The following is a 56237-nucleotide window of genomic DNA, read 5'->3' as shown; positions in this document are numbered from 1 at the left end:
GCAAGGAAATCCAGCGTTTGCCTGTCGAGACGGGCCGACAGGAGCTGGAATGGGCCGGCGTGTCGGCCAGCGGTGCGCCGTTGCCCGCAGGCGTATATCACCTGACCGTCGAGTCCTACGCGGCCGACGAACTGACATCCACCGACGCGGTCTACGTGCACGCCCGAATCGTCGAGGCACGCAACGAAGATGGCCTGCCGATCCTTGTCATGGACAGCGGACAGGAGGTCGAAAGCGGGGATATCGTCGGTCTCAGGCAGGCCCAATAACGCCGCGGACTGCGCAAAATCCGGTCAAACGACCCTTGCCGGACCCCGCGAGCGTTGTATTTGTGCATTACGTTGCCGATGACCGGAGAAGGGTCTTTATCGGCGCGCGCACTTGAAGTAATGATGTGCTGAGCGTAAGTTTACTCATGAGGCGGCAATGCCTCGAAAACGTTTTGGAGATGGCTATGACGAAATTCATGACCCTGATCGCAGGTGCAGCCCTTGCTGGCGCGACCGCGATGCCCGCCTTTGCGAATGATCCGTTTGTGTCGTCGCAAAGCGGTGAAGACAACACCATTACCACCGAAGGTGCCATTGCTCTTGGCGCGGCCGGCTTGGCTGGTGCTGTCATCATTCTGAACGACGACAGCTCGTCGTCCTCGAGCTCGAGCTCGGGCGGTGCCCTTCCGACCATAGGCAACTAAGCCTCGATCGGAACAGGATAGTCTTAAAAAAAGCGGGCCGAATTGGCCCGCTTTTTTCGTTGTCACGTGTCGGTACGCCTGAGACCCAGTTCTTACCTGAGAAGCTGGAACGTGGCGAAACCCAGTTCCGGGCCTACCCATTGCCGCGATTGAAGGATGCGACCGCTGCCGCTGACCAGGTAGAGGTCGACGAACTGGCGGCCCTTGGCAACACAGCTTGAAAACATCTGAAGCGCCGGCTGGCTGATCTGGCCGTATTCGACGAACTGCTCATACCCCCGGCTGACGACACAGCTCGTCTTGGCCTCGATCTCCTGGTGATTGCCATCGAGATACCGCTGGGTATAGAGGACGGTCCCCTCCTCGCGCCGGGACACGAGTGCCAGGACGCCATCAACATCGGCCGACATCAGGTCGGGCGGAATGGCGCGGGTGGCGGTGATGATCCCGTTCTTGGTCGTGATCGTGCGACGATCGCTCGTTCCCCAGGCCGCCCAGGTACTGTAGGGGCCATTTGTCTCGATCACGCGCAGCACACTCTGCCCCTTGACCGAGGGAAACTGGATTGTCGCGAGCGGCTCGTCGGGCCCGGTGCTGGCGAGTGCCTTCTGTGCCGTGCGAGACAGCTTGACCGGGTCGAGTTTCAGCTTGGGAGGCCGGATCGCCGTTTTGACAAGCTTGCCGGCCGTGACCACTGTCAGGTCGGATTTCCGGCTGGTGCAGCCTGGAAGTGCGAGCGTTGCAATGACGGCGAGGCCGACCAGGAGCCGGGTAAAGATCATCTCCAGAATTTCCCCCAGCTTTCGGCGACGCTCGGCCGGTGCGCATCGTTGACGACGTCGTACAGGCGACCCTCCACGTTCAGGCGCTGGCCGCCGTCCCGTTGCAGCGGGCGGATCGTGTCGCTGTAGGTCTGGCGTGTCGGCTGGCCGACGAGCCATGTGAGCGGCACCGAGAAGAAGATGCCCTTGTCGAATGACCCTTCGCCGAAGGTGGCCGCGGACACGTTCGTCTTGGTTGCGAAGGCCCCGAACCGCCAGCCGTTCGAGAAGCTGCGGGCCACTTCCAGCGTGGCGCCCCAGTCGCCGGCGAGATATCGGCCGGCGTGAACGGTGGCGTCGAACCCGTTCTGGAAGTCGTAATAGGCCGAGACGTGCCCGTTCCACTGGGGAATCACGCCACCGGGGGTCTGCCGGCTGCGCAGACCGAAGAGCTGGTCATAGTCGCGCGGATGGACGAAATTGACCTCGGCGCCGAAGGCAAGCCGGCTGTCGACCGGCTTCCAGAGCACCTCGCCCGACACGCCGGCATACATCATCTCGAGATACCCGGCGGTGACGCGGCTGTAGAGATTAGGCCCGTGGCGAGAGTATTTCGCGATCGTCAGCTGGTCGATCGTCGGCCCTGCCTCGGGGTTGTAGAGCGCCGCGTTCGACCGGACATGGGGCATGATCGAGTTGCTGGGCCGCGTCACGTGGTCGAGGTTCCCGAACAGCTTGACGGAACTCGCCCCGGTCACGATCCAGCCCTTGCCAAGATGCCAGTCGGCGCGGGCCCGAAGCCGGACGTCGGCGCGGAACGGCTGATCGGGGTCGAAGGTATACGTGCGGGCGAAGGGCGCGATCTTCCATTCCAGCTTGGGATAGTATCCGGGCAGCGGGGCCGGCACATCACCGAAACGCAGGCTGTCGGTGATCACGGCGGCCGCCAGCGCATCGCGCGCAGGCGCGTTCTCGAGGCGTTCGAGGTCACTGCGGCGGAAGGTCGTGGTGCTGAGCGGCATGCCGTTCCGGGACACGGTGATATGGAACGTCTCGATCGAGGCGGGCATCGTCCGGCTGAGAACGCGGAAGGTCCGGCCCAGCGCCTGGGCGTCGGCAATGTAGATGTTGTTCTCGATCAGCGCGTGCGCGCTGCGCTCGGTGATGTCCAGGCCGATGAGCTCGATCTGCTCCTGCGCCAGGAGAGTGCTGAAATCGCGAACGCTCTTGGCCTGGGCGTTCTTGTCGAGCGTCCAACCGAGATCCTTGAAGGCGCCGGGATCCCGCAGGCCGACCGGGAGAGGCGCCTGTTCGAGGCTGGCCGTGGCGGGTTTCTTCACGTTGAGGGACAGCGACACGCTTGCGCCGATCTCCGACCCGGCAAGGGAGAACAGGCGCACGTCGACACCTTCGGCGGCGCGATAGGTCAGGCCGAAGTTCCAGGGCGACTTGTGGTTGAAGCTGATCGCAGCCGCCGGGTTGGCCGTCTGCCGCTCTTCGAACTCGTAGGCGTCGGAGGAATACTCGGCCGAGACGCTGATCTTGTCGGTGATGTCGTAAGTCAGGCCACCGAAGAACGCCATCCGGCCGCTGAAGTAGTCGGAAAAACGGAAGTTGCCGCCCGTGCCGACGCCGGCGAAGGTAAAGGGCTGCCGGTTGCGCCAGCTCGCAAAGCTGTTGTAGCTGCCCAGCCGGCCCCAGCCGATGCCGCCGGTCACGCGCAGGCGGTTGTTGATCTGTTTCGTGGCGACGATGTATTCGCCCGAAAGAACGCCGGTGCCGAGGAAATCCTGCAGGCCCACGGCGACGGCGGGCAGGTAGTCGGTTTCCTCGAGCAGGCGGATCCGCACGTCGAAGCTGCGGTCGTAGTAGATGCGGAACGCCGGTGACAGGCCGTCGATGCCAGAGTAGCGGAAGCTTCCCGAGAGCCATGGCAGGATCTGGAAGGTCGCCGTGCTCTTGGTGTAGCCGGGAAAGTGCGACACGGTCAGCGAGAATTCGGAATCCGGCGCCATTTCGGCGGTCGGCATGTCGATCAGGCCGCTGGGGACGCCGTAATTGTTGGTTTTGGTGGTGGTAAGGCTGTCAGCCTGGCTTGCGCCGGGCATTATCAAAGCCGCCAACATGGTCGCAGAAAGAAAGTGTTTCCGGATCACGCTCAGCTTCCCCAACAAGATATCGTGTTCATTCCGGATCACTCTAACGAAACGTATTGCGGGCAACAATGAAACAATCGGCATTTTTGCGACCGAAGCAGAATGTTGCGCCCATTTGCGGCGAGAAGGACACTCACAGCAATTCCACGGTGGCGATAACTGTCGCGGCGCCCGCGGCGAAGCCGGCGATGGCCCATGCCGCGTAGACAAGTCGCGAGGGCCGTGGCGGCGGGTGCGGCGGCTGGGATTGCCGCACGAGCGCGCTTTCCACGATCTGGGGCAGGCGTGGCCCGTACCGGCTGAGCACCGCAAGGGTCCGGGAAAGGTCGCGCAGGGCGGCGCGGGGGCCCACGTTCTTGCGGATGTAGTTTTCGACCACGGGGCGGGCGACCTGCCAGATGTTGATCTGCGGGTTGAGCGAGCGCGCCACGCCCTCGACCACCACCATCGTGCGCTGGAGCAGGATAAGCTCGGTCCTTGTTTCCATCCCGAACCGCTCGGTGACCTCGAAGAGATAGCTCAGGATCCCGCCCATCGACATCTTGCTGGCGTCCATCCCGAAGATCGGCTCACCCACGGCGCGCAGGGCGCGGGCAAATTCCGTCACGTCCCGGTCAGAGGGCACGTAGCCGGCCTCGAAATGCACCTCGGCGACGCGCTGGTAATCGCGGCGGATGAAGCCATACAGAATTTCCGCATAGACCTTGCGGGTATACTCGTCGATATGGCCCATGATCCCGAAATCGAAGGCGATGATGTCGCCGTTCGGCGCCACCTTGAGGTTGCCCTGGTGCATGTCGCCGTGGAAGAAACCGTCGCGAAGGGCGTGGTTCAGGAAAAGCTGCAGCACGCGCTCGCCCAGAACCACACGGTCATGCCCCGCCGCATCAAGCGCCGCGTTGTCGCCCAGCGGTATGCCGGCGGCCCAGCCCATGGTCATGACCCGGCGGCTCGACAGGTCCCACTTGATCTCGGGCAGTTCGAACCCGGGGTCGTCTGCCGTGTTGGCCCTGAATTCCGAGGCGGAGGAGGATTCAAGGCGCAGGTCCAGCTCGCCCAGGACCACGCCCTCGAAATGCGCGATCACCTCGGTCGGGCGCAGGCGGCGGGACGCGGGGGAGAGGACCTCGATCATCCGGGCGGCGAAATAGAAGGCGTCGATATCCTTGCGGAATGCCCGCTCGATCCGGGGGCGGAGCACCTTGACCGCCACCTCTTCGCCGCTGCCTTTCAGCCGGGCCTTGTGGACCTGCGCGATGGAGGCGGCGGCCACCGGCTCGCTGAACTCCATGAATATCTCGTCGACGGGGTGGCCCAGTTCCCGCTCGACGCTCTGCTTGGCGACGGTGACCGGGAAAGGCGGCAGCTTGTCCTGCAGGATGCGCAGCTCGTTGGCGAGGTCGTCGCCGACGATATCGGGCCGGGTCGAGAAGACCTGCCCGAACTTGATATAGGCGGGGCCAAGCGCCGTTAGGGCGCGCAGCGCGGGCGGCATGTTCGGGTCGCCGCGGTAGCCCAGCCACTGGAACGGCCAGGCGAGAAAGCGCATCGTGCCCCGCACCAGCGGCGGTGCATCCATCGCATCCATGATCAGGCCCATCGCGCCGGTGCGTTCCAGCGTGGCGCCGGTGCGGATCAGGCGCAGAAGGTTGTGCGGCCCGCGCATCGGCTAGATCTTCCAGCCCGAATGGAGACAGGCCACGCCCATCGTCAGGTTGCGGTACTTGGCGTTTTCGAACCCGGCCTGCCGCACCATTTGCAGGAAGGTTTCCTGGTCCGGGAAGCGACGGATGGACTCGACGAGGTATTGATAGCTGTCGCGATCGTTGGCGATGGCCTGGCCCATGCGCGGGATGATGTTGAAGGAATAGAGGTCATAGACCTTCTGCATCAGGTCGTTGGGGATCTGGCTGAACTCCAGCACCATCAGCCGGCCGCCGGGTTTGAGCACGCGGAACGCCTCGTTCAGGGCTTCCTGCGGTCGGGTGACGTTCCTGATGCCGAAGCTAATCGTGTAGACGTCGAACGTGTTGTCGGCGAAGGGCAGTGCCATCGCGTCGCCCACCACCCAGTCGAGGCTGTCGCCAAGGCTTTCCGCCTCGGCCCGTTTCCGGCCTTCGACCAGCATCGGTTCGGTCAGGTCCAGCACGGTGGCATGCCCATGCCCCGCGCGCTTGAGGAAACGGAAGGAGATGTCGCCGGTACCGCCTGCCACGTCGAGCAGCCGCTGGCCGGGCCGCGGCGCCAGCCAGTCCATCATCGCGTCTTTCCAGACGCGGTGGATGCCGAAGCTCATCGCGTCGTTCATCACGTCGTATTTCGACGCGACCGAGCCGAAGACGCCCCGCACGCGGCCGGCTTTCTCGTCCTCGGGGATGTCCTGAAACCCGAAATGGGTGGTTTTCTCGGTCATCTTGGCTTTCCGGCCCTTGCCGTTCTGGGTCACCGCCCTTCTTATAGGGCGCCCGGGGCGGGTTACAATCCGCCCCGTTGATACCGAGGGGGAAACATGCCCGAATTGCCGGAGGTTGAGACCGTTCGCCGCGGGCTGTTGCCCGCGATGGAGGGGGCGGTGATCGCCCGGGCCGAGGTGAACCGGCCCGACCTGCGCTGGCCGTTTCCGGACCGGATGGCCGAGCGGCTGTCGGGGCAGCGGGTTCTGAACCTGCGCAGGCGGTCGAAATACATCCTGGCCGACCTGTCTTCGGACGAGACCTTGCTGATCCATCTCGGCATGTCGGGGCGCATCCTGATCTCGGGCGATCCGCTGGGGCAGTTCGTGCATGACCATCCGGCGCCGGAGAAGCATGACCACGTGGTGTTTCACATGGAGAACGGCGCGCGGATCACCTTCAACGACCCGCGCCGGTTCGGTGCGATGGACCTGATCGCCACGCCGATCGCCGACCAGCATCCGCTATTGCAGAAGCTCGGGCCCGAGCCGCTGGGCAATGCCTTTAACGAGGGGCACCTGGTGGCCGCGCTGAAGGGGCGGAATACACCGATCAAGGCGGCGCTGCTGGATCAGCGAATCGTGGCGGGGCTGGGGAACATATACGTCTGCGAGGCGCTTTACCGGGCGCGGATATCGCCGAAACGCCGGGCCGGGGCGATCTCTGCCGCGCGGGTCGCGGGGCTGGTGCCGGTCATCCGGGAGGTGCTGAACGACGCCATCGCCGCCGGCGGCTCCTCCCTTCGCGATTACCGGCGGGCAGATGGCGAACTCGGTTATTTTCAACACAGTTTCGACGTGTACGACCGCGAAGGGCAGCCTTGCCGCACCCCGGGATGCGAAGGGCACGTGCGCCGTATCGTACAATCGGGCCGCTCCTCCTTCTATTGCGCGCAATGCCAAAGATAGGTTGAACCGGCGCGTCAAATTGTTAAGGAATCGTCTTTGACCGAAACAAGCGAAAGCAGATTTCATGGCCTATGAGACGATCATCGTCGAAGTAGAAGACCACGTCGCCCTTATCACCCTCAATCGCCCGGATGCCCTGAACGCCCTGAATGACCAGCTTCTGAAGGAGCTGTCGCAGGCGCTGAAGGAGTGCCAGAAGAACGACAAGGTGCGCTGTATCGTCCTCACCGGCTCGGACAAGGCGTTTGCCGCCGGGGCCGACATCAAGATGATGAGCGAGAAATCCTTCACCGACGTGTTCACCGAGGATCTCTTCGGCCCGGAACCGGAGGTGTTCCAGAGCGTGCGCAAGCCGGTCATCGCGGCGGTGGGCGGTTATGCCCTTGGCGGCGGGTGCGAGCTGGCCATGATGTGCGATTTCATCATCGCGGCGGACACGGCCAAGTTCGGCCAGCCCGAGATCAACCTCGGTGTCATGGCGGGGCTTGGCGGGTCGCAGCGGCTGACCCGGTTCATCGGCAAGTCGAAGGCGATGGACATGAACCTGACCGGCCGCTTCATGGATGCCGACGAGGCCGAGCGCTCTGGCCTGGTGTCGCGCGTGGTGCCGGCCAAGAAGCTCAAGGAAGAGGCGCTGGCCGCCGCAACCAAGATCGCCGAGAAATCGCAGATCGCCGTGATGGCGGTGAAGGAGTCGGTCAACCGCTCCTACGAGGTGCCGCTGCGCGAAGGCCTGCTGTTCGAGCGCCGGGTGTTCCACTCGCTGTTCGCGACGGAAGACCAGAAGGAAGGCATGTCGGCCTTCATGGAGAAGCGCGAGGCGCAGTTCCGCGACAAGTGACCATCCGGCAGCCGGGGCCGCCCTGCGACCGTGACCCTGTCGGGTCGCGGTGCCGTGGTGGTGCCCTCCGGTGTCCCGGCGCGGGCCGGCACGCGGTTTTTCCCCGACGATGACCGCCCGGTTTCACGCGATTCCCGATCGCGCCGCGAGGGATGGCAGGCACGTTCCGGTGAGTCGTGCGTTTGTGTCCATTGCGTAACAGGTTCATGAAAATCAGCCCGGCCCGCATCCCGATCATACGGGGGAAGCCAAGGGCGGGGAATCGCCCTTGGCGCGAGCAAGTTACCGGTTTGCATTTCCGCCGATTTCGTCTATACGCCCCCGTCATACATGCGCGTGCGGCCCGCTCTGGCCAGAATCATCCCGGTTGTTGACCTGCCGGTTCGGGTTTGCCGACGTGCTATCGAAACACTGAAAACCCGAAAAAGGTCTGAAAAACATGGCAAATACACCTCAATCCAAGAAGCGCGCCCGCCAGAACACGAGCCGCCTGGCCGTCAACAAGGCGCGCCGGTCGCGCATCCGCACCTATCTCCGCAAAGTCGAAGAAGCCATCGCCTCGGGCGACAAGGACGCCGCAATGGCCGCGCTGCGCGCCGCCCAGCCCGAACTGATGCGCGGCGTCACCAAGGGCGTCTTCCACAAGAACACCGCTGCGCGGAAAATGTCGCGCCTGTCGTCCCGGGTGAAGTCGCTGGGCTGACGATCCAAACCCTAAGCCGTTGACTCTTAAAGGCGCCCGGAATGACGGGCGCCTTTCGCATTTCCGGCCGTCACGGAATGTGACAGATTCTTTTCAGCCAAAGAACCTGTCAAGCGCGAAGATAAGTTGCCGCCCCTGTGAGGCTGTTGCTAATTTTGCAGGGCGATTCCGCTAGGGGGGAAAGGCTGCCACAGCTGCTCCGACAGGCTTAACTGCTTACGCCACAGGAGCAAAACCGTCGTCATCGACGACTGGCCGAAACCCGAGAGTGCGTGCACGCGACATGAACTGACTGACCCGCGTATGGGGGACATAGCGCGCGGCCAAAGGCATCATGGAGAGGCGGCACAAGACAGGTCCGAAGGTGGACACTTCCGCCCGTTGCCCTTCGCAACGGTACGGGCGAAGTGCTTCCGCATTGACCCCCTGGCGTGATTGCCGACGGCGTGCAGAGCGGTGCGCCGGCGATTTTCAAGAGCAATAGTCGCGGAAATGGGGACAGATGACTAAAGAGCAATGGGGCCAGCTGAAACAGGAACTTCTGGGGACCGTCGGGAAGCACAACTTCGCCAACTGGATCGAGCCGCTGGAACTTTCGGATGTCAGTGATGGCGTGGCCACGTTCAACGTGCCGACCACCTTTACGGGCAACTACGTGTCGCGCAATTTCGGGGATCTCATCCTTTTCCAGGTAAATACTGTCTCGCCGGATATTCGCCGTGTGCATTTCCGCGTGCCGGCCAACGCCACGGCACGGCCCGAACCAGCCGCCCCCAGGCCCAAGCCCGCGCGCCCCGCCGCACAGGCCGCCACCCCGTCCGGCGAGAGCCAGGTGCCGGCGGCCCCGCTCGACGACCGGTTCACCTTCGACAACTTCGTCGTGGGCAAGCCGAACGAGCTGGCCCATGCCGCCGCGCGCCGCGTGGCCGAGGGCGGGCCGGTGACCTTCAACCCGCTGTTCCTTTACGGTGGCGTCGGCCTTGGCAAGACGCACCTGATGCACGCCATCGCGTGGGAGCTGCAAAGCAAGCGGCCCGACCTCAACGTCGTCTACCTGTCCGCAGAACAGTTCATGTACCGCTTCGTGCAGGCTCTGCGCGATCGCAAGATGATGGATTTCAAGGAGATGTTCCGCTCGGTCGACGTGCTGATGGTCGATGATGTCCAGTTCATCGGCGGCAAGGACAGCACGCAGGAGGAGTTCTTCCACACGTTCAACGCGCTGGTGGACCAGAACAAGCAGATCGTCATCTCGGGAGATCGCGCGCCCGGCGAGATCGAGAACCTCGAGGACCGGATCAAGTCGCGCCTGCAATGCGGCCTGGTGGTTGACCTGCACCCGACCGATTACGAGCTGCGGCTCGGCATCCTGCAATCGAAGGTCGACCGGTTCCGCAACGACTATCCCGGCCTGAAGATGGCCGATGGCGTGCTGGAGTTCCTGGCGCACCGGATCAGCACCAATGTCCGTGTGCTTGAAGGCGCGCTGACACGGCTTTATGCCTTCGCTTCACTGGTGGGCCACGAAATCACGCTGGAACTGGCTCAGGACTGCCTGGCCGACATCCTTCGCGCTTCCGAACGGAAGATCTCGATCGAGGAGATCCAGCGGCAGGTGTCGGAGCATTACAATATCCGCCTGTCGGACATGATCGGCCCAAAGCGGGTGCGTAGCTTCGCGCGGCCCCGGCAGGTGGCGATGTTCCTGTGCAAGCAGATGACCAGCCGGTCGCTTCCCGAGATCGGCCGCCGCTTCGGGGGCCGGGATCATACCACGGTGATGCATGGCGTTAAGCGGATCGAGGAACTGCGTGTCCAGGATGCGCAGATGGCAGAGGACCTCGAGATCCTGCGCCGGACGCTCGAAGGGTAATCGCCGCCTGTCCCGAAAATGCAACCGGCCCTGCCTTTGGCTGGGCCGGCCTTGACCCTGCCCCGGAATGCGCCGAAAACAGCACGAAAAGGCTTGAGCGTTAAGGGGAGTTTGCTACGGTGCGCTTCCCGGCACGCAGATCAGGGAGCGAGGGCATGAAACTCAGCATCGAACGCGGCACGCTGCTCAAGGCAGTGTCACAGGCCCAATCCGTGGTCGAACGCCGCAACACGATCCCGATTCTGGCCAACGTGCTGATCGAGGCCGAGGGCGACACGGTGCAGTTCCGCGCCACGGATCTCGACATTGAAGTGGTCGACAAGGCGCCGGCCAAGGTCGAACGGGCCGGGGCGACGACGGTGTCGGCGGTCACGCTGCACGAGATCGTGCGGAAGCTGCCGGATGGCGCTCTGGTGACGCTGACCGACGATGGCGCCTCGGGGCGCATGTCGGTCGAGGCGGGGCGGTCGAACTTCTCGCTGGCGACCCTGCCGCGCGAGGATTTCCCGGTGATGGCCTCGTCGGAATATTCCTGCAATTTCAGCGCCGACGCGCCGGTGCTGCGACGGTTGTTCGACAAGTCGAAATTCGCCATCTCGACCGAGGAGACGCGGTATTACCTGAACGGCGTCTACATGCATATCGCCGATGGCGAGGGCGGCCAGATGCTGCGCTGCGTGGCCACCGATGGCCACAGGCTGGCGCGGATCGACGCGGACCTGCCCGAGGGTGCCGCCGACATGCCCGGCGTGATCGTGCCCCGCAAGACCGTGGGTGAGCTGCGCAAGCTGCTGGACGACGACGAAGCCAAGATCGCCGTCTCGGTCTCGGAGACCAAGGTGCGGTTCGCCACGCCGGACATCACCCTGACCTCGAAGGTGATCGACGGCACCTTTCCCGACTACACCCGCGTCATTCCCACCGGCAACACCCGCCGGCTGGAGGTCGACGCCAGCGAGTTCGCACAGGCCGTCGATCGGGTCGCCACCGTCAGCTCGGAACGCTCTCGGGCGGTGAAGCTGGCGCTGGACGAAGACCGTCTGATCCTGTCGGTCAACGCGCCGGACAGTGGCAATGCCGAGGAAGAGCTGGCCGTGGCCTATGGCGACGAGCATCTCGAGATTGGCTTCAACGCCAAGTACCTGCTGGAGATTGCCAGCCAGGTCGACCGCGAGAATGCGGTTTTCCTGTTCAACTCCTCGGGCGACCCGACGCTGATGCGCGAGGGGAACGACACCAGCGCGGTCTATGTCGTGATGCCGATGCGGGTGTGATCGGCTTCGCCGATGCCTTCGGCGAGAGTATTTCCGGAAAGATGAAAGGGCTTGTATGCCCGGGCTCTACCTTTCCCGCCTGACCCTGTCGCACTACCGCTCGCACAAGGGGGCGGCGCTGGCGCTGGATGCGCGGCCGGTGGCGATTTACGGGCCGAACGGGGCGGGGAAGACCAACCTTCTGGAGGCAGTTTCGCTGTTCTCGCCGGGCCGCGGTTTGCGGCGGGCGGCGGCGCAGGACATGGCGCGACGGCCGGAAAGCCTTGGGTGGAAGGTGACCGGGCATTTGCATTCCTTGCATCAGATCCACGAGGTCGAGATCTGGTCGGAGGAGGGCCAGTCGCGGCAGGTGAAGATCGATGGCAAGGCGGCGAGCCAGGTGGCGCTGGGGCGGATTGCGCGGGTGCTGTGGCTGATCCCGTCGATGGATAGGCTTTGGATCGAGGGGGCCGAGGGGCGGCGGCGGTTCCTGGACCGGATGACGATGAGTTTCGAGCCAACTCATGCAGATGTTTCACTGGCCTATGAGAAGGCGATGCGGGAGCGGAACCGGCTGCTGAAGGACCAGGTGCGCGACGGGCATTGGTACGTGGCGCTGGAGAGGCAGATGGCCGAGGCGGGGGTGGCCATTCACCGCAACCGGCAGACGGCGCTTGAGGAGTTGCGGGCGGCGCAGGAGGCAGCGGAGACGGCCTTTCCGACGGCGGAGCTGGAGCTGACCATGTCGGAGGGGGAGATGCCGGAAACGGAGGCGGACTTCCGCGAGGCGCTGCATGAAAGCCGGTTCCGGGATCTTGCCGCCGGGCGGACGCTGGTGGGGCCGCACAGGGCTGATTTATATGGGGTTTTCGCCGCCAAGGGGGTGCCGGCGAAGGACTGTTCGACGGGGGAGCAGAAGGCGCTTCTGATCTCGCTGATCCTGGCCAATGGACGGGCGCTGGCACGGGAGTTCGGGGCGCCGCCGATCCTGCTCTTGGACGAGGTGGCGGCGCATCTGGATGCAGGCCGGAGGGCGGCGCTTTACGACGAGGTTTGTGCGTTGGGGGCGCAGGCTTGGATGACCGGGACGGGGGCGGAGCTGTTCGAGGAGCTGGGGGAGAGGGCCCAGTTGATCGAGGTGACCGAGGACGAAAACATCAGCAAAATCAGTGGGAAAGGCATGGCATGACCAACCCGCAACGTGTGACTCTCATCACTCTTGGCGTGGCTGATCTGGCCAGATCCAAGGCGTTCTATGGGGCTTTGGGGTGGATTCCGGCGGAGGAGCAGGAGGGGGTCATCTTCTACCAGTTGCACGGTATGGTCCTGGGATTGTTCGGAAAAGCGGCACTGGCGGAGGACCAGGGAAGGGACGGCGCCGAGCTTGGCACCGGGGCGATGACGCTGGCGCAGAACTTCGCGACGGAGGCGGAGGTGGATGAGGCGTTCGACAAAGCCGTGGCGGCGGGGGCCAAAGCGTTGAAACGGCCGGAAAAAGTGTTCTGGGGCGGGTATTCGGGATACTATGCCGATCCGGACGGGCATGCCTGGGAAGTGGCGATGAACCCGTTCTGGCCGCTGGCGGAGGACGGGAGTTTGACCTTGCCGGGGGCAGGGTAAACGGATCGTTGAGACGGGGCGTCGAGGGCGTTTTTCGCGGGATTGCCGACAGGAAGGTTTAACGGCCTTCATTTGCTGGGGTTTCAACGTCGGTATCACGTCGGTATTTCGTCGGTATCGCGTCGGTGCAATGCACCGTGGAGCGATTGATTGATGTGGCGTTCGGTGCGGGGTGCTACGAGATGTGGGATGGGGCGCAACACCAAGGCCGCGGGGCGGAGGGCGTGAGATGAGTGTTTCGGTGCTGCTGCTGCGCGGGATCAACGTGGGCGGGCGGAATGCGCTGCCGATGGCGGAGCTGCGGGCCATCCTGGAGGGGCTGGGGGCGGAGGACGTGGCGACCTATATCCAGAGCGGCAACGCGGTGTTTCGCGGGGAGGTTTCGGCGGAGGCCATCGCGGACGGGATCGAGGCGGCGAAGGGCTTTCGGCCGCAGGCGCTGGTGATGTCCTGCGAGCGGCTGGAGAAGGTCATGGCGTCCAACCCCTTCAGCAAGGAAGGGGAGGCGGATGGCAAATCGGTGCATGCCTGGTTTTTCGATGCCGCGCCAAAGGCGCTGGAGGACGATACGCTGGCGCTTGCAACCAAGACCGAGCGGGTCGAGGTGACGGACACGGCCGCCTTCCTGCATGCCCCCGAAGGGATCGGGCGATCGAGGCTGGCCGCGACGCTGGAAAAGGCGCTGGGCGTGCCCGCCACGGCGCGGAACTGGCGCACGGTCATGGCCATCGCGAAACTGGTGGAAGAGCGCCGATGACGTTGGGCCTGTGGGACGTGGCGCTGTATGCCGGGGCGCTGTTCATCCTGTTCATCACGCCCGGCCCGGTCTGGCTGGCGGTGCTGGCGCGGTCGTTGACGGGCGGGGCGCCGGCGGTGCTGCCGCTGGCGATGGGCGTGGTGGTGGGGGACGTGCTGTGGTCGCTTCTGGCGGTGCTGGGGGTGTCGTGGATCGTGAGCGCCTATGGCGGTTTCATGACGGCGCTGAAGCTGGTGGCGGTGGTGACCTTCGCCGGGATGGGGGTGCTGCTGATCCGCCATGCCGGGCGGAGCATCGTGGCCGACAGCCGGCTGACCCGGCCCGGGGCGCTGGCCGGGTTCATGGCGGGGCTGGCGGCGATCCTCGGGAACCCCAAGGCCATATTGTTCTACATGGGCGTCCTGCCGGGGTTCTTCGACCTTGGCCGGGTGACGCCGGCGGATATCGCCGTGATTGCCCTTTTGTCGGCCATCGTGCCCTTCGTGGGCAACATGGGGCTGGCGCTGTTCCTGGGCCGGGTGCGGCGGCTGATGACCTCTCCGACCGCGCTCAGGCGGACGAACCAGGCGGCAGGGGCGCTGCTGATCGTCGTGGCGGTGGTGATTGCGGTGACGTGAGCGGGTTATCGGCACGGTCTTGTTGCGCGACGTCATTCGCGTGGGAATATCGGGGCCGGAACGGATGCCGAGGTGAGACGGATGGCGCGGCGCACGAGTGAAGAGATCAGGGCGGAGATCGACCGGTGTGCCGCGTTCCTGCGGATCGCCGAGGATTTCGGGAAGGTGTTCTTTCCCGAGGAAGCGGCGTTGCGCGAAGCGTTAGAAGGCGTGCCGGACAAGGATGCCTTTGTTGCGAGATGTCTGAAGAACGGCGCCACCCTGTCGGAAGTGTTGAGTGGATTCGAGCAGGCGGTGAACGATCATATGTCCGCGTTTGCCGATACGGCGCCGGATTCGGTGGCGTATGCGACCGGACTCCGCGCGTATTACCGCGAGCGGACCGGCCGGGAGTTGCTGTCGGATTTTCCGCCACCGACAGGCAAGTTGAAGGCGATCGTGAAGCGGGGGAAGATCCGGAACGACACGGAGTTCTACCTCGTGAAAGAGTGCGTCGATGGCCTGGAGGACAATCCGAAGACCGCCGCCATGGGGCGGGACTTGCGGGCGCTGCTCGGTGCCTACGAGGCGGGTGGCTGAGGTCTGGCGGGCCCGGTGGGCCGCCGAGCGAGGGCCGCATCCCTGAATGCCGGATTCCGGGTCGGGACCGCGCGGAGATATGCCGTGCGGACACCCGCGAAAACTGCCGCCGATTGCGTGACATTCCCCCCGGAAAATCGTATAAAATCGGAAAGTTAAAAAGGATAGCTTGCATGGCAGAAGCAGTACCGGCGCGGGAAGAATATGGCGCCGATTCCATCAAGGTTCTCAAGGGGTTGGAGGCCGTGCGCAAACGGCCGGGCATGTATATCGGCGATACCGATGACGGCTCGGGCCTGCATCACATGGTCTACGAGGTCGTCGATAACGGGATCGACGAGGCGCTGGCGGGCCATGCGGATGTCGTGACGGTGACGATTCACGGCGATTCAAGCGTGTCTGTGAGCGATAACGGCCGCGGGATTCCGGTGGAGATGCACGAGGAAGAGGGCGTTTCGGCGGCCGAGGTCATCATGACGCAGCTTCATGCCGGGGGTAAGTTCGACAGCAATTCCTACAAGGTGTCGGGCGGTCTGCATGGCGTCGGTGTGTCGGTGGTGAACGCGCTGTCGGACTGGCTGGAGCTGCGCATCTGGCGGAGCGGCAAGGAGCATGTCGCCCGGTTCGAGGGCGGCGAGACGGTCGAGCACCTGAAGGTGGTGGGCGATGCCGAAGGCAAGCGCGGCACCGAGGTGCGGTTCCTGGCCTCGACCGACACGTTCTCGAACCTCGAGTACAGTTTCGAGACGCTGGAGAAGCGGCTGCGCGAGCTGGCGTTCCTGAACTCCGGCGTGCGGATCCGGCTGCGGGATGAGCGGCCGGAAGAGGCGCTGGAATCGGAGCTGCATTACGACGGCGGCGTGAAGGAGTTCGTCAAGTATCTCGACCGCCACAAGTCGCCCATGCTGCCCGAGCCGATCTTCATCACCGGGGAGCGGGACGATATCGCCGTGGAAGTGGCGATGTGGTGGAACGACAGCTATCACGAGACGGTGCTGCCCTTCACCAACAACATCCCGCAGCGGGATGGCGGCACGCACCTTGCGGGGTTCCGCGGGGCGCTGACGCGGGTGATGCAGAAATATGCCGCCGAAAGCGGGATCGCCAAGAAGGAGAAGGTGACGTTCACCGGGGACGATGCGCGCGAGGGGCTGACCTGTGTGCTGTCGGTGAAGGTGCCGGACCCGAAGTTTTCCAGCCAGACGAAAGACAAGCTGGTGAGTTCGGAGGTGCGGCCGGCGGTCGAGGGCTTGATGAACGAGAAGCTGTCGGAGTGGTTCGAGGAGAACCCCAACGAGGCGCGGCAGATCGTCGGCAAGATCATGGAGGCCGCGCTGGCGCGGGAGGCGGCAAGGAAGGCGCGCGAGCTGACCCGGCGGAAGACGGCGATGGACGTGAATTACCTTGCCGGGAAGCTGAAGGACTGTTCCGAGAAGGACCCGTCGAAGACCGAGCTGTTCCTGGTGGAGGGTGACAGCGCCGGGGGCTCGGCCCAGACGGGGCGGGCCCGGGGCACGCAGGCGGTGCTGCCGCTGCGCGGCAAGATCCTGAACGTGGAGCGGGCAAGGTTCGACCGGATGCTGGGGAGCCAGGAAATCGGCAACCTGGTGATGGCGCTGGGCACGGGGATCGGGCGGGACGAGTTCGATATCTCGAAGCTGCGGTACCACAAGATCATCATCATGACCGATGCCGACGTGGATGGCGCGCATATCCGGACGCTGCTGCTGACGTTCTTCTACCGGCAGATGCCGGAGCTGATCGAGGGCGGGTATCTCTATATCGCGCAGCCGCCGCTCTACAAGGTGTCGCGGGGCAAGTCGGAGGTGTACCTGAAGGACGTGCCGGCGCTGGAGGATTACCTGATCCAGCAGGGGACGGAGGACGCGGTGCTGCGGCTTGGTTCGGGCGAGGAGATCGTCGGGCAGGACCTGGTGCGCGTGGTCGAGGAGGCGCGGCAGGCGAAGCGGATCCTCGAGACGTTCCCGACGCATTACCCGCGGCATATCCTCGAACAGGCGGCGATTGCCGAGGCGTTCCTGCCCGGTCGGGCGGATGCGGATCTGCAGGCCGTGGCCGACGCGGTGGCGAAGCGGCTGGACCTGATCGCGGTGGAGTACGAGCGCGGCTGGCAGGGCCGGCAGACGCAGGACCACGGCATTCGTCTGACCCGGATGGTCAGGGGTGTCGAGGAGGTGCGGACGTTGGACGGGCCGGTCCTGCGGTCTGGCGAGGCGAAGCGGCTGGCGCAGCTGACGCAGGCGCTGCGCGAGGTCTATACGCAGCCGGCGAAGCTGTACCGCAAGGAGCGGGGGCAGGGGATCTATGGCCCGCTGGACCTGCTGGACGCGATCCTGAAGGAAGGCGAGAAGGGGCTGGCGCTGCAACGCTACAAGGGTCTCGGCGAAATGAACCCGGACCAGCTGTGGGAGACGACGCTGGACCCCGAGGCGCGGACGTTGTTGCAGGTGAAGATCGACGACGTGGCCGAGGCGGACGACCTGTTCACCAAGCTGATGGGCGACGTGGTGGAGCCGCGGCGGGAGTTCATCCAGCAGAACGCGCTGAACGTCGAGAACCTGGATTTCTGAGGGAGTCCGTAAGGCACGCGGTTTCCCCCGCCGGACGGCATGATCCGGCGGGGGAAACGGGCGGCGACCGGAGGTCGTCAGGGTGTTTCGATCACGGCGACGACCTGGTTCTCTTCCACCACGTCACCCTCGGCGACGTGGATCGCGACGACCGAGCCGCCCGAGGCGGATTGAACGCCGATCTCCATCTTCATCGATTCCAGAACCAGGATATCCTCGTTCGCGACCGCCGTGTCGCCGACCGCCTTGTTCACGGACCAGACCGAGCCCATTGCGGGCGCGCGGATCTCTTCCCTAGCCATTGATCGTTCCTTCCTGATTTGGGCCTGCCAGGTGCCGGGCCCGGCCGTGGGGCGCCGGCGGCGATACCTGCCGGGCGAGGGAGGCGGCCTCGCGCCCTGCGCGCCTGCCGCCGACGATGCATTCGGCGAGATTGCCGCCGCTCATGTAAAGGTGGCCGAACACGCTGCCCAGCTCTCCGGCGGCGTAGAGCCGGGGGATGGGGCGGCCGAACGGGGTCACGACCTCCTGCCGGACGTTGTGGCGTGGGCCGCCCTGCGTGTTGATCACGGCGGGGCGCACCTCGCCGTAATAGAAGGGCGGGGTGTCTATGCGTAGCATGGTTTCTTCCGGCCGGCCGAAGACCGTGTCCTGCCCGTGGGAGACCGCCGCGTTCCAGGCATCGAGCGTCTCGCGCATGCGGTTCCCGGGCACGCCGATGCCCTCGGCCAGTGCCGCCAGGCTGTCCGCCCGGTGAAAGATGCCGCGTTCGACCTCCTGAAGGTTGTCGCGGCTCCACTCGAACGACACCTCGGCATCGTTGTACGCGGCGTAGCCCATCGGGTACATCTGCCGCCCGGCCTCATCGAAGATCATGTAGGCGGGCATGCGCGCGAATTCCTGTCGCAGGGGATCGAACTGGTCGAAGGGGCGCATGCCCGTATCGCCCGGATAGGGCGGGTATTCGTTCATGAAGCGGCGCCCGTCGCGATCGACGAGGATCCATGCCAGCCGTGCCAGCGGCTTGCGTGACGCGTTGGGCGCCTCATCCGGTTCGATGCCGAGATCGGAGGCCGACCCGGGAACGCCGGGTGTCCACATCGGGATTCCCTTGTGGAACAGGGCGAACGGGTATTTGCCGGTCGGGTCGCTGAGCGCGTAGGGCCCGTGCACGTGCCACATGTGCCAGAGATCGGCCCCCGCGGCCTGGGCCATGGCGATGCCGTCGCCGGTGTTGCCGCGAAAGGAGGTGGGCCGGATCGCCCCGGCCTGGAAATACTGGTCCTGCATGTCCGGGTTGTTCTCGAACCCGCCGCAGGTGAGGATCACGGCCTTCGCGGCACGGAGGGCCACGGCCCGGCCCGCCTGCCGGGCGATCAGGCCGCAGACCTGGCCGTCGTTGCCGATGACCAGTTCGCCGGCGGCTGTCTCGTACCGCAGGTCGATGCCGCGGTGGGTGATGTTGTCCTCGAGCACCTTTATCAGCCGGCCGCCATTCGTGGTCGCGCTGGTGGCCGAGTACCGCTGCCCGGCCGCAAGCGCGGGCACGTCGGTAACCTCGCAATAGCCGAGCGACATGCAGCCGGGGAACGGGTAGTTGCCCACCGCCCCGGTGACACCCACCTGCGCGTCGCTAATGCGGGCGAGGCCGCGGACATATTCCGGGATGTCGACCATGCCCTGCGCCAGGTCGTGCAGCAGGTCGTCCGGGGTCCGGTTGCCGCAGGTCGCCTGCAGGTAGGTGAACGCATCGCCGGCGTTCTCGGCGATCCGGATCCCGCCCGCGGAAATGGCCGAGAGGCCGCCGGGGAAGGGCATCTTCTCGAGCAGGATGACCTCGGCGCCCGCGTCATGCGCCTCGATGGCGGCGACGCCGCCGGCGGCGCCGAAGCCCACGACGATCACGTCGGTTTCGGCATCCCATCGCTCTACGTCCGTCTCGCGCATCTGCGTCCGCCCCTATCCACGCCCGGCCAGGCCGGCCGCTCGCGCGATGGTGCGGTGCTGGATTTCATTGGTGCCTTCCGAGATCGGGTAAAGCCGCGCATCCCGGAAATACCGCTGCACCGGCGCGTCGTTGATGTAGCCCACGCCCGCGAAGATGCGCATGGCCTGATCGGTGATGCCGACCGCGGCCTCGCTTGCCACCACCTTGGCCATCGATGCCTCGACCAGCGCGGGCGCGCCGCTTTCGAAGAGCTCTGCCGCGGAATAGACATGCAGGCGGGCACTGGTCAGGTCGATGAGCATCTGCGAGAGCTTGCCCTGGACCACCTGGTTCTGGTTGATCGTCTTGCCGAAGACCTCTCGCTGGCCGGCATACTCGACCGACGCCTCGTAGGCCGCCCGGGCCACACCCAGGCTGCGGGCCGCATGGGTGATCCGGCCCTCCTCGAGCGCCGACATCACGTAGGCCATGCCGCGCCCCTCTTCCCCGAGAAGCGCGTCTTCCGGCACCTCGCAATCGAAGTAGACGATGCCGGTTTCCATCGAGCTGTGGCCGAGCTTGTCCATCTTGTGGATCTCGATCCCCGGCAGGTGGCTGTCGACGAGGAAGATGCTCAGCCCGTCGCGCCGCTTGTCGCGATCGGTGTAGACCACGACCAGCATGAAATCCGAAATCGGCGCGCCGGTGGCGTAGATCTTGTTGGCCTTGATGTGCCAGCCCGAGGCGGTGCGCGTCGCGGTGCCCCGCATCGCCAGCACGTCCGAGCCCGCGCCCGGTTCGGTCATGGCGAAAGCCGTCAGCTTTTCGCCGCTGATGATCGGGGCGAGGTAGCGGTCGACCTGCTCGGGCGTTCCGTAGGCCGGGATCAGCCGCTGGCCGAGGCCCAGCATGGGCGTGCCGAGCCCGGCGCAGACCCGGGAGAATTCCTCGATCATGACGCAGGCGTGCAGCAGCGAGCCGCCGGCCCCGCCGAATTCCTCGGCGACCGTCAGGCCGAGAAACCCGTTCTCGGCCGCCTTCGCGATCAGTTCCCTCGGGTAGGTCCCCGAGGCTTCGGCGCTGTCCACCAGCGGGCCGATTTCCTTCTCCGCGAACCGCCGGCACGTGTCGCGGAAGCCGCGCATCTCCTCGTCTTCGATCATCTCCGCCTCCGTGTGTGATGGGCCCGGCGCGCGTGCCCCGGGACAGGTGCCGGCGGCTTTGCCGCGCCGGGCTTTCGCCTATTCGCCGGCCTGTTCCGCTCGGGTGGTGTCGGGGTCGCCCTGCCGGGCCGCTCGGCCGCGCCGAAGCTTGTCGTAGAGCACGTTGATCTCGCCGCAGACCCCCCGCCGGAAGCCGATGACGCAGACGATGAAGATGCAGCCCGTGATGATGGTGACCCACTGGCCGAGGAAGGACAGGTAATCCTCGAGGAAGGTCACCACGAGCGAGCCGAACACGGGCCCGATATAGGTTCCCACGCCGCCCAGCAGCGTCATCAGGATGACGTGGCCGCTTGTCATCCAGTGCACGTCCGAGAGCGAGGCGAATTCGAAGACCACGACCTTGAGCGAGCCGGCCAGCGCCGCCAGCATCCCCGACAGGATGAAGGCCTGGAACTTGAGGCGCGGCGGCGAGTATCCCAGCGAGATCGCCCGGTCCTCGCCATCCTTCATTGCCCTGAGCGCCAGGCCGAAGGGCGAATGGATGATCCGCAGGAAGAACAGGAAGGCGAGGATGAATATCCCGAAACACACGAAATACATCACCAGCGGCACCGAAAGGTCGAAGACCCCGAGGAACATGCCGCGCCGGACCTGGGTGAGCCCGTTCTCGCCGCCGGTCAGCGGCATCTTCATCGCGATGAAATGAACCACTTCCGCCAGCGCGAAGGTGATCATGGCGAAATAGATACCGGCCCGCTGGATGGCGAAGGCGCCGACCACGCCGGCCAGCCCGGTGCCGAGCAGCACGCCGAAGAGGATGCCGACGTCCGGCGTGAGGCCCCAAACCTTGATCGCGTGGCCCGTCGCGTAGGCCGCCGTTCCGAAGAAGGCGCCATGGCCGAAGGACAGCAGCCCCGCGAAGCCGAAGAGCAGGTTGAAGGCGACCGCGAACAGGCCGTAGACGTAGATCTTCATCACGAACATCGGGTAGACGACGAACGGCGCGAGAACGCCCAGCAGGAACAGCGCGGCATACAGGTAGAGCGTGGCGCGGGATTTTTCGGGGAGTATCATGTCTCGATATTTCCTTACTTGCCTGCGATGCCCGACCGGGTGACGAGCAGAACGATCATCATCACGATGAAAATGCTGATATGCGAGGCCTCGGGGTAGTAGACCTTGGTCAGCCCCTCGAGCGTTCCCAGCACGAAGCCCCCGATGATCGACCCGATGATCGAGCCCAGACCGCCGATGACGACGACCGCGAAGACCACCACGATGATCGATTCACCCATCAACGGGTTCACCGGGTAGATCGGCGCGGCCAGCACCCCGCTGAGCGCCGCCAAGGCCGAGCCGAAGGCGAAGGTCAGCGTGATCATGCGGGGCACGTTGATGCCGAAGGTGGCCACAAGGTCGGGCCGTTCGATGGCCGCGCGCAGGGTGGCGCCGAGCCGCGTGCGCTCGATCAGCAGCCACGTGCCGAAACACACGACGATGCTCGCGCCCAGCACCCAGAGCCGGTAGGTGGGCATGTACATGAAACCGATATTGGTCACCCCCGTCAGCGCCTCGGGGATCGGGTAGGGTTTTCCGGACACCGAGTAGAACCCGCGGAAGATGCCGACGATCACCAGCACGAGGCCGAATGTCAGCAACAGCCCGTAGATGTGGTGCAGGTCGTAAAGATGCCGGACCAGCACCCGCTCGATGACGATGGCGATCACCCCGACGAGAAGCGGCGCCAGGATCAGCGAGGGCCAGTAGCCGATCCCGAGATAGTGGCCGAGCATCCAGGTGAAGAACGCCCCCATCATGTACATCGCCCCGTGCGCGAAGTTCACGATGTCGAGCATGCCGAAGATGATGCAGAGACCCAGGCTCAGCATGGCGTAGAATGACCCGTTGATCAGGCCGAGCATCACCTGGCTCAGCAGCAGGTTCAACGGCACACCGAAAATCTCCACGTCGCTGTTCCTTTTCTTGAAGGGGCGGGAATTGGCCGGCCCTGGCTGCGCATGGCGGCCCCGCGCAGGGTACGCGGGGCGCGCGCGTGTGTGCGCGTCGTAGCGGGCTCAGTCCTGAAGCAGCTTGCAGGCCTCGGGATCCATCGGCTGGTAGGCGTCGTCGCCCGAGATGGTCGCCTCGACCTCGAAGAAATCGAACTCGCCCTCGGATTCCTCCGGCGTCTTCACCCGGACGAGGTACATGTCGTGCACCAGTTGACCGTCTTCACGCACGTAAGCGTTCTTGGCGAAGAAATCGTCGATTTCCATGGACTTGAGCGTCTTGATCACGGTCTTCGCGTCCTTGGTTCCGGCTTTCTCCACCGCCTTGAGGTAGTGGTAGGTGGCCGAGTAGGCCTGGGCCTGGAAGAAGGTGGGCATCTTGCCGAAGCGTTCCTTGAACTTCTCCGACCACGCGCGGCTTTCATCGTCGCGGCCCCAGTAGAAGGAGGACGGCGCGCGAAGGTTCTTGGTGGCCTCCAGCCCCAGCGCCTCGACATCGGCGAGCGTGAAGATCATCGGCACGATCACCGGCGTTCCCGCGTCGAGCACGCCGAATTCACCGGCCTGCTTGATCGTTGCCACGGTGTCGGCCCCCGAGTTGATGACCGGCACGACCGAGGCGCCGGATGCCTGGGCCTGAAGGATATAGGCGGAGAAGTCGTTCGCGCCGAGCGGGTGCAGGACGCTGCCGACGACGGACCCGCCCGCGGCCTCGATGTTGGTGGTGGCGTCGGCCATCATGTCGTGCCCGAACGTGTAATCGACGGTCAGGAAGAAGAACTTGTCGTTGCCCTTCTCGACCATGGCCTTCGGCACGACGGCGGAGAAGGAATAGGTGTTCCAGCCCCAGTGGACGTGGTTGGGCGTGCAATCCTCCTGTACCAGGCGGCTCGAGCCGGCATCGGAGACCATGGCGACCTTGTCGAACCGCTCGGCCAGGTGAACGGTTTCGATGGCGCCCGAGGACAGGTTGATGCCCACGATGGCGTCGACGTCTTCATCCTCGTACCAGCGGCGCGCGATCGAGGCTTCCAGCTCGGCCTTGTGCTGGTTGTCGCCGATTACCAGCGTGATCGGCTCTCCCAGAACCTCGCCGCCCATGTCCTCGATCGCCATTTCGACGGCCACCTGCGACCCGGGCCCGGCCAGGGCCGATTGCTTGCCGGACATGTCGCCCGCAAGGCCGATCTTGATGTCTGCCTGCGCCGTGCCCGCGAGGCCGATCGCGGCGGACGCCATGAGAAGTGTCTTGAGTTTTTTCATTGTGGTTTCCTCCCTTGGAAGTCCCGTTAGAGGGACAGATATCGCTGGACCACACCCGGATCGTCGAGCACTTGCGCCCGGTCGAATTCGTTCCGGATGATGCCGCTGTCGATGACGTAGTAGCGGTCGCTCATGACCTTGGCGAAGCTGAGGTTCTGTTCGACCAGCAGAATGGTCATCCCCCGCGCCTTCAGCCGGACCACCAGCTGTGCGATCTGCTTGATGATGGCGGGTGCCAGCCCTTCGGACGGCTCGTCGAGAAGCAGGATATCGGCGCCGGCCCGGAGGATTCGCGCGATTGAGAGCATCTGTTGCTCGCCGCCCGACAGCTTGGCCCCGCCGGTCTTCCAGCGTTCGCGCAGGTTCGGGAACATCTGGTCGATCTCGTCCGGCCCGAGCCCGCCCTGGCGCAGCGCGGGGGGCAGGTACATGTTCTCGGCCACGGTCAGGTCGGCGAAGATGCCGCGCTCTTCCGGGCAGTAGGCGAGCCCGAGCTTGGCGATCTTGTGGGGGGGAAGGCGGGTTGTCTCGGTGCCGTTGATCCGGATCGAGCCCTTCCGCCTGGGGCCGATGCCGAACACCGATTTCAGCAGCGTGGTCTTGCCCGCGCCGTTGCGCCCCAAAAGGGAAACGACCTCGCCCTTGCAGGCGTGAAGCGAGACGTTCTGGAGGATGTGCAGCTCTCCATAGAACGCATTCAGGTTGCTGATATCTATGACTTTTTCAGACACGGCCGACGTCTTCCATCAGGTCGCCGCCGATATAGGCCTCGATCACCCGCGGATCGTTGGACACGGCGTCGTAGCTTCCTTCCACGAGCACCTGCCCGCGCTGCATGACGGTGATGCGGTCGGAGAGGTCCTTGACCACGTCGAGATTGTGCTCGACCAGGACGATGGTCCTGTCGCGGCGCGCCTCCTGGATCAGCTCGGTGACCAGCCCGATGCTTTCATGGCCCATGCCGGCGGTCGGTTCATCGAGCAGCATGACCCGCGGCGAGAGCGCCAGGGTTGTAGCAATTTCAAGCGCCCGTTTGCGGCCGTAGGGCAGGCTTCCGGCATGCAGCATCGCGTCGCGTTCCAGGCCGACCTGTTTCAGGAACGCCATGCAGCGATCGTCGAAATCGTCGAGCTTCCGGTTGGACACCCAGAACTGGTAATCGTAGCCCTGCGACCTCTGGTAGCTGACGCGGACGTTCTCGAGGACCGTCAGGTCGGGAAAGACCGCGGAGATCTGGAACGAGCGGATGATTCCCATGTTGGGAATGCTCCAGGGGCTTTCGCGGGTGATGTCCCGGCCCTCGTAGAAGATGGCGCCGGAGGAGGGGGTCAGAAACTTGGTCAAAAGGTTGAAAAACGTGGTTTTTCCGGCGCCGTTCGGCCCGATCACGGCATGCACCGACTTGTCGGCGATCGCGACGGAGACGTCGCGGACCGCGTAGAACCCCTTGAAGCTCTTCGACAGGGCGCGGCATTCCAGCACGGGCTGGGCAGAGGGATCGGACAGGGTCATTCCGCACGCGCGCCGCGCCATGGGGCGGGCCGTGCCGACGGCCGCGCACGGTCTGGCAGCGCCGCGGTTTCGGACGGATCAGGAATGCAACACCGCGGTTGCGACGTTCCGGTCATGTCGTGGCCCTCCCTCTGCGGTCGGCCCGCGCTTGCGCGGGCCGATGCATTGCAGGATATTAGATCATGCTGTGCGCATTATAGCAAGAAAAATGATGCATTTGATGCAAATTGGCCCACGGACCCGGGATTTGCTTCAAGATCGCCGGTGCGCTCATCCGGCTTGCCCCCCGCGACCGCGGTGCGCCGCCCCGAGCGATGCGGCCACGCGGCTCAGGTCCGCGCCGCCGTCGGCTGACCTGAGGGCGTCCCGCAGGTGGGCGATGGCCGGTTTCTCGACCTCGGCGGCGGATGCGGCCACCTCCGCCTGCAGTGCCGCCGCCTGGTCGGCGTCGAGGGCATGCGTCACGAGGCCGATCTCCAGCGCCGCCGCCCGGTCGAGGCGCCGGTTGTTCAGGACGATATCGAAGGCGGTTTCGCGCCCGACCAGCTGTGCAAACCGGCGCGTTCCCATGCTTACCCCCATCAGGCGAAAGCCCGGAAAGGCGAACCTGGCCGTCCCGTCGGCAACCCTGTAGTCGCAGGCCACGGCGATCTCGGCGCCGGCGCCGAAGGCCCCGCCGCCGATCTGCGCCATGGTCACGAAGGGTGCATTCCACAGCAACTGCAGAAGCGTCTCGATACTAACGGCGGTGGCGATGCGGTCGGCGGGCTCCGGCTCTGCCTTCGGGTCGCGGTACAGGCCGGCGCAAAAGTGCTTTCCCTCGCCCCTGAGCACGAGAAGGCGGGTGTCATCGGCATAGGCGCCCGAGACCTCGTGCACCAGGGCCGCGACCATCCCGGCGGACAGCGCGTTGGCCTGTCCGGGGCGGTTCAGTGTCAGCTCTTTCACATACGCTGACGTATGGTCGACGAGGACGGGCGCATCGGCCGGTGGCCCGGTGTCCGGCGTTGCGGTCATGTCGGGCGTTCCTCTCGTGCCATGGTTCAGGGTTCGATCGCGTGTTTGAACCCCACGGTTCCGGAGCGGTCCGGACGGCGGAGGGCGTGCAGGATGACCTGGCGCGTTTCGTCGGGCTCGATGACATCGTCGATGATGCCGAGCTCGGCGGCCTTGAAGGCGCTGGCGGCCCGGGCGAGCTGTTCGAGCAGTTCGGCCTTGCGCGCCGCGGGGTCGGCGGCGGCCTCGATCTCCTTGCCGTGGATGATCAGAACCCCGGCTTCCGGGCCCATCACGTCGAAGAAGGCGCGGGGCCAGGCCACCAGCGTGTCCGGCTTGCAGGCGCGGCCGCACATCGCGATATAGGCCATGCCGACCGCCTTGCGCAGGACGACGGTGACCTTGGGCACGGTGGTGCGGTACAGGGCGTTCACCAACCGCGCGCAGTGTGTCACCATCCGGTGCTTCTCGATGTCCGGGCCGACCATGAAGCCGGGCACGTCGGTGAAGAACACCAGGGGAATGTGAAAGGCGTCGCACAGGTCGATGAGCTTCCGCGCCTTCCGGGCGCCCTTTTCGTCGATCGCGCCGCCAAGATGCATGGGGTTGTTGGCGATCAGGCCGACGGGTTGCCCGTCCATCCGCGCGAAGGCCGTGAGCAGGCCGGGCCCGTAATCCGGCCGGACGACGAACAGGCTGTCTCCGTCGACGATCATCTCGACCAGGGCCCGCATGTCATAGGCACGCCGCTGGTTCTCGGGGACATGCCCGAGAAGGCGCTCGCGCCCTGCCTCGTTGTCGCACGGCGCGGGCCGGGGCGGGGCGACGGGGGGCAATTGGCCGCTGCTGGACGGGAAGAACGACAGGTAGCGGCGCACCAGCAACAGCGCCTCGCGGTCGTCCGCCGCCACGAGATCGGCCTGTCCGGTGGTCTGCATCGCCATGGTGTCGCCGCCGATCTCGTCCGCGGTCACGGTCTGGCCGAGACCGGCCTTGACCAGCGGCGGGCCCGACATGCCCATGTAGCCGGTCCCGGATACCTTGATGGTGAAATCGCCCATCGCGGCCGTGAAGGACGGGCCGCCGAAGGAATGCCCCATGATGACCGCGACCTGGGGCACGTGGCCGCTCATCCGGAAGTGCTGTTCGAGGCCGCCGCCGAGGGCCGAGGAAACGGCCCCGCGGCTTTCCTGGAGGCGCGCCGCGCCCGCCTCGCTCAGCATGATGAAGGGGCGCCGCTCGCGGATGGCCATCTCGCGCAGGCGCGTCAGTTTCTTCTCGGCCACCTGCCCGCGCGTGCCGACCAGCACGGTAGGGTCGTCAGCCGCGACGAAGACTGGCCGCCCGTCGATCAGGCCGCTGCCCGTCACCAGCCCGTCGGCCGGGGTTCTCTCGGCCAGCTCGGGATGGCGGCTGCGGGCGTGCATGCCGATCTCGTGGAAGCTGTCGGGGTCGAGCAGGACCCCGAGCCGTTCGCGTACCGAAAGCTTCGACTGGGCGCGCAGCTTTTCCAGCTTATCCGCGCCGCCCATTTCGAGCACTTTCGAACGCCGGGCCCGAACCTCGGACGGGGTGTCGGCGGGGCGTTCCCGGTCAGACGACATGCAACGGCCCTCCCATTTCCTCGTACCATTCGCGCAGCTCGCCCTTGCGCACCTTGCCGGAGGCGGTCTTCGGCAGGCGGTCGACCATGATGACGTGGTGCGGGATCTTGTAGGAGGCGATGCGGTTCCGGCAGATTTGCTGAAGATCCTCGCGGGTGAAGGCGGCGCCGTCGCGGGACACGACGAAGACGGCGCCCACCTCGCCCCGGTCGGGGTCGGGCACGCCGATCAGCGCAAGGTCCGCGACATCCGCGTGATGCGCCAGGAACATCTCGACCTCCTGCGCCGCGTAGTTGAAGCCGGAGGACTTGATGATTTCCGATCCCCGGCCCAGCCATTGCAGCCGGCCCTGCGCGTCCTTGCAGCCGATGTCGCCGGTGTCGAACCAGCCGTCCGCGTCGAACTGGGCGGCGGTCGCCTCGGGGTCGCCGAAATATCCCAGCATGATATGCGGCGTCCTGACGTGAATCGCGCCGGGCTCTCCGGGGGGCGGGCAGCCGCCGGTCTCGGCCACCAGCCGGATGCGGTCACCGGGGAATTCACGGCCTTCCAGCCCGATCTCGTCCAGCGCGGCGGAATGCGTGACCGGGCCGCTTGTCTCGGTCATGCCGTAGCCCGTCGTGGCCTTGCTTACGCCGAAGCGCGCCAGCAGCTCGGTATGTTCCTTGCGGCGGGGAAATATGGCGGCCATCCGGACGGAGGCGACCCGGTCGGGCGAGAATGCAGCGGAGGCGGCGATTTCCTTCAGGATCTGGGTGATGCCGGCAATTACCGTGCAGGCGCGGGACTCGATCAGGTCGAGCGCCTCCTCCGGGTCGAAGCGGGTCTGCAGCACGAGGCACCCGCCCACCGCGACCGCGACCAGCACGGCGTTCTGGCAGCCGGTGACGGCGAACAGCGGGTAGGCCAGGAAGATGCGGTCGCCCTGGACGTAGTCGATGGCGATGTTGAGCGCGTTGTTCAGGCTGGCATGGCTGAGCATGACCCCTTTCGGCCGCGAGGTGGAGCCCGAGGTATAGAGGATATAGGCCAAGTCATCCGGTGCCGCCGCGACGGGGGGCAGGGCAACGTTCCGGCCGCCGGCGAGGAAGGCGGACCAGTCGAGGAAGGGCGCCGGGCCGGGCGCCTCCGACCTTGCCAGCACCACGTGTTCCAGCGCAGGCAGGCCGTCGCCGGCCGCGAGCACTTCCTGAAGGATGCGCTCGTAGGAGACATCGCCGGAGCCGGCCTGCGTGACGACGACCCTGGCGCCGGAATCGGCCAGAAGCTGGGCCAGGTCGGCCGCCCGCAGGCGGGTGTTGATCGGCGCCAGGACGGCGCCGATCCGGGTCACGGCGAACTGCACCGCGATCCATTCGGGGATGTTCGACATCCAGAGCGCCACCCTGTCGCCGGGCCGGACCCCGAGCGCGACCAGCCCCCTTGCCACCTGGTCGACGGCCGAGTCCATCTGCCGATAGCTGATCTCCTCGGTGTCGATGACGAAGGGGCTGTCCGGCCAGTGCTTCACGGCACGCCGGAAGAGCGCATCGACCGTCAACCGGTAGCGGTGTGCCGACAGGTCCTCCCGGCTTGCGTCGCATGGGTCACCGGTCGGGTGTTGCTGGTCGTCACTCATGTTTGCCGAAGCCTTACTTCTCGACCCGGACCGGGGTGTCGCCGATGATCTGGACCCGGCGCATCCGGCGCAGTTCGTTGTAGTCGTCGAGCGCGTAGTGCTGGGTGGCGCGGTTGTCCCAGATCGCCATCGACCCCGCCTGCCAGCGGAAGCGGACCTGGAACTCGGGTTTCATGACATGTTCGAACAGCAGCGACAGGATGTGCTTGCTTTCGTTGTCGTCGACGCCGACGATCCGCTGCGTGTAGGTCGAGTTGACGAAAAGCACCGGCTTCTTCGTTACCGGGTGCATCCGGACGACGGGGTGTTCCACCGCCGCGTCCACCACGGTTCCCTCGTCCCGCAGGCTGCCTTCGGCGGCGTAGGTCCGGCGGACGGTCGAGTTGTCGTGCAGCGCGGTCAGGTCCATCAGGTAGCGCTTGAGGCCCGAGGACAGGGCATCGAAGGCGGCCGTCATGCTCGAGAACATCGTGTCGCCGCCGGTTCTCGGCGCGACCTCGGCATAGAGCAGCGAGCCCATGGGGGGATTGGCGTAGTCGGTATTGTCGGCGTGCCACATGCCGCCGACCGCCTTTTTCGAGCCGTCATTCTCGAGCAGGGACATGACCTCGTACCCCTCGTAGCGTTTCAGCTTCTTCGAGATGTCCGGGGTGCCGAACCGTTTCGCCAGTTCGAGATGGCCCTCGGGGGTCATGTCCTGGTCGCGGAAGAAGACGACCTCGTGCTCCATCAGGGCATCGTGGATGACCTTGAAGGCCGCGTCATCGACGGGGCGCGACAGGTCGATCCCGTGGATCTCGGCGCCGATGGCCGTCGTGACGGGACGCACCTCGATGCCGGGGGTCGAGGACGCTCGGGTGGTCTTGGGCTGTGGCTTGGTGGTGTTGGTCATGGTTCCTCCCATCGAAAAAATCGGGAACTTCCCGAGTCATGGTTTCCCGGTAACCGCCCCGGCCGCGGCGTGGCCCGGAAGTGACGCCGTGGACCATGGCTTACCGTGTCATTGTCTTGAGATCGGCGATCCCGAGGACGGATCGTCCGGTCGCGGTCAGCTGCCGATCCAGGTTGTCGTGCAGGGTCAGCGTCCTGGCATTGCGCCAGAACCTGTCGGCATTGAAGTCGCGGCTGGTTGCGCGGGCGCCGCAGAGGCGGAACAGCATCGACCCGAGCTCCACGCTGGCCTGCGAGCAGTGGCACTTCGCCTGGTACACCGCGCGGGAGGCCTCTTCGGAGGAGGCCGCCCCGGACTCGACCGCGGAGAGCGCCTCGGCCGCGCGGCGGACAAGCGCCTTGCCCGCCTCGAGCTTCACGCTCATGTCGCCGATCAGGATCGCCACGTGGGGCTCGTCGACGGCCCGCTCGACGCCGATCACCGGCTTGGCGCAGGTCTTCAGGTAATCGATGGTGAAATCCAGCGCGGACTGGCCGATGCCGTTGAAGAGCGCGGCGAAGGTCAGCTGGAACAGCTGGCCGATCGTGCCCGGCTTCAGGAAGTCGCCCGGCGCGCCGATGGTCATGTCATGCGGCACGAAGGCGTCCTTGATCTTGCAGACGCCGCTGGAGGTGGCCCGCTGGCCCATGTTGTCCCAGCTGTCGATGATCTCGACACCGGGTGCCTCTGCCGGGACCACGGGCACCAGCAGGCCGCTCATGTCGTCCGACCCCTGCGCCATGCACAGGGGAATGATGTAGGTGCAGCCCATCGAGCCGGTGGCAAAGAACTTGTCCGCCGTGACCGACCAGCCCCCGTCGACCGGCGTGGCGACGGAATCGTATTTCGGACGCCCGCCCGCATCGGTGAAGCGTTGTGACGGTTCGCTGCCGAGGTAGCAGAAGGTCGCGCCGTCCGTCGCCGCCTCGTGGGCGAACTTCTCCAGCTGATCCTTGTGCCCTATCGCCTTGATCGTCGCCATCGCGGCGTAATGGACGGCGACGATCTGCGCGGTGGAGCTGCAGCCGCTGGCCAGTGTTTCCAAAACCCGGAAATAGCCCCACATGTCGCCGTTGGGGCCCAGGTCGAGCCCGCCCATATACGTCGGGGCCACGGCGTGCAGCAGGCCATGGTCGCGCACGATGTCCATAGAGGCGCGGGGGTAGGTGCCCGCCCGGTCCACCTCGGCCGCCCGTTCGCGCAGCTTCGCCGCGCATTGCTGCGCGACCTCCAGGTACGCGGGACGATACGGTGCAGACATGCGCTCCTCCTCGGCAAGCCGCCTTTCCCCTCCCGGGTCGCGCCGATGGCACGGTCCCGATCCAACCGGCAGCGAGGATTGCAAGGCAATTGGGTCACTGCAATTGGTGCATTTAGTGCAATTTAATCGGATTGCCGGGTCGGCACAAGGGCAAATCGGTCGCCCGACGCACAAGCGATGCGGTTGCTCCAATATGGCGTTGTAGCTTATGACTGTATTTCAGAAGCAGGGATAGCCGAGTACATGGGGCAGCAGGAACACTGGTACGATTCAATCGCGGACCGCTCCGGCCCCCGGTATGTCGCCATCGTGGAGGCACTTTCCGAGGCAATCCAGACCGGCCGCCTTTGCGCTGGGGATCGCGTCCCGCCGCAGCGGGAACTGGCCAAGCTGATCGGGGTGACACCGGGCACGACCGCACGGGCTTATGCGATTGCATCGAAACGCGGCCTGATCTCGGGGGAAACCGGGCGCGGAACGCATGTCAGGAAGGAAGCGACCTATCCGCGGCTTTTCCAGAAAGAGCTTGCCCCGAAGCTCTCCGTCGACGTCAACCGGCCCTCGCTCTATGCCAATCGCCACCTCGAGGAGGGCGTGCTGGCAAATCTCGCGCTTCCCCGCGCGCCGTCGGACCGCCTGCAGCGCCTCCTGAGCGAGAGCATCGCGGCGATTGCCCCCGAAGCGGCCGCGCCGTCGCCGGATTACCGGCAATACCTGACCGATTTCTCTCCGCGCCATTGCGGTATCGGCGCCGAGTGGCTTCGGCAGATGGGTTTCCAGGCCAACGCGGAAGACGTGATGCTGACCGGCGGGGCCCATATCGGGATCTTCCTGATCCTGACGTTCCAGAACCTGCAGACGCTGCCGATCCTCATGTCGGCCGTGACCTATGGCGGCATGCGGCACCTTCAGTCGATCAACGGACGGCAGATGATCGATATCGAGCATGACGACGAAGGCATCGTCCCGGCCGCGCTCGAGGGTGCCTGCCGGCGCGGGATGGGCAAGATGCTGTTCGTGCAGACCGCGGTTCACAACCCGCTGAGCGTGGTCACCCCGCCCCATCGGCGCGAGGAGATCGCGGCCATCGCGAGGCGCTTCGACCTGATCGTGATCGAGGACAACGCGGCGCTTGTCGCGCCGGCCAATGACGGGCCGATCATTGCCGAGCTCATTCCCGAGCGCACCTTCCTGATTTCGAGTACCTCCAAGAGCCTGACGCCATCGGCGCCGCTTGGCATCGTCCGGGCCCCGCCCGGATGGGCGAGCCAGCTTGTCACCTCGATGCGGATGCATCACTTCTATCCGTCCGTGCTCAATTACGCCGTCGTGGAACGGTTGCTGAAGGACGATGTCGTCAAGGATATCTGGGCCGACAATGCCGAGGTGGTGAACCGGCGCGGGCAGATCGCCCGGAGCATATTCGGGCCGGAGCTGTTCCGCCCCGGACCGCTGTCGCATTATGGCTGGCTCAGCCTTCCGGACGGGTGGCACCCGGAATCCTTCACCACGGCGGCGCGCCAGGCGGGGATCGAGGTGGGCGGTTCGCGGGAGTTCACGCTGAAGGGCGCAAATCATGCGCAGGAGGGTATCAGGATTTCCCTGACCGGCCCGCAATCCGACGAGGAGCTCGTCAAGCAGCTTACGGTGCTGAACGGCCTGCTGTCACACGGTTGAGAGGGGCAGGGCCGTTGCGGCCCGGGCGCCTGCCGGCAAAGCTGGCTGGCCGAGGTGCGGCGGCGCGGGCCGGGGGCCGGCCGCGCCGCCGCGAAGGTTTCAGAACGCCTCGGTCGGCGTCAGGGTGGTGCGGTGCATCATCCGGCGATGCTCGGACGAATAGCCGCCGGTGCCGCGGTGCTGGGTGGCCCAGTTGTCCCACATCACCAGGTCGCCCTCGTTCCAGACATGGCGATACTGGAAGTCGGGGCGCTTGCAATGCTCGAACAGCTCGTCGAGCAGGGCGCGGCTTTCCTCTTCCGGCATGTCGACGATATGCGAGGTGAAGCCTTCGTTGACGAAGATGCTCTTGCGCCTGGTCACCGGGTGCACGTGGACGACCGGGTGAACCACGTCGGGGACCTTTGACTTCTGGTCGTCGTTCAGTTCGCTGGTTCCGCCGCGTTCCTTGCGGACCTTCTCGTAGGCCATGCCGTAGCGGTGCACCGCCTGAAGGTTCTCGATGCGCTCCTTCATCTCGTCGGACAGCGCATCGTAGGCGTCGGTCATCGAGGCGAACATCGTGTCGCCAAGCGGCTTGCCGTTTTCCCGGGGCACTTCGACCGCGTAGAGCAGCGAGCCACGGCTGGGCTGCTTCACGTAGGACAGGTCGGTGTGCCAGAACTCGCCGCTGCCGCCGATCCGCTTGCCGTTCTCGACGATGTTGGAGACCCGGAAGATCTCGGGATACCCGGGCAGGAGGTACTGCTCCATCACGTGGACCTCGAGCCCGCCGAAGCGGCGGCTGAACTCGATGTGATCCTCGGGCGAGATGTCCTGATCGCGGAACACGATCACCGAGCACTCGTTGAACAGCTTCTCGATCTCGGCAAAGCAGTCGTCCGACACTTTCTTCGACAGGTCGATGCCCGTGATTTCCGTGCCGAGGGGAATTGGCCCCTGCTTGACCTCGAAGCTGGTATTGACGTCATCCATGGTGTCTTGCTGTGACATTTTCCGTCACCTCCTTGGTTTGCTCATTTCCATGAAACTGTCCGGAGATTGTAGAATGCGTAGCCGCGCTGCGGCTCCCATTCGATCCCGGCATTCTTACCGAAGACATAGAACATCTCGGAGATGAGAACCGAGTGACCGGTCTCACGAAGGATCTTCCCGATTTCGCGGAACAGCTTGTCGCGCTCTTCGGGGTCGGACGCGGCGTTGGTCTTCTCGATCAGGGCCTCGACCTCGTCATTTTCGTAATCCGACCACGTGCCGGCCTTGCTGGCCGTTCCGAAGATGGGGGTGATCGGGTCGTTGATGGCGTTGGAATACTGCATGATCGTCATCGGGCCCGACTTGTGGGTGTTGTTCAGGCGCGCCCAGGCCGAGTAGTCCATGATCTGCAGTTCGGCGTTGATGCCGACGGCCGACCAGAAGGCGACGACGGCCTGTGCGACGTCCTTGGAATAGGAGGTCGGGCACAGAAGCTTGGTGTCGAACCCGTTGGGGTAGCCGGCTTCGGCCAGGAGCTGGCGGGCCTTTTCCGGGTCGTAGCCATAGGGTTCGAGCTCGGGGTCGACGCCGACCGGGTAGTATTTCGAGATGAAGGACGACAGCGGTTCGCCCACGCCATGCATGACGCTTTCGATGATCGCGTTCTCGTCGACCGCGTAGTTGAGCGCGAGCCGGACCTTGGGATCGCTGATCGGGGAGTCGGGATCGTTGGCGTAGAGCCGCACGTGCAGGGGGCTGCCTGTGGGCACGGGCAGCACGTCGATGCCATCGGTGGTTTCCAGCCGTTTCACATCGGCCGCGTCGATCTTGTCGGCCATGTCCACCTCGCCGGTGAGCAGGGCGTTGACGCGGGTGCTGCTGTCGGAGATGAACTTGAAGACCAGCGTCTTGATGCCGGGTTTTTCACCGTAATAGTCGTCGAACCGTTCCAGCGTCAGCGACTGGCCGACATTGAGCTCGACGAACTTGTAGGGCCCTGCGCCGACGGGGTTGCGGGCGAACTCGTCGGGAGAGTCAAGCGATTCCGTGTATTCCTTGGGCACGATGGCGATGAAGGCCGCGGCCTTGTTCATGAAGACGGCATCGGGCTTGGCCATGTTCACGACGACGGTCGACGGGTCGGTGACCTCGACGCTGTCGATCGTGGTGGCGAAGTAGGGGCGGCGCGTGCTCTGGACCTCGGGGTCGAGGATGCGCTCGATCGAGTATTTCACGTCTTCCGCCGTCAGGGCCGCGCCGTTGTGAAAGATCACGTCGTCGCGGATCTTGAACGTGTAGGTGAGGCCATCGTCGGAACGCTCGAAGCTTTCGGCGATCTGCGGGGTCAGGCGGCCGTCCTGGTCGAAGGTGTAGAGGTTGTCGAAGAGCTGCCAGTGGTAGCGATCCGAGTTGCCGGTATTGTCGACCTGCGCATCGAGGATCGCGATGTTGCGGTCGGTGGCGAAGACGATCGTGTCCTTGTCGACGGCCGGTTCGGTGGCATGAACCACACCTGCAAGCGCCACCGACGCCAGCAGGCCCGTGGCCGCCGATTTGAGGGCCCTCAGCCCCTTGTTTTTCAGAATGTTCATTGTTTTCTCCTCCTCCTTTTTGGAACTGTCATCTGCCCATCGCCCCGGTCGCGAGGGTGGCGCAGGTGCCGGCCGGTTTCCCGGCACGGATGTCCTTTGCGAAATGGCAGGCGCTGAACTGGCCGGCGGGGCCGGCCTCGAGCTCGGGCTGCGTGGTTGCGCAAATCTGCTGGCTGAACGGGCAGCGCGTGTGGAACGGGCAGCCGGATGGCGGGCTGAGCGGAGAGGGGATTTCCCCCGAAATCGGAAGCGCGGCGCCCTCGTCTGTGGAGGCGGCGCTTTTCAGGATCATCGTGTAGGGGTGGGAACTTCGGCGCAGGACCTCGTCTTTCGGGCCGATTTCCATGAAGCGGCCGAGATACATGACGCCGATGGCGTCGCTCATGAAGGAGACCACGCTGAGATCGTGCGAGATCAGCAGGTAGGTCAGCTTGAACTCGCTTTGCAGGTCCTTCAGCAGGTTCAGGATCTGGGCCTGGATCGAGACGTCGAGCGCCGAGACCGGCTCGTCGAGGACGAGGAAGCGCGGTTTCGGGGCGATGGCGCGGGCGATGGCCACCCTTTGGCGCTGGCCGCCGCTGAGCTCGTTCGGGTAGCGGCGGGCGGCGTCCTGCGGCAGGCCGACCATGTCGAGCAATTCGCTGACGCGCTGTGCCAGGGCGCGTTCTCCGCTGAGCAGTTTCTGGGTTCTGAGCGGCTCGTCGATGATATGGCCCACGCACATCCGCGGGCTGAGCGAGGTGTAGGGATCCTGCAGCACCGGCTGCATCATGCGGCGCAGGACCGGGTCGACGCGGCCCTTTTCGTTCATCAGCGGCTTGCCATCGATCTTGACCGAGCCGCTGGTCGCGGGCTCGGCGCCGAGGATCATGCGGGCGGTCGTGGTCTTGCCCGAGCCGGATTCGCCGACGAGGCCGAAGGTCTTGCCCTCGCCGATGTCGAAGGAAATGTCGGACACCGCGGTCAGGGTCGCCTTCTTGCCGAGGAAGCCCGTGACGACCGGGTATTCCTTGGTGAGTTCGCGGACGGATACGAAGGCGTGTGTCATGCGATCCTCTGTTTCATCTGCCAGCAGGCGACGCGGCGGTCCTGTCCGAGGCGGTACCATTCAGGATATTCCGAGGCGCATTGCCCGAGGCTGACCGGGCAGCGGGGCTCGAACCGGCAGCCACCGGGCAGGTTGTGCATGGTGGGCGGGTTGCCGGGGATCAGCGCCAGGCGTTCGGCGTCCTGGTCGAGGGTCGGCACGGCGTCGAGCAAACCCTGGGTGTAGGGATGTTCGGGGGCGTTGAAGACCTTGCTCACGGGGCCGGCCTCGACGATGCGGCCGGCGTACATGATCGCGACATCGTCGCAGAAGCGCGAGACGAGATGCAGGTCGTGGGTGACGAGGATCATGCCCATGCCGGTGTCGCCCTGGATCTGCCTGAGCAGTTCGAGGATCTGGAGCTGGACCGTCACGTCGAGCGCCGTCGTCGGTTCGTCGGCGATCAGCAGGCGGGGGGACGAGGCCAGGTTGATGGCAATGGCCACGCGCTGGCGCATGCCGCCGCTGAACTGGTGGGGATAGGCCCCGAGCCGCTTGTCGGGGGCCGGGATGCGGACCTTGCGCAGCACGTCGATGACGCGGTCGCGGATTTCCGCCTTGCTCAGTTTCTCCCGCCGGAACGCCTCGGCGACCTGGTCGCCGATGGTGAAGAGCGGGTTGAGCGCCGTCATCGGATCCTGAAGGATCATGCCGATCTGGGAACCGCGGATGCGCTCCATCTCGCGCGGGGTCTTGGCCAGGAGGTTCTCGCCCTTGAACTCGATCCGCCCGGCGCCGATCTTGCCGCTTTCCGGCAAGAGGCCCATGACCGACAGGCAGGTCATGCTCTTGCCAGAGCCGGATTCGCCCACCAGCGCGAGCGTACGGCCGGAGTCGACGGAAAAGGATACGTCGTCGACCGCCGAGATCACGCCCTTGGGCGAGGCGATCCAGGTGACGAGGTTTTCGACGTTGAGAAGCGGGCTCATGGCATCACCATTTCGTGGAAAGTGTCGGTGAAAGGCGGTCGCGCGCCGCGTCGCCGAGGATGTTGCCCGATAGGACCGTCAGGATCAGCACGACGCCCGGGAAGATCGAGATCCACCACGCCTGTTCGAGGAAGGCGCGGCCATCGGCGATCATCGTGCCCCAGGAGGGGTAGGGCGGCTGAACGCCCAGCCCGAGGAAGCTGAGGGTTGCCTCGAGGATGATGATGATCCCGATATCGAGCGTGGCGAGCACGATGAAGGTGCTCATGACGTTGGGCAGGATGTGGCGGAGCACGATGCGCGTGGTCGAGGCGTCGCTGAGCTTGGCCAGCTCGACGAAGCCGCGTTCGCGCAGGGAGAGGGTTTCGCTTCTCAGCACGCGGGCGAAGCGGGCCCAGTTGGCGAGGCTGAGGACGATCACCAGGTTGAACAGGCTCGAGCCCACCGCGCCCACGAGGACGAGGGCGAGGATGACCGCCGGCAGGGCGAACTGCACGTCGGCGAGGCGCATGGCCACCGCGTCGAACACCCCGCCGACATAGCCCGCGATGACCCCGACCAGCCCGCCGATCACGCCGGCGAGGAAGACCGCCGTGAAGGCGACCAGGAGCGAGACCTGCCCGCCCTTCATGATGCGCGACAGGATATCGCGGCCCAGCTGATCGGTGCCCAGCCAGTGCTCGGCCGAGGGCGGCTGGAGGGTGGCGCCCAAGGAGATGGCGATGGGGTCGTAGGGCGCGAGAACATCGCTGAGCGCGCAGGCGACGATCACCACGAGGACGACGCACAGCGCGAAGCCGACCTGCAGCTTCTTCAGCCAGAACGTGGAGCGCTGGCCCGCCTTCACGGCGACACTCGTGTCGGTCACCCCGGTTGCAACCGGAACGTCGACGTGCCGTGGCCGTTCCCCGGTTTCGTCAACCAAGGCGGATTCTCGGGTCGATGATTGCATAGAGGATATCCACTGCGAGGTTGAGGCCGACGAAGATCAGCGCCGAGACGGTCACGGCGGCCTGGACGACGGCGTAGTCGAGGTTGGAAATCGAATCGAGGATGAGCTTGCCCACGCCGGGCCAGGCGAAGATCGCCTCGATCGCGACGGCGCCACCCATGAGGATGCCGAACTGGAGCGCCATGAAGGTGAGGACCGGCAGGGAGGCATTCTTCAGGGCGTGCTTGTAGATGACGACATGCGCCGGAAGGCCCTTGATGCGTGCCATCTTGACGTATTCCGAGCCCAACACCTCGAGCATGCTGGAACGGGTCAGGCGCAGGATGCCGGCGGCGGAGTACCACCCGAGCGCAAGCGCCGGCAGGATGAGGTTGCTGAAGCTGCCATACCCGCTGGTGGGAAGCCATCGCAGCTCGACCGAGAACAGCCGGACGAGCAGCAGCGCCAGCAGGAAGGGCGGGGCCGCCTGGCCGAAGATCGCGACGCCCTTGGCGAGAATGTCGACGACGGTGTCGCGCCGGACGGCCGAGGCCACGCCGAGCGGAATGCCGACAAGCGTGCCGACGCCGAGGGACAGGCTGGTGAGCAGGAGGGTCGCGCCGAGGCGCTCCATCACCACATCCAGCGCGGGCCGGCGGAAGCGGTAGGAGGTGCCCATGTCGCCCTGCACGAGGTCGCCGACGAAGCGCAGGTACTGGATCGGTATCGGGTCGGACAGGCCCATTTCATCCCGCAGGAGCGCGCGGTCGGCCTCTGTCGCCTCGGGCGGCAGCATGAGGTGCGTCGGGTCGCCGACGAGGCGTATGATGACGAAGATGATCGCCGTGACGAGGAAGACGGTCACCAGCGCCTGCTGCGTCCGGAAGAAGATGAACCGGGTCATGACGGACGGCTCGCGAGCCTTGCGGTGCATGCGGTTCCGGGGCAGGGCGTTGCGGGGCGCGCCACGTCACGGGGCAAGAAAGCCGTTCGCAAGTGCACTCCGCCTGCCCAGCTGCAAGCCAATTCGGTCAAACCAGATCCTCCCTTGTGAAGAGGGCGCCCTTCAATCGGCGCATCCGATTTACTCGGGGGTCGCCGGGCGTCTCTTCTTACATTCGCCCCGAAAGTGCGTAGCACTCAGCGCAAAATGTAACGATATTTGTTGCATCAATTAATTCATATTGTCAAGTCAGACATCAGGACAAACTCCGGCGATGCCAGAGCGGGGATTGGCCAACCGGGCCGGAACGGGTGAAAACGTTACCGTTTTCTGCGGGTGATACGGTCCAACCGGTCGGAATCCTTGCATTAATTCACGTGGAACTCGATTGCGCCCGGAGGGTTCTGACACTCGTGACATTGCCTGATTTAGGACGGTCGCGGTAGGCTCAACGTAAAATTGATACCCTTTTTATTAGACCAATAAGCGATATTGCATCAACGGGATTGGTCGACAGCGGGGCCCGGGGCACTCAAGGAGCGCACATTTCCGACTCGGCAGGGTTACAGGGCAGGCACCCCGATCACGTGGGGGTGGGCCAGCAGCAGGGCCGCGAACGCCGCCAGGCCGAAGAGCAGCCGGACGAGCAGGGCGATCGGGGAGCGCGGTGCGTGGCATAGCGGCGCGGCCTTGCGGGCGGTCTCGAGCGCCTCCCAGCGGGGCGTGCCGAGGCGGTGCCGCTTGCGCCGGTCGATCAGTGCCCGGCCGGCCAGCGCGAAACCGCCCAGCACGCCGAACAGGATGACATGGGCGAGGTCGCCGTTGGGCAACAGGTGGACACCCGCCCAGAGCGCCAGCGCCAGCAGGATCGGGTGCCGCGTCCAGCGCACGATGCCCGGGCGGGCGGGGTCGAAGCTGTCGTTCCGCGCCCCGCCGAAGGAGAACGGGTTCGGCCGCGCGACGGCGAGCGCGAGGATCAGGCAAACCGCCAGCATGCCGAGGTGGGCGGCATGGCGGTGCCATTCCATCTGTGGCCAGAGCTGGACGTAGGGGGCCTGGCCGGCGGACCGGACCAGGAGGGCGAGCATGGCGACCGAGAGGAGCGAGTAGGCCAGCCCGAAGCCGCGCGTGCCGATCACGGCCACGAGGCGGGATTTCACGGCCGGGCGCACCGGGATCGAGTGCGTGAGGAAGAAGGCCGCGAAGACGGTGGCGAACCCGGTCCATCCCATGTCATTTCCCCGGTTTCGGGCGCAGGAGCGACGGGCCGTAGCCCAGTACGAACCCGGCGAAGGCCGCAAGCCAGAGCGCCCCGGACAGATGCATCAGCCCGAGGTGGACCGACGCCCCGAACCGCGTCAGGACCGAGGCGAAGAGGCAGAGGTAGATCGCTAGCGTCGCCCGGTTCGCGGTGAGGGCCTGGCCGGTATGTCCGAGGCTGGCGCGGGTCATCACCGCAAGGGTCATCCCGCCAATGGCCCCGGCCATCCACAGGTGCTGGGCCCCGGCGGTGCCCGGCTGGCCCATGACCTGATCGAGCCCGAGAGCCAGCGCGCCCAGCGGAAGGAAGAGGTAGGCGGCGTGGAGCACCCACAGCAACGGCTCCTGCAGCGTATGGTGTGGCTGCCAGCGGGCCTGCCGCGCAAGGTGCAACCCGCCGAACGCGAGGAGCGCCGCACCGGTCCCGGTTTCGAAGGGCCGCGCGACCCAGAGTGCCAGGATGGCGATACTGGCCAGCAGGACCAGCTTGTCGAAGCGCTGCATCAGCGGGGCGGGGCGCGCGGGGTTGCCCTGTTTCGCCAGCCAGTTCCGGGTGAAGGAGGGGATGATGCGCCCGCCGATGACGGCGATCATCATGATGGCGGTGGCAAGGCCGAGGCGCAGCCCGATCCCCTGGGGGGCGTAGGTGCCGGAGAGCGCCTCGGCGTGGAAAAGCCCGTTGGCGAGCGTGAAGGCGGCCAGCAGGGCCAGCACGACCAAGTTGCGCCAATTGCGGCCGGCCAGGATCTCGCGCAGGATCAGGCCCCCCAGCACCAGCGGAAAGGCGAGGTCGATGACCGGGGCCGCCGCCGGAGGCAGGAGGCCGGAGACCAGCACCGCCACGCGACCGGCGAGCCATAGGGCGAAGAGCGCCGCCAGCCGCCAGCCCACCATCGGCAGGCGGCCGGTCCAGTTGGGTACGGCCGTCAGCAGGAACCCGGCCAGCACGGCGCCGAGATACCCGAAGAGGAATTCATGCGCGTGCCAGGTGACGGCGCCGAACCGCGTGGGCAGGGTGATCGCCCCGGACAGGGCGGGCAGCCACAGGAGCATTGCCACGACGGCCCAGAGCGCGCCGAACAGGAAAAAGGGCCGGAACCCGAAGCTGAAAAGCGCCGGCCCCTGCCACGCCCGCACCTGGTCTGCCGATGTTCTTGCCATCATCGTACCCCTGTCCTGGTGCGCATGGTCTTGAGGACGGTCCCGTCCTCGGAACAGGTCAGCCGGACGCGCGTGTCATCGTGAAAGAAGGTGAGCCGCATCTTCCCGGCGTCCTCGTCCTCGCCGTGCTCCAGCCGGCTGGTGATGCGGCCGTCGCGCATCCGCTCCTTCACTTGGTCCGGGGTCAGGCCCAGCAGTTCAGCCAGGTCGGCCGCGTCGATTGCCGGGTTGCCGGATTGCATGTCGATCTTCATGACGCCTCCTTTTCGTCGGCCATGTCCATCAGGTGACGGATGTGCCGGGCGAAATACCACGTGGCGGGGGCCCCGATAGCACAGCCCAGCCCCAGCGACCATGCGGTCGAGGCGACCGGCCCGCCGACCCAGCTGAAGATCAGCGAGGCGAAGAAGACGTTCACCGCCGCGGCGCCGGCCCCGAACGGGTAGAGCGCCAGCGCGATGCGCCGGGTGGGCCACCCCTGCCGGGTCATCGCCGCGAGACCAGTTGCTGCACCGCGATCATGGCGGCGATCAGCGCGATGCAGGCCATGGCGTACCAGAATTCGGCGGTGGCCGACTGGGCCTGGGGGATGGGGCGGTCGAAGCTCTTGGCAACGGCGGGCGAGGCGAAGAGCGTGGCGAGGGGAAGGATCAGGCTGCGCATGTCAGGTCTCCTGTGTCTGGGTGCGGTAGATGTCGGGCAGGGCCCGGGTCAGGCGTTCGGGATCGGGCATAAGGGTGAAGCCGCCGCGGCCGAAGATGCGGGCGAACCAGTCCTGCCCGTCCTCGTCGATGACGATGCCGTGCAGGCTTTGCCCGGCGTTGCGGGCCTCGCGCACGGCCATGTGGCTGTCCTCGATGCCGTGCTGGCCCTCGTAATGGTCGAGGTCGTTTGGCTTGCCGTCGGTCAGCACGATCAGCAGCTTGCGGGCGCTCTGCTGGTCGGCGAGCTGGGCGCTGACATGGCGGATCGCGGCACCGAGGCGGGTGTAGTGGCCGGGGGTCAGGGCGCCGATATTGGCTGTGATCTCGGGCGACATGGGCGCGTCGAACCCCTTGCAGCGGGCCAGGAACACGCGGTCGCGGCGCAGCGAGGAAAAGCCCCAGATGCCCAGCCGGTCGCCCGCCGCGTCGATGCCGCCGGCCAACGCCGCCATCGCCTCGCGCGCGACCTCGATCACCGAGGTGTCGCCGATCGCGGCCTCGGTGGAGCGGGAGGTGTCGATCAGGAAGGCCACGGAGAGGTCGCGCTCGGTCTGGCGGGCGGATTGCCAGATGCGGTCGGAGCCGCGCCCGGTGGCGGCCAGGTCGGCGCGGGCGGTCAGCAGGGCGTCGAGGTCGAGCTCGGAGCCGTCCACCTGGCGCGGTTGCAGGATCCGCCGCGGGCGCAGCGCCTCGAACTGGCGGCGGACCTCGCGCATGCGGCGGGTGTCGGGCCGGAAGGGCGTGCCGGACGGGCGAGCGGGCGCGTCGAGCACGCGGCAGTGACCGGGCATGTAGCTGCGGCTGCGGTGGTTCCATTCGGGATAGGTGTAGGCGCCCGCCAGCGCCTCGTGTTCGGCATCGGCGGGCGAGAGATCGAGATGGAGGCGCAGGCGGGTCGCTGTCTTGCGGTCCTGTTTCGACAGGGTGACCTGGTCCTGGTCGTCGGCCGCCTTCCGGGCGTTGTCCTCGTCGTCATCGTCGACGCTTCGGTTGATGTTCATCGACTCGACCCAGGACAGGATCGATTCGAAGCGGTGGATGATGAAGCTGTCCTTGCGGTTCTGCTGATCCTGGTCCTTGCGCTGGCCGGGTTTGCGGCTGGTATGGGCGGCGGTGGGCGGGGGCGCGGCCGGATCGGCCTGTTCGTCGGCCGCCGCGGCGCCGGCGCCCGGGGTGGCGAAGCGCAGCCAGATCGGGACGGGGGCGGCGGGCATGTAACGGCGCGCGGCGGGCGCGGGCGCGAGCGCCGGCGCGGTGCCGCCGAGCTGGTCGAGGATGGCGTTTTCCATGGCCGCCTCCGGCGCGGGGCGCAGGAGCGCCGGGCGCGCCTCGCAGCAGAGCCGGGCCATCTGTTCGTAGGGTTGCCGCAGGCCGGGACAGGCGGCATAGGCCGTGTCGGCCGCCGCGATGTTGGCGCGGATCTGGGCGCAGTCGAGGGCGGGGCCATCCACCGCGAAATCGAAGGCCGCGATGTCCGAGCCGGCCGCCAGCGCCGTCAGCCAGAAATAGGCGGCGCGGTTCAGCCCGCGTTCGGGGAAGGCGGCGATGAAGGGGGGCAGGGCCAGGCGTTCGCCGTCGAACCGGGCGACCCATTCGTGATCGCGCTCGGCGCCCAGCTTGTGCCGCAAGGGCCGCCGGTGACGCACCAGCGTGGCCGCGGCCTCGGACAGCTCCACCCCCGGCGCGCCGCCCAGCGAGCGGAACAGCACCGCGAGGCTGGGGCGGACCGAGGCGAGCGCGACGCTCGCCTGCGGGTATGTGACCTCGGCGCCGATCCGGCTGGCCATGTCGTGCCAGAGGTTGCCGACGGTCTCTTCCGGTTCCATGAGATCGAGAAGGTGCATGGGGCTTACCCGTAGATCGTCTCGACCAGGTCGCGCAGCGCCTGCTGCACGTCCGGTTCGTCGCTGAGCGGTTCGATGATGGCGGCCTCCAGCGCCGGGATGACCCCCATGCCGCCCGCGATCAGGGTCGCGGCGTAGATCAGCAGGCGGGTCGAGACGCCTTCCTCGAGGTCCATGCCGGACAGCCGCCGGATATGCCCGGCCAGCCGCACCAGCGGCGCGACGCGCCCCGGTTCCAGCCGGCTTTCGGCGGCGACCACGGCGATCTCGGTTTCCGGATCGGGGAAGTCGAAGGAGATCGAGAGGAACCGTTGCCGGGTGGAGGGTTTCAGCCGCTTGAGCACGTTCTGGTAGCCGGGGTTGTAGGAGGCCACGAGCATGAACCCCGTCGGCGCCACCAGTTCCTCGCCCGTCCGGTCGATCATCAGGGTGCGGCGGGTGTCGGTCAGCGGGTGCAACACCACGGTGACATCCTTGCGGGCCTCTACCACCTCGTCGAGGTAACAAATGCCGCCTTCACGCACGGCGCGGGTGAGCGGGCCGTCGACCCAGACCGTTTCGCCGCCCTTGAGCAGGTAGCGCCCGATCAGGTCGGCTGCCGAGAGGTCGTCATGGCAGGCCACGGTATGGAGCGGCTTGGCCAGCCGGGCCGCCATATGCTCGACGAAGCGGGTCTTGCCGCAACCGGTCGGCCCCTTCAGAAGAAGGGGCAAACCGTTGTCATGGGCCGTCTCGAACAGGTCGCATTCGCGGCCCGTGGGCTGATAGAACGGCAGGGTGAGTTTGGTTTCCATATTCATCGCTCATTCTCCGGGAACAGGGTTGGCGGGGCCCGGCGCGATCACCTCGCGCCGCCGTACGACCAGCATCGAGTAGATGAACAGGAGCGCGCCAAGCACGACCGCCGCCCCCGCGCCGAAGCGCATCAGGTAGAAGACCGACAGGCTGTCCTGCACGTCCATGTAATAGTCACCCACCACGCGCTGCATATGAGTCTGGATGGTGCCGGCGAAGGTGAGCACGAAGGTCATGAAGGCCATCCCCCCCGTCATCAGCCAGAATGACCCCATGTTCAGCACCTGGTTGTACGGTTCGCGGTTCCGCAGGATCGGCATCGCGTAGGTGAAGATCGCGAGGTTGAGCGCCACGTAGGCCCCGTAGAAGGCAAGGTGCCCATGCGCCGCCGTGATCTGGGTGCCGTGGGAATAGAAGTTCACCCCGTGCAGCGTGTGCAGGAAGCCCCAGACACCGGCCCCGAAGAAGGCCACGGTCGAAGACCCCAGCGACCACAGGAGCGCCGCCTTGTTGGGGTGGTTCTTGCGCCCCTTCCAGACCATGACGAAGGCGAACGACATCATCAGGAAGAACGGGATCACCTCGAAGGTCGAGAAGATCGAGCCGATCCACTGCCAGTAGCCCGGCAGGCCGATCCAGTAGAAGTGGTGCCCGGTGCCGAGGATGCCCGAGAAGAGCGCGGTGGCGACGATGACATAGAGCCATTTCTCGACAACCTCGCGGTCGACACCGGTCAGTTTCAGCAGCAGGAAGGCGAGGATCGCGGCCATCACCAGTTCCCACGTCGCCTCGACCCACAGGTGCACGACGAACCACCAGTACATCTTGTCGAGGCTCAGGTTCTCGGGGTTGATGAAGGCGAAGACCCACAGGAGCGACAGAAGCCACAGCCCCATCAGCAGCACGTTTGTGATCGCCGTCTTGCGCCCCGCCAGCACGGTCAGCGAGATGTTCACGAGGAAGATCACCGCCGCCACGAGGATGCCGAACTTGACCCAGAGCGGCTGTTCGAGGAACTCGCGCCCGCCGTGGATGCCGACAAGGTAGCTGCCCACCGCGCCAAGCGTGCCGATGACGAGAATCGCCAGCTGGATATAGGCCAGCTTGACCGAGAAGATCTCGCGCTCGGATTCTTCCGGAACGAGGAAATAGGCCGCCCCGAAGAAGCCCAGCAACAGCCAGACGATGAGCGCGTTGGTGTGGATCATCCGGATGATGTTGAACGGCAGAAGTTCCGACAGGAAGTTGGGCGAGACATAGACCCACCCGGCCAGCAGCCCGCCAAGAACCTGGATGCCGAACAGGGCGATCGCACAGACGAAATACGCCAGCGCCACCTTTTGCGATTGATATTTCATGGTTTTTCTCCTTGTCCCGGGTTCAGCCGGCGTCATTGGGCGGCCAGCCCTGGGTGTCGGTCTGGTCGGCCCAGCGCAGGAACTCGGCCAGCCCGCGCATCTCTTCCTCGGTCAGTTCGAAATGCGGCATCTGGCGCCGCCCCTCGATCCCGCTGGGCTGGGCGTTCATCCAGCCGTCGAGGATTTCGTAGGCGCCTTCCGGGTCGTCGGCGACGCCCCAGCGGGTCATCACGTTGCCCACTTCCGGGGCGAAATAGGCGCCCTCGCCATGCAGGCTGTGACAGTTGATGCAGGAATGCCTTTCCCAGACATGCTTGCCCAGCGCGACCTCCTCGGTCAGCGGCATGCCGGCGGTTGATGCGTTCACCACGTATCTGTGGCTGTGGATGGTCAGGACGACGAACACGGCCACGAAGAACAGCGATCCTCCGTAGAACACGTTCCGCGCCCGCGACTTTGTCAGGATTTCAGCCATGTCTCGGCCTCCCTTGGGTTCACGATGCCCGAAGGGTTAACCGGATCGGTGAGGGGGAAGTTTGCGCCAGCGCAACGTTCGCAACAGGTCGCCCGCCTATCGTCGACGGCGAAAGGAATAGCCCATGCGCGACCCCCGCCCCGACGACCCCGACCTGCCCCTGGGCGAACTGATGGACCACTGGCCAGAGACGATCCCCGTCTTCCTGCGCCACAGGATGCTGTGCGTGGGCTGCCTGGTGAACCCGTTCCACACGGTGATGGATGCCTGCGCCGAATACGGGCTCGACGAAGACGTCTTCTTTCAGGAAATCCTCGACGCGATCAGGGCAGTTGCGCCCCGCTGATCACCACGAGCCGGTGCGCGTCGCATACCACGATCCGCTTGCGCCCGCTTTTGACCAGCCCCTGCTTTTCCCAGCCGCTCAACAGCCGGCTGACGGTATGCAGCGTCGTGCCGGTCAGTTCCGACAGGTCCTGGCGGGTGATCGGGAAGTCGATCTCGATTCCCTCGGGCACCTTGCGGCCGGTCTGGTTGATCAGGCGGAGGAGCGCGTTGGCCACCCGCTGCTCGACCTGCTGGGTCGCCATCTCGACGATGCGGGTGTTCATCTCGCCGATGCGCTGGCCGACCGTCTTGTAGGTCTCGGTGGCGAACCCGTCGTATTGCCGGACGAACTCGTCCCAAAGACGCATGGGCCAGCTCAGCGCGATGGATTCCGCCGCCGTCACCGCCGTGGCCGGGTAGGTGTCGCGCCCGAGGGCCCTGGCGATGCCGAACAGCTGACCGGCGGGAATGTGCAGCGCGATCACCTGTTCGCCCGTCGCCGTCACCCTGACGACGCGAATATAGCCATCGAGCAGCATGAAGAACCGCTCGGCCGGCGCGCCCTCGTCGAACACGGCGACGCCCGCGTCGTACCGGCGCGAGCTGGCCTGGTCGAGGATCTCGCGAATCTGCCGCCGCTCCAGCCGCGAGAAGGGGGGCATGTGCGTCAGCAGGCTTTCGTCGAGACGGGGGAGGGTTTTCCGGGGCGCGTTATCCGTCATCTGGCCTTCGAGTCTACCGGTGAATCGGCCGAAGTTCACGCGATTTCGGAGGACGTCACGGAAGCGCAGGCAGTTTGCGCCAGCGCAAAGTCCGCCCGGCGAAAATCGCTAGAACACTCCCCAGACGACAACGGAAAACCTGAAAGGACAAGACGATGTTCCGCACACTGGCAACTGGCCTCGCCCTCGCCGCCCTCATGGGCAGCGCCGCGCTCGCCGAAACCCACGAAGTGCAGATGCTCAACAAGGGCGAAAACGGCCGTATGGTGTTCGAGCCGGCCTTCGTGGCCGCCGCCCCCGGCGACACGATCAAGTTCGTGGCCGCCAGCAAGGGCCACAACGCCGAAACCGTCAAGGGCATGATCCCGGATGGTGCCGAAGGCTTCGCCGGCAAGATCAACGAGGAGATCGAGGTCACCCTCGAGACCGAGGGCCTCTACGCCGTCATGTGCAAGCCGCACTACGCCATGGGCATGGTGATGACCATCGCTGTCGGCGATGTCGAGACCGCGCCCGACGGCTTCCTCGAAGGCCGCGTTCCGAAGAAAGCCAAGGAACGCCTCGAGGAACAGCTTTCCAACCTTTGACCCAACCTGTCCCGGCCCGCCCCGCTGGGGCGGGTTCCAGGGACCAGACCCGATGGAGGACATAATGACCAAGTTACTCAATCCCGGCCTCAAACAGGTCAGCCGCCGCAACGTGCTGCGCGGCTCGATGCTTGCCGGTGCCGCCGCCATGGGCGGGGCCGCTGCCTTTGCCACCCCGCGCCGCGCCCCCGTGCCGACGCCGCGCCAGCCCGGCGCCGACGTGATCAAGGCCGAGGCGGAGGCGAAAGCCAAGGCGAAACCCGCCGACCTGTCCGGCTACACCCGCGTGAAACAGGAGCTTGTCGCGCCCCCGTTCGCGCCCGAGCACGAGCAGGTGGCCACCGGCGGCCCGAAGATCGTCGAGATCACCATGGAAACCCAGGAACGGCTGATGGTCGTCGACGAGGATACCGGCGCCAGTGTCTGGGCCCTGACCTATAACGGCTCGGTGCCCGGCCCGCTGATCATCGTCCACGAGGGCGACATGGTCGAGCTGACGCTGCGCAACCCGGCCGACAGCATGATGGAGCACAACATCGACTTCCACGCCTCGACCGGCGCGCTGGGCGGCGGTGGCCTGACCCATGTCTACCCCGGCGAGGAATGCGTGCTTCGCTGGAAGGCGACGAAGCCCGGCTGCTTCACCTATCACTGTGCCCCGGGCGGCGCGATGATCCCCTACCACGTGACCCACGGCATGAACGGCGCCATCATGGTGCTGCCGCGCGACGGGCTGAAGGACGCGCAGGGCAATCCGCTGCGCTATGACAGCATCGCCTATATCGGTGAGCAGGATTACTACCTGCCGATGGACGAAAGCGGCGATTACAAGAGCTATGACGCCGCCGGCGACGACTATGCCGACAGCCTGGAGGCGATGCGGTCGCTCGTGCCGACGCACCAGGTGTTCAACGGCGCGGTCGGTGCGCTGACCGGGGAACACGCGCTCAAGGCCAAGGTCGGCGAGACGGTCCTGATGGTCCACAACTCGTGCAACGTGGACAGTCGCCCGCACCTGATCGGCGGGCATGGCAACTATGTCTGGGAAAGCTCGTTCACCGATCCGCCGCTGACGGGGATGGAAACATGGTTCGTGCGCGGCGGTGGCGCGGCGGCGGCGATGTATACCTTCGAGCAGCCGGGCGTCTATGCCTACGTGAACCACAACCTGATCATCGGCGCGATGCTGGGCGGGACGGCGCATTTCGTCGTCGAGGGCGAGTGGAACAACACCCTGATGGAACAGGTGGTTGAACCGCGACCCTTCGAAAGCTGAGCGACGGGAGCGTTGACATGACCGCCGCAAGGATCCCCAAGCCCGGCCTGAAGGCGTCCCTTCTTCTGGTTGCGCTGACGGTCCTTGCGGCGGTTCTTCTCGGCGCCGCGCTGAACGGGCGCGGCGCCGGGCACGACCCGGCGCTTCTGCCGGAAATGGCGCCGAGCCCCGTGACCCTGTCGACCGGCGCGCTGCTGTACGTGCAGAAATACGAGGTGACGGTGGCCGAGTGGAACACCTGTCACGACAGGGGCGGTTGCAGCCTTCGCCTGCGGGTGCGGCCCGGGCAGGCGGCCGGGGCGACGCCGGCCACGGGCCTGAGCCATGTCGATGTGGGCGAATACCTTCGATGGATCAACCAGGCGACCGGCGCCGCCTTCCGCCTGCCCACGGCGGGCGAGTGGAGCGAGATGGCGGCCGCCGTTCTGCCGGAAAAGGCCGACCCGATTTTCACCGACCCGTCGCTCACCTGGGCGTCGGCCTACCTGACCGAGGGTTCGACGCCGCGGGCGCTGAAGCCGCGGGGCAGTTTCTCGACCTCTCCCGAGGGCATTGCGGATCTTGACGGCAGCGTCTGGGAATGGACGCAGGAGTGTTATTCCGGCGCGTCCGGTCCGGTCGATCCGGCGCGGTGTCCGGCGTTTTTCGTTGGCGGCGAGCATGTCGCCGCGATGTCCTACCTTATCCGCGACCCGGCGCGGGGTGGATGCGCTGTCGGCTCGCCCCCGGCGCATCTTGGCATGCGGCTGGTGAGCGAGACGGCGATCGGGAGGTCGTGACGGCCGAATCCCGGATTGCGCGGCTTCCGCTTTCTGGTGCAGCATTAGGCGACAGGCTGACATCGTTGCCGCTGCGGGCGTGACGGCGGCGTGAATTCCGCCGAGGAGTCTGAAGCTGGCCCGCGGGCGACGGCGGGTGTCGCAAATGACATGGATTTGCGGCGCGCGCTCCGGAAGGATCGGGGGGAAAGGAGGGCCTGCCATGACAGATGCCCCTGTGTTCCATATCGTCTCCTCCCTCTCCTCTATTGAAAGGCCAATGCCATGAACCGCCCCCTCAGCCCGATTGCCCGGCCCGGGGCGGAACAGATCGCGCGGATCGCGGGATTCGCGCTGGATCGTGAGTTGGCCGTGCCGGAGCCGGTGATGCGCCATGCCGCGACGTTGCTGATCGACACGCTGGGCGTGGCGGCGGGTGCGACGCGGCTGAAGGTGGGGCGGATCGCGCGGGATTTCGCGGTGGATTTCCACGGGGCGGGTGCGGGCCGGTATGCCGCGCCGATGCTGTTCGACGGGCGGGTGGTGAGTATGCCGGGGGCCGCCTGGGCACTGGCGACGCAGATCGACAACCTTGATGGGCATGACGGGTATTACCCGACCAAGGGGCATATCGGCTGTGCCGTGGTGCCGGCGCTGTTCGCCTATGCCGAGCGGCACCCCGAGCTGACCGGGCCACAGGCGTTGAGGGCGATGGTGATGGCCTACGAGGTGGCGACGCGGGCGGCGGTGGCGCTGCACGGGACGGTGAGCGATTACCATACGTCGGGCGCGTGGAACGGGCTGGGGGTGGCGGCGCTGGGCTGTCACCTGGAGAATGCCGGGACAGAGGTGCTGCGGCACGCGCTGGGGATTGCGGAGTATCACGGGCCGCGCAGCCAGATGATGCGGGAGATCGACAACCCCACGATGCTGCATGATGGCTCGGGCATGGGGGCGCTGGTGGGGGTGAACGCGGCGCTTCTGGCGATGCGGGGCTTTACCGGGGCGCCGGCGATTACCGCCGAGGCGCCGGAGGTTGCGGTGTACTGGGACGACCTCGGGGCCGAGTGGACGGTGGCGGAGAATTACATCAAGCCCTATCCGAGCTGTCGCTGGGGCCATCCGGCGGTGGATGCGATGCGGAAATTGCGGGAAGAGCACGGGCTGACGGCCGATCAGGTTGCGGCGGTCGAGGTGCGGACGTTTGACGAGGCGGCGCGGCTCTATTCGGGGATGCCGGAGACGACGACGCAGGCGCAGTATTCGCTGCATTACGTGGTGGCGGTGATGTTGCAGCATGGCACGCTGGCGCCCCGGCACGTGGCGGACGAGGGGTTGGATGACCCGGACGTGGCCGCGATCATCCCCCGGATCACAGCCGTGGCGACGGACAAGCACAATGCCCGCTTTCCCGCGGCGCGCTGGTCGGATATCGAGGTGACGCTGAGGGATGGGCGCAAGCTGCACTCGGGCGATGTGCCCGCCAGTGGCGGCCCCGGCGCGTGGCGCACCGATGCCGAGGTCGAGGCGAAGTTCCACGATTTCTGCGAGGGCGTGCTCTCCCCGGCCCGCATCCGGGCCATCTGGGCGATGCGGGACGCGATGTTGGACGAGACGGTGACGCTGGCCGAGCTGGCTCGGTTGGTCACCCCGGAAGGAGACGCATGACCAAGGACGCCCCGAGAGTCATCATCATGAACGACACTGCCGGGCCGATGGTGGCGCGGCTGCGCGAGGCCCTCCCGGAGGCGGAGGTGGCCGAGCTGACGCGGTACGAGGAGACCGAAGCGCTCTTGGCGGAATTTCGGCCGGACGTGGTGTATTCGATCAAGTTCGCCGGGAACGAGGGGTTTCCGGTGGAGGCGCTGTTCGGGCCGGAGGGGCCGGGCTGGATTTCTGTCGGGGGGTCGGGGTGCGATCACCTCGGGACATGGGATGCGGGGCGGGTGACGGTGACGAATTCCGCGGGCGTGGCGGCGCATATGATGGCGGAATATGCCTTTGGGTGCGCGTTGCATTTCTCGCTCGATATCGAGGGCTTGGCGCGGGACAAGGCGGACAGGCATTGGCGCGGGTCGCGGATGATGGTGCCGCTGAAGGGGAAGACGCTGCTGATCGTGGGGCTGGGCCAGACCGGGCAGGCAGTGGCCGCGCGGGCGCAGGCCTTCGGGATGCACGTGATCGGCACGCGGGCGCGGCCGGAGCCGATGGAGCATCTCGACGAGGTGCATGCGGCGGACGAGTTGCCTAAGCTTTGGGGGCGGGCGGACATGATCGTGGTCGCCGTGCCGCTGCTGCCGTCGACGCGGGGCATGATCGGGGCGGAGGATTTTGCGGCGATGAAGCGCTCGGCCGTGCTGGTGGATGTGTCGCGCGGCGGCGTGATCGACGGTGCGGCGCTGCTGGAGGCGTTGCAGGAGGGCCGGATCGCCGGGGCGGGGCTCGACGTGTTCGCCGAGGAGCCGTTGCCGGAGGAGAGCCCGTTCTGGGATCTCGACAACATCATCCTGTCGCCGCACAGCTCGGGCGTTTACGAGGGGTGGGATCTGAATTCCCTCGACATGTTCATCGAGAATTTGAAGCGGTGGCAGCGGGGCGAGGGATTGAGGAACGTGGTCGACCCCGGGCGCGGATACTGAGGAGGCAGGCCCATGTCAGAGCGGTTTCGCGGCGTGATCACGCCGATCCTGACGCCCTATAACGACGATTTCAGCATAGCCGAGGATCTATACCTTGAGCATGCCGGCGCCTGCCTCGAGGGCGGGGCGCATTACATCTCGCCGTTCGGCACCACGTCGGAGGCGCTGAGCCAGTCGATGCGGGAGCGGATGGCGATGGTGGAGCGGCTGGCGAGCTCCGGCACGGCAAGGCCGGGTCAGATGATGCCGGGCACGGGGCTGTGCAACATGGAGGAGACGGCGACGCTGTGCCGGCATGCGGTGGAGCTGGGCTGTGCGGCGGTGATGGTGCTGCCGCCGTTCTTCTTCGTCAATGCCGGGGACGAGGGGCTTTACCGGTATTTCAGCGGGCTGATCGAGCGGGTGGGGTCGGACCAGTTGAAGGTGTGTCTGTACCATATTCCGCAGATGGCGGGGATCGGGATATCGCCCGCGCTGGCCGCCCGGCTGAACGAGGCATTTCCGGAGGTGGTGGTGGCCTACAAGGACAGTTCCGGCAACTGGGAGAACACGAAGGCGGTGATCGAGGCGGCGCCGGGGATCTCGGTGTTCCCGGGGTCGGAGAGTTTCCTGGTGGACGCGGGCAAGCTGGGCGGGGGCGGGTGCATCTCGGCCAGTTGCAATTCGAACGTGGCGGCGATCCGGGGGGTGTATGACCTCGTGGTGGCCGGGAAGTGGGAGGCGGCCGAGGCGGCGCTGGAGCCCGTGAACCTGCATCGCAAGGCGGTGCAGGATGGCGGGCTGATCCCGGCGCTGAAGGCGTTGAAGGCGTACCAGTCGGGGGATGCGCGCTGGCTGACCCTGCGGCCGCCGCTGGAGAATGCGGACCCGGCGTTGGGGGAGAGGCTGGCGGGGACGCTTTGAGGGGCGCGCCGGAATTTTGGAAAATTCCGGGGTAGAAAATTCGAATTTTCTACCCCGTTTTCCGCGCGGAAAACGACCCCCGCAACCGGTCAGTTGATCGTCGAGTCGAGCCCTTCAGGCTGGCCCACGACCACGAAGGTGAGCTTCGCGGGGTCGAGCCATTCGCGGGCGACGCGGTTCACGTCTTCCAGGGTCACGGCGTTCATCTTGTCGTTGCGCGTGGCGATGTAGTCGCGGGGCAGGCCGTCGACCTGCATGCCGACCGCGATGTCGGCGATGGGGCCGTTGCCGTCGAAGCGGAGGGGGTAGGCGCCGGTGATGTAGGTCTTGGCGTCTTCCAGTTCCTCGGCGGTCACGCCCTCTTCCTTGATGCGGGTCCACTGGTCGCGGATCACCTCGATGGCCTCGGCCACGCGGTCGTTGGCTGAAGAAACCGAGCCGATCCAGGTTTGCGCGTTGTCCTTGAGGGAGAGGTAGGAATAGACGCCGTAGGTCAGGCCGCGTTTCTGGCGCACCTCGGTCATCAGCCGGGACGAGAAGCCGCCGCCGCCGATGATGTGGTTGAGGACGTAGGCGGCGAAGAAGTCGGGGTCGTCCCGCTCTATGCCGGGCTGGCCGAAGATCACGGCGGATTGCGGGGTCTCGTAGTCGATCACCTTGACGCCGCCGGGCATGTTGGTGTCGGCCGGTCGCGGCAGGGGCGCGCCGGTGGCGGGCAGGTCGCCGAGCAGGTCGTCGACGAGGGTCGAGATTTCGTCGGCGGTGATGTCGCCCACGGCGCTGACAAAGACCCGGTCGCGGGCGAAGACGGCCTTGTGGGCGGCCTGGATATCCTCGCGCGTGAGGCTGCTGACGGATTCGATGGTGCCGTCTTCGGGGCCGCCATAGGGGTGATCGCCGAAGACCAGCTCGGAGAAGGCGTTGCGTACGATCTCGTCCGGGTCCTTGAGGCTGGATTGCAGGATCGAGACCATCTGGGCGCGGACCCGTTCGAGGGCCGGCGGGTTGAAGGCGGGCTCGACGATGCTGGCGCGCAGGAGGTCGGCGGCCTCGTCGCGTGTGTCGGTCAGGAAGCGGGCGGAGACGCTGACCGCGTCGTCGCCGGCCCGGTAGGAGAACTCGGCCGCGATCTGTTCGGCGGCGCGGGCGAAGGCGCGGGAATCCATGTCGCCGCTGCCCTCTTCCAGCAGGGACGTCATCA

55 protein-coding genes (2 of these 55 running past the window's edge) are annotated in these 56237 nt (G+C 65.9%); 21 read left to right on the top strand and 34 right to left on the bottom strand.

Going from position 1 to position 56237, the window contains the following annotated elements:
• Together QUV18_RS03390 and QUV18_RS03385 are read left to right on the top strand one after the other, a co-directional pair.
• Window positions 1–269: the 3' end of a flagellar hook capping FlgD N-terminal domain-containing protein gene (locus tag QUV18_RS03390; protein WP_300892013.1), read on the top strand. It extends 406 nt beyond the left edge of the window; the window shows 269 of its 675 coding nt (coding positions 407–675); the start codon falls outside the window, past its left edge; its stop codon occupies window positions 267–269.
• Between the two features lie 197 nt (window positions 270–466).
• Window positions 467–694 carry a hypothetical protein gene (locus QUV18_RS03385; protein WP_300892012.1) on the top strand — a complete coding sequence of 76 codons (228 nt, stop codon included), beginning with the start codon at window positions 467–469 and terminating at the stop codon, window positions 692–694.
• 92 nt (window positions 695–786) lie between these two features.
• Here QUV18_RS03385 and QUV18_RS03380 read toward each other — a convergent pair whose 3' ends face one another.
• The 4 genes from QUV18_RS03380 to ubiE all read right to left on the bottom strand — a co-directional run bounded on the left by QUV18_RS03380 (window position 787) and on the right by ubiE (window position 6024).
• Window positions 787–1476 (bottom strand): YjbF family lipoprotein, encoded by a 690-nt coding sequence (locus QUV18_RS03380; protein WP_300892011.1) that lies wholly within the window; start codon window positions 1474–1476, stop codon window positions 787–789.
• Window positions 1473–3563, bottom strand: coding sequence for a YjbH domain-containing protein (locus QUV18_RS03375; RefSeq protein WP_300892010.1), 2091 nt, complete (start codon window positions 3561–3563; stop codon window positions 1473–1475). Before QUV18_RS03375 ends, QUV18_RS03380 begins: the two co-directional genes overlap by 4 nt.
• A gap of 181 nt (window positions 3564–3744) precedes the next feature.
• Entirely contained in the window at window positions 3745–5277 is a 1533-nt protein-coding gene (ubiB, locus tag QUV18_RS03370; RefSeq protein WP_300892009.1) for a 2-polyprenylphenol 6-hydroxylase, read from the bottom strand.
• Window positions 5278–5280: 3 nt separating this feature from the next.
• On the bottom strand, window positions 5281–6024 hold the full coding sequence (gene ubiE / locus QUV18_RS03365) for a bifunctional demethylmenaquinone methyltransferase/2-methoxy-6-polyprenyl-1,4-benzoquinol methylase UbiE (RefSeq protein ID WP_300892008.1): 744 nt from the start codon (window positions 6022–6024) through the stop codon (window positions 5281–5283).
• Window positions 6025–6120: 96 nt separating this feature from the next.
• Between ubiE and mutM the strand changes: the two genes are divergently transcribed.
• From mutM to gyrB, 11 genes are all read left to right on the top strand, one after another.
• Entirely contained in the window at window positions 6121–6972 is an 852-nt protein-coding gene (mutM, locus tag QUV18_RS03360) for a bifunctional DNA-formamidopyrimidine glycosylase/DNA-(apurinic or apyrimidinic site) lyase (RefSeq protein ID WP_300892007.1), read from the top strand.
• Window positions 6973–7036: 64 nt separating this feature from the next.
• On the top strand, window positions 7037–7813 hold the full coding sequence (locus QUV18_RS03355) for an enoyl-CoA hydratase (protein ID WP_300892006.1): 777 nt from the start codon (window positions 7037–7039) through the stop codon (window positions 7811–7813).
• A 439-nt stretch (window positions 7814–8252) separates the two neighbouring features.
• Window positions 8253–8516: a 30S ribosomal protein S20 gene (rpsT, locus tag QUV18_RS03350; RefSeq protein WP_300892005.1), complete on the top strand. Its 264-nt coding sequence runs from the start codon at window positions 8253–8255 to the stop codon at window positions 8514–8516.
• A gap of 502 nt (window positions 8517–9018) precedes the next feature.
• A complete protein-coding gene (dnaA, locus tag QUV18_RS03345; protein ID WP_300892004.1) occupies window positions 9019–10389 on the top strand; it encodes a chromosomal replication initiator protein DnaA in 1371 nt (456 codons plus the stop codon).
• A 155-nt stretch (window positions 10390–10544) separates the two neighbouring features.
• Window positions 10545–11663, top strand: a complete 1119-nt coding sequence (gene dnaN, locus QUV18_RS03340) for a DNA polymerase III subunit beta (protein WP_300892003.1) — start codon at window positions 10545–10547, stop codon at window positions 11661–11663.
• A 55-nt stretch (window positions 11664–11718) separates the two neighbouring features.
• Window positions 11719–12831: a DNA replication/repair protein RecF gene (gene recF / locus QUV18_RS03335; protein ID WP_300892002.1), complete on the top strand. Its 1113-nt coding sequence runs from the start codon at window positions 11719–11721 to the stop codon at window positions 12829–12831.
• On the top strand, window positions 12828–13262 hold the full coding sequence (locus QUV18_RS03330) for a VOC family protein (protein WP_300892001.1): 435 nt from the start codon (window positions 12828–12830) through the stop codon (window positions 13260–13262). Before recF ends, QUV18_RS03330 begins: the two co-directional genes overlap by 4 nt.
• 229 nt (window positions 13263–13491) lie before the next feature.
• Window positions 13492–14019, top strand: a complete 528-nt coding sequence (locus QUV18_RS03325; protein ID WP_300892000.1) for a DUF1697 domain-containing protein — start codon at window positions 13492–13494, stop codon at window positions 14017–14019.
• Window positions 14016–14636, top strand: a complete 621-nt coding sequence (locus tag QUV18_RS03320) for a LysE family translocator (RefSeq protein WP_300891999.1) — start codon at window positions 14016–14018, stop codon at window positions 14634–14636. Before QUV18_RS03325 ends, QUV18_RS03320 begins: the two co-directional genes overlap by 4 nt.
• Before the next feature lie 81 nt (window positions 14637–14717).
• On the top strand, window positions 14718–15215 hold the full coding sequence (locus tag QUV18_RS03315) for a hypothetical protein (RefSeq protein WP_300891998.1): 498 nt from the start codon (window positions 14718–14720) through the stop codon (window positions 15213–15215).
• Between the two features lie 173 nt (window positions 15216–15388).
• Entirely contained in the window at window positions 15389–17806 is a 2418-nt protein-coding gene (gyrB, locus tag QUV18_RS03310) for a DNA topoisomerase (ATP-hydrolyzing) subunit B (protein WP_300891997.1), read from the top strand.
• Between the two features lie 77 nt (window positions 17807–17883).
• Here the strand turns inward: gyrB and QUV18_RS03305 are convergent, their stop codons facing one another.
• From QUV18_RS03305 to QUV18_RS03245, 13 genes are all read right to left on the bottom strand, one after another.
• The gene (locus QUV18_RS03305; protein WP_300891996.1) at window positions 17884–18108 is read right to left on the bottom strand and encodes an acetyl-CoA carboxylase biotin carboxyl carrier protein subunit; all 225 of its coding nucleotides are present in this window, start codon (window positions 18106–18108) and stop codon (window positions 17884–17886) included.
• Window positions 18101–19753 (bottom strand): FAD-binding protein, encoded by a 1653-nt coding sequence (locus QUV18_RS03300; protein WP_300891995.1) that lies wholly within the window; start codon window positions 19751–19753, stop codon window positions 18101–18103. The genes QUV18_RS03305 and QUV18_RS03300 overlap by 8 nt, the downstream gene beginning before the upstream one ends.
• Before the next feature lie 12 nt (window positions 19754–19765).
• Window positions 19766–20896, bottom strand: coding sequence for an acyl-CoA dehydrogenase family protein (locus tag QUV18_RS03295; protein ID WP_300891994.1), 1131 nt, complete (start codon window positions 20894–20896; stop codon window positions 19766–19768).
• Window positions 20897–20974: 78 nt separating this feature from the next.
• On the bottom strand, window positions 20975–21973 hold the full coding sequence (locus tag QUV18_RS03290; RefSeq protein WP_300891993.1) for a branched-chain amino acid ABC transporter permease: 999 nt from the start codon (window positions 21971–21973) through the stop codon (window positions 20975–20977).
• A 14-nt stretch (window positions 21974–21987) separates the two neighbouring features.
• Window positions 21988–22866, bottom strand: coding sequence for a branched-chain amino acid ABC transporter permease (locus tag QUV18_RS03285; RefSeq protein WP_300891992.1), 879 nt, complete (start codon window positions 22864–22866; stop codon window positions 21988–21990).
• A 108-nt stretch (window positions 22867–22974) separates the two neighbouring features.
• Window positions 22975–24171 carry an ABC transporter substrate-binding protein gene (locus QUV18_RS03280; protein WP_300891991.1) on the bottom strand — a complete coding sequence of 399 codons (1197 nt, stop codon included), beginning with the start codon at window positions 24169–24171 and terminating at the stop codon, window positions 22975–22977.
• A 26-nt stretch (window positions 24172–24197) separates the two neighbouring features.
• Window positions 24198–24902, bottom strand: a complete 705-nt coding sequence (locus QUV18_RS03275; protein WP_300891990.1) for an ABC transporter ATP-binding protein — start codon at window positions 24900–24902, stop codon at window positions 24198–24200.
• A complete protein-coding gene (locus QUV18_RS03270; protein WP_300891989.1) occupies window positions 24895–25683 on the bottom strand; it encodes an ABC transporter ATP-binding protein in 789 nt (262 codons plus the stop codon). Before QUV18_RS03270 ends, QUV18_RS03275 begins: the two co-directional genes overlap by 8 nt.
• A 270-nt stretch (window positions 25684–25953) precedes the next feature.
• A complete protein-coding gene (locus QUV18_RS03265) occupies window positions 25954–26700 on the bottom strand; it encodes an enoyl-CoA hydratase/isomerase family protein (RefSeq protein ID WP_300891988.1) in 747 nt (248 codons plus the stop codon).
• A gap of 26 nt (window positions 26701–26726) precedes the next feature.
• Entirely contained in the window at window positions 26727–28283 is a 1557-nt protein-coding gene (locus tag QUV18_RS03260) for a carboxyl transferase domain-containing protein (RefSeq protein WP_300891987.1), read from the bottom strand.
• Window positions 28273–29901 carry a class I adenylate-forming enzyme family protein gene (locus QUV18_RS03255; RefSeq protein WP_300891986.1) on the bottom strand — a complete coding sequence of 543 codons (1629 nt, stop codon included), beginning with the start codon at window positions 29899–29901 and terminating at the stop codon, window positions 28273–28275. Before QUV18_RS03255 ends, QUV18_RS03260 begins: the two co-directional genes overlap by 11 nt.
• A 13-nt stretch (window positions 29902–29914) precedes the next feature.
• Window positions 29915–30793 (bottom strand): TauD/TfdA family dioxygenase, encoded by an 879-nt coding sequence (locus QUV18_RS03250; RefSeq protein WP_300891985.1) that lies wholly within the window; start codon window positions 30791–30793, stop codon window positions 29915–29917.
• A gap of 100 nt (window positions 30794–30893) precedes the next feature.
• Window positions 30894–32093, bottom strand: coding sequence for an acyl-CoA dehydrogenase family protein (locus QUV18_RS03245; protein ID WP_300891984.1), 1200 nt, complete (start codon window positions 32091–32093; stop codon window positions 30894–30896).
• Window positions 32094–32336: 243 nt separating this feature from the next.
• On the opposite strand from QUV18_RS03245, the gene QUV18_RS03240 reads away from it, so the two are divergent.
• Complete coding sequence (locus QUV18_RS03240) at window positions 32337–33770, top strand: PLP-dependent aminotransferase family protein (RefSeq protein WP_300891983.1); 1434 nt, start codon at window positions 32337–32339, stop codon at window positions 33768–33770.
• A gap of 99 nt (window positions 33771–33869) precedes the next feature.
• On the opposite strand, the gene QUV18_RS03235 is transcribed toward QUV18_RS03240, so the two are convergent.
• The 15 genes from QUV18_RS03235 to QUV18_RS03165 all read right to left on the bottom strand — a co-directional run bounded on the left by QUV18_RS03235 (window position 33870) and on the right by QUV18_RS03165 (window position 47824).
• Window positions 33870–34763, bottom strand: a complete 894-nt coding sequence (locus QUV18_RS03235) for a TauD/TfdA family dioxygenase (protein WP_300891982.1) — start codon at window positions 34761–34763, stop codon at window positions 33870–33872.
• Between the two features lie 23 nt (window positions 34764–34786).
• Entirely contained in the window at window positions 34787–36337 is a 1551-nt protein-coding gene (locus QUV18_RS03230) for an ABC transporter substrate-binding protein (protein WP_300891981.1), read from the bottom strand.
• A 28-nt stretch (window positions 36338–36365) separates the two neighbouring features.
• Window positions 36366–37385, bottom strand: a complete 1020-nt coding sequence (locus QUV18_RS03225; RefSeq protein ID WP_300891980.1) for an ABC transporter ATP-binding protein — start codon at window positions 37383–37385, stop codon at window positions 36366–36368.
• Window positions 37382–38353 carry an ABC transporter ATP-binding protein gene (locus QUV18_RS03220; RefSeq protein ID WP_300891979.1) on the bottom strand — a complete coding sequence of 324 codons (972 nt, stop codon included), beginning with the start codon at window positions 38351–38353 and terminating at the stop codon, window positions 37382–37384. The genes QUV18_RS03225 and QUV18_RS03220 overlap by 4 nt, the downstream gene beginning before the upstream one ends.
• Before the next feature lie 4 nt (window positions 38354–38357).
• A complete protein-coding gene (locus tag QUV18_RS03215; protein WP_300891978.1) occupies window positions 38358–39221 on the bottom strand; it encodes an ABC transporter permease in 864 nt (287 codons plus the stop codon).
• Window positions 39222–39270: 49 nt separating this feature from the next.
• Entirely contained in the window at window positions 39271–40188 is a 918-nt protein-coding gene (locus tag QUV18_RS03210) for an ABC transporter permease (protein ID WP_300891977.1), read from the bottom strand.
• Between the two features lie 602 nt (window positions 40189–40790).
• Window positions 40791–41459, bottom strand: coding sequence for an NnrU family protein (locus QUV18_RS03205; RefSeq protein WP_300891976.1), 669 nt, complete (start codon window positions 41457–41459; stop codon window positions 40791–40793).
• Window position 41460: 1 nt separating this feature from the next.
• Window positions 41461–42648, bottom strand: a complete 1188-nt coding sequence (locus tag QUV18_RS03200) for an NnrS family protein (protein WP_300891975.1) — start codon at window positions 42646–42648, stop codon at window positions 41461–41463.
• On the bottom strand, window positions 42648–42902 hold the full coding sequence (locus QUV18_RS03195) for a DUF6522 family protein (protein WP_300891974.1): 255 nt from the start codon (window positions 42900–42902) through the stop codon (window positions 42648–42650). The genes QUV18_RS03200 and QUV18_RS03195 overlap by 1 nt, the downstream gene beginning before the upstream one ends.
• Complete coding sequence (locus QUV18_RS03190) at window positions 42899–43138, bottom strand: NnrT protein (RefSeq protein WP_300891973.1); 240 nt, start codon at window positions 43136–43138, stop codon at window positions 42899–42901. The genes QUV18_RS03195 and QUV18_RS03190 overlap by 4 nt, the downstream gene beginning before the upstream one ends.
• A complete protein-coding gene (locus tag QUV18_RS03185) occupies window positions 43135–43311 on the bottom strand; it encodes a protein NnrT (protein ID WP_300891972.1) in 177 nt (58 codons plus the stop codon). The genes QUV18_RS03190 and QUV18_RS03185 overlap by 4 nt, the downstream gene beginning before the upstream one ends.
• A gap of 1 nt (window position 43312) precedes the next feature.
• Entirely contained in the window at window positions 43313–45196 is a 1884-nt protein-coding gene (locus QUV18_RS03180) for a VWA domain-containing protein (RefSeq protein WP_300891971.1), read from the bottom strand.
• 5 nt (window positions 45197–45201) lie between these two features.
• Complete coding sequence (locus QUV18_RS03175) at window positions 45202–45996, bottom strand: CbbQ/NirQ/NorQ/GpvN family protein (RefSeq protein WP_300891970.1); 795 nt, start codon at window positions 45994–45996, stop codon at window positions 45202–45204.
• Between the two features lie 3 nt (window positions 45997–45999).
• On the bottom strand, window positions 46000–47349 hold the full coding sequence (locus QUV18_RS03170) for a cbb3-type cytochrome c oxidase subunit I (RefSeq protein ID WP_300891969.1): 1350 nt from the start codon (window positions 47347–47349) through the stop codon (window positions 46000–46002).
• A 22-nt stretch (window positions 47350–47371) separates the two neighbouring features.
• Window positions 47372–47824: a cytochrome c gene (locus QUV18_RS03165; RefSeq protein WP_300891968.1), complete on the bottom strand. Its 453-nt coding sequence runs from the start codon at window positions 47822–47824 to the stop codon at window positions 47372–47374.
• 124 nt (window positions 47825–47948) lie between these two features.
• Between QUV18_RS03165 and QUV18_RS03160 the strand changes: the two genes are divergently transcribed.
• Complete coding sequence (locus tag QUV18_RS03160; RefSeq protein WP_300891967.1) at window positions 47949–48170, top strand: DUF1858 domain-containing protein; 222 nt, start codon at window positions 47949–47951, stop codon at window positions 48168–48170.
• On the opposite strand, the gene QUV18_RS03155 is transcribed toward QUV18_RS03160, so the two are convergent.
• Window positions 48148–48873, bottom strand: a complete 726-nt coding sequence (locus QUV18_RS03155) for a Crp/Fnr family transcriptional regulator (protein ID WP_300891966.1) — start codon at window positions 48871–48873, stop codon at window positions 48148–48150. The genes QUV18_RS03160 and QUV18_RS03155 overlap by 23 nt on opposite strands.
• Window positions 48874–49028: 155 nt before the next feature.
• Here QUV18_RS03155 and QUV18_RS03150 point away from each other — a divergent pair, with 155 nt between their 5' ends.
• The 6 genes from QUV18_RS03150 (at window position 49029) to QUV18_RS03125 (ending at window position 55036) form a co-directional block, all read left to right on the top strand.
• The gene (locus QUV18_RS03150; protein ID WP_300891965.1) at window positions 49029–49460 is read left to right on the top strand and encodes a pseudoazurin; all 432 of its coding nucleotides are present in this window, start codon (window positions 49029–49031) and stop codon (window positions 49458–49460) included.
• A gap of 64 nt (window positions 49461–49524) precedes the next feature.
• Window positions 49525–50736, top strand: coding sequence for a copper-containing nitrite reductase (gene nirK, locus QUV18_RS03145; protein WP_300891964.1), 1212 nt, complete (start codon window positions 49525–49527; stop codon window positions 50734–50736).
• Between the two features lie 17 nt (window positions 50737–50753).
• Window positions 50754–51515, top strand: coding sequence for an SUMF1/EgtB/PvdO family nonheme iron enzyme (locus tag QUV18_RS03140; RefSeq protein ID WP_300891963.1), 762 nt, complete (start codon window positions 50754–50756; stop codon window positions 51513–51515).
• A 264-nt stretch (window positions 51516–51779) separates the two neighbouring features.
• Complete coding sequence (locus tag QUV18_RS03135) at window positions 51780–53162, top strand: MmgE/PrpD family protein (protein WP_300891962.1); 1383 nt, start codon at window positions 51780–51782, stop codon at window positions 53160–53162.
• Window positions 53159–54133, top strand: coding sequence for a D-2-hydroxyacid dehydrogenase (locus QUV18_RS03130; protein WP_300891961.1), 975 nt, complete (start codon window positions 53159–53161; stop codon window positions 54131–54133). The genes QUV18_RS03135 and QUV18_RS03130 overlap by 4 nt, the downstream gene beginning before the upstream one ends.
• A 12-nt stretch (window positions 54134–54145) precedes the next feature.
• Entirely contained in the window at window positions 54146–55036 is an 891-nt protein-coding gene (locus tag QUV18_RS03125; protein WP_300891960.1) for a dihydrodipicolinate synthase family protein, read from the top strand.
• Between the two features lie 89 nt (window positions 55037–55125).
• Here the strand turns inward: QUV18_RS03125 and QUV18_RS03120 are convergent, their stop codons facing one another.
• A protein-coding gene (locus QUV18_RS03120) for a pitrilysin family protein (protein WP_300891959.1) crosses the window boundary here: on the bottom strand, window positions 55126–56237 show its 3' portion. Its footprint extends 220 nt past the window's final position; only the last 1112 of its 1332 coding nucleotides appear in the window; the start codon falls outside the window, past its right edge; it ends in the stop codon at window positions 55126–55128.

The organism is Roseovarius sp. (assembly GCF_030373445.1).
Classification (GTDB): Bacteria; Pseudomonadota; Alphaproteobacteria; order Rhodobacterales; family Rhodobacteraceae; genus Roseovarius.
This window is presented reverse-complemented; position numbering and strand designations above follow the sequence as displayed.

Bases quoted from the DNA above. Each gene is read 5' to 3' on its own strand.
- nirK (WP_300891964.1), top strand. From the start codon at position 49,525: ATGACCAAGTTACTCAATCCCGGCCTCAAACAGGTCAGCCGCCGCAAC.
- QUV18_RS03155 (WP_300891966.1), bottom strand. From the start codon at position 48,873: ATGACGGATAACGCGCCCCGGAAAACCCTCCCCCGTCTCGACGAAAGC.
- QUV18_RS03305 (WP_300891996.1), bottom strand. From the start codon at position 18,108: ATGGCTAGGGAAGAGATCCGCGCGCCCGCAATGGGCTCGGTCTGGTCC.
- QUV18_RS03260 (WP_300891987.1), bottom strand. From the start codon at position 28,283: ATGTCGTCTGACCGGGAACGCCCCGCCGACACCCCGTCCGAGGTTCGG.
- QUV18_RS03240 (WP_300891983.1), top strand. From the start codon at position 32,337: ATGGGGCAGCAGGAACACTGGTACGATTCAATCGCGGACCGCTCCGGC.
- ubiB (WP_300892009.1), bottom strand. From the start codon at position 5,277: ATGCGCGGGCCGCACAACCTTCTGCGCCTGATCCGCACCGGCGCCACG.
- QUV18_RS03245 (WP_300891984.1), bottom strand. From the start codon at position 32,093: ATGTCTGCACCGTATCGTCCCGCGTACCTGGAGGTCGCGCAGCAATGC.
- QUV18_RS03320 (WP_300891999.1), top strand. From the start codon at position 14,016: ATGACGTTGGGCCTGTGGGACGTGGCGCTGTATGCCGGGGCGCTGTTC.
- recF (WP_300892002.1), top strand. From the start codon at position 11,719: ATGCCCGGGCTCTACCTTTCCCGCCTGACCCTGTCGCACTACCGCTCG.
- QUV18_RS03195 (WP_300891974.1), bottom strand. From the start codon at position 42,902: ATGAAGATCGACATGCAATCCGGCAACCCGGCAATCGACGCGGCCGAC.
- gyrB (WP_300891997.1), top strand. From the start codon at position 15,389: ATGGCAGAAGCAGTACCGGCGCGGGAAGAATATGGCGCCGATTCCATC.
- QUV18_RS03170 (WP_300891969.1), bottom strand. From the start codon at position 47,349: ATGAAATATCAATCGCAAAAGGTGGCGCTGGCGTATTTCGTCTGTGCG.
- QUV18_RS03295 (WP_300891994.1), bottom strand. From the start codon at position 20,896: ATGATCGAAGACGAGGAGATGCGCGGCTTCCGCGACACGTGCCGGCGG.
- QUV18_RS03150 (WP_300891965.1), top strand. From the start codon at position 49,029: ATGTTCCGCACACTGGCAACTGGCCTCGCCCTCGCCGCCCTCATGGGC.
- QUV18_RS03255 (WP_300891986.1), bottom strand. From the start codon at position 29,901: ATGAGTGACGACCAGCAACACCCGACCGGTGACCCATGCGACGCAAGC.
- QUV18_RS03250 (WP_300891985.1), bottom strand. From the start codon at position 30,793: ATGACCAACACCACCAAGCCACAGCCCAAGACCACCCGAGCGTCCTCG.
- QUV18_RS03165 (WP_300891968.1), bottom strand. From the start codon at position 47,824: ATGGCTGAAATCCTGACAAAGTCGCGGGCGCGGAACGTGTTCTACGGA.
- QUV18_RS03265 (WP_300891988.1), bottom strand. From the start codon at position 26,700: ATGACCGCAACGCCGGACACCGGGCCACCGGCCGATGCGCCCGTCCTC.
- QUV18_RS03300 (WP_300891995.1), bottom strand. From the start codon at position 19,753: ATGCGCGAGACGGACGTAGAGCGATGGGATGCCGAAACCGACGTGATC.
- QUV18_RS03280 (WP_300891991.1), bottom strand. From the start codon at position 24,171: ATGAAAAAACTCAAGACACTTCTCATGGCGTCCGCCGCGATCGGCCTC.
- QUV18_RS03375 (WP_300892010.1), bottom strand. From the start codon at position 3,563: ATGCCCGGCGCAAGCCAGGCTGACAGCCTTACCACCACCAAAACCAAC.
- QUV18_RS03380 (WP_300892011.1), bottom strand. From the start codon at position 1,476: ATGATCTTTACCCGGCTCCTGGTCGGCCTCGCCGTCATTGCAACGCTC.
- QUV18_RS03330 (WP_300892001.1), top strand. From the start codon at position 12,828: ATGACCAACCCGCAACGTGTGACTCTCATCACTCTTGGCGTGGCTGAT.
- QUV18_RS03235 (WP_300891982.1), bottom strand. From the start codon at position 34,763: ATGTCACAGCAAGACACCATGGATGACGTCAATACCAGCTTCGAGGTC.
- QUV18_RS03205 (WP_300891976.1), bottom strand. From the start codon at position 41,459: ATGGGATGGACCGGGTTCGCCACCGTCTTCGCGGCCTTCTTCCTCACG.
- ubiE (WP_300892008.1), bottom strand. From the start codon at position 6,024: ATGACCGAGAAAACCACCCATTTCGGGTTTCAGGACATCCCCGAGGAC.
- QUV18_RS03225 (WP_300891980.1), bottom strand. From the start codon at position 37,385: ATGACACACGCCTTCGTATCCGTCCGCGAACTCACCAAGGAATACCCG.
- mutM (WP_300892007.1), top strand. From the start codon at position 6,121: ATGCCCGAATTGCCGGAGGTTGAGACCGTTCGCCGCGGGCTGTTGCCC.
- QUV18_RS03160 (WP_300891967.1), top strand. From the start codon at position 47,949: ATGCGCGACCCCCGCCCCGACGACCCCGACCTGCCCCTGGGCGAACTG.
- QUV18_RS03315 (WP_300891998.1), top strand. From the start codon at position 14,718: ATGGCGCGGCGCACGAGTGAAGAGATCAGGGCGGAGATCGACCGGTGT.
- dnaN (WP_300892003.1), top strand. From the start codon at position 10,545: ATGAAACTCAGCATCGAACGCGGCACGCTGCTCAAGGCAGTGTCACAG.
- QUV18_RS03175 (WP_300891970.1), bottom strand. From the start codon at position 45,996: ATGAATATGGAAACCAAACTCACCCTGCCGTTCTATCAGCCCACGGGC.
- QUV18_RS03355 (WP_300892006.1), top strand. From the start codon at position 7,037: ATGGCCTATGAGACGATCATCGTCGAAGTAGAAGACCACGTCGCCCTT.
- QUV18_RS03140 (WP_300891963.1), top strand. From the start codon at position 50,754: ATGACCGCCGCAAGGATCCCCAAGCCCGGCCTGAAGGCGTCCCTTCTT.
- QUV18_RS03290 (WP_300891993.1), bottom strand. From the start codon at position 21,973: ATGATACTCCCCGAAAAATCCCGCGCCACGCTCTACCTGTATGCCGCG.
- QUV18_RS03130 (WP_300891961.1), top strand. From the start codon at position 53,159: ATGACCAAGGACGCCCCGAGAGTCATCATCATGAACGACACTGCCGGG.
- QUV18_RS03135 (WP_300891962.1), top strand. From the start codon at position 51,780: ATGAACCGCCCCCTCAGCCCGATTGCCCGGCCCGGGGCGGAACAGATC.
- QUV18_RS03185 (WP_300891972.1), bottom strand. From the start codon at position 43,311: ATGCGCAGCCTGATCCTTCCCCTCGCCACGCTCTTCGCCTCGCCCGCC.
- QUV18_RS03190 (WP_300891973.1), bottom strand. From the start codon at position 43,138: ATGACCCGGCAGGGGTGGCCCACCCGGCGCATCGCGCTGGCGCTCTAC.
- QUV18_RS03200 (WP_300891975.1), bottom strand. From the start codon at position 42,648: ATGGCAAGAACATCGGCAGACCAGGTGCGGGCGTGGCAGGGGCCGGCG.
- QUV18_RS03125 (WP_300891960.1), top strand. From the start codon at position 54,146: ATGTCAGAGCGGTTTCGCGGCGTGATCACGCCGATCCTGACGCCCTAT.
- QUV18_RS03270 (WP_300891989.1), bottom strand. From the start codon at position 25,683: ATGACCCTGTCCGATCCCTCTGCCCAGCCCGTGCTGGAATGCCGCGCC.
- dnaA (WP_300892004.1), top strand. From the start codon at position 9,019: ATGACTAAAGAGCAATGGGGCCAGCTGAAACAGGAACTTCTGGGGACC.
- QUV18_RS03210 (WP_300891977.1), bottom strand. From the start codon at position 40,188: ATGACCCGGTTCATCTTCTTCCGGACGCAGCAGGCGCTGGTGACCGTC.
- QUV18_RS03385 (WP_300892012.1), top strand. From the start codon at position 467: ATGACCCTGATCGCAGGTGCAGCCCTTGCTGGCGCGACCGCGATGCCC.
- QUV18_RS03220 (WP_300891979.1), bottom strand. From the start codon at position 38,353: ATGAGCCCGCTTCTCAACGTCGAAAACCTCGTCACCTGGATCGCCTCG.
- QUV18_RS03230 (WP_300891981.1), bottom strand. From the start codon at position 36,337: ATGAACATTCTGAAAAACAAGGGGCTGAGGGCCCTCAAATCGGCGGCC.
- QUV18_RS03180 (WP_300891971.1), bottom strand. From the start codon at position 45,196: ATGCACCTTCTCGATCTCATGGAACCGGAAGAGACCGTCGGCAACCTC.
- QUV18_RS03325 (WP_300892000.1), top strand. From the start codon at position 13,492: ATGAGTGTTTCGGTGCTGCTGCTGCGCGGGATCAACGTGGGCGGGCGG.
- rpsT (WP_300892005.1), top strand. From the start codon at position 8,253: ATGGCAAATACACCTCAATCCAAGAAGCGCGCCCGCCAGAACACGAGC.